The 45,745-nt window shown below is 63.6% G+C and carries 48 protein-coding genes, 1 tRNA gene and 1 pseudogene; 4 read left to right on the top strand and 46 right to left on the bottom strand.

Going from position 1 to position 45,745, the window contains the following annotated elements:
* The first annotated feature begins 104 nt into the window (after positions 1-104).
* Entirely contained in the window at positions 105-1,436 is a 1,332-nt protein-coding gene (locus tag AYJ54_RS21205) for an IS1182-like element ISBrsp8 family transposase (RefSeq protein ID WP_076611642.1), read from the top strand.
* Between the two features lie 117 nt (positions 1,437-1,553).
* Here AYJ54_RS21205 and AYJ54_RS21200 read toward each other — a convergent pair whose 3' ends face one another.
* The 32 genes from AYJ54_RS21200 to rpsL all read right to left on the bottom strand — a co-directional run bounded on the left by AYJ54_RS21200 (position 1,554) and on the right by rpsL (position 21,782).
* Positions 1,554-2,342: an SDR family NAD(P)-dependent oxidoreductase gene (locus AYJ54_RS21200; RefSeq protein WP_063701847.1), complete on the bottom strand. Its 789-nt coding sequence runs from the start codon at positions 2,340-2,342 to the stop codon at positions 1,554-1,556.
* 209 nt (positions 2,343-2,551) lie between these two features.
* Positions 2,552-2,968, bottom strand: coding sequence for a 50S ribosomal protein L17 (rplQ, locus tag AYJ54_RS21195; protein WP_063682058.1), 417 nt, complete (start codon positions 2,966-2,968; stop codon positions 2,552-2,554).
* 167 nt (positions 2,969-3,135) lie between these two features.
* The gene (locus tag AYJ54_RS21190) at positions 3,136-4,167 is read right to left on the bottom strand and encodes a DNA-directed RNA polymerase subunit alpha (protein WP_063701846.1); all 1,032 of its coding nucleotides are present in this window, start codon (positions 4,165-4,167) and stop codon (positions 3,136-3,138) included.
* A gap of 112 nt (positions 4,168-4,279) precedes the next feature.
* Entirely contained in the window at positions 4,280-4,669 is a 390-nt protein-coding gene (gene rpsK / locus AYJ54_RS21185) for a 30S ribosomal protein S11 (protein ID WP_007603045.1), read from the bottom strand.
* A 123-nt stretch (positions 4,670-4,792) separates the two neighbouring features.
* Positions 4,793-5,161: a 30S ribosomal protein S13 gene (rpsM, locus tag AYJ54_RS21180; RefSeq protein WP_027574068.1), complete on the bottom strand. Its 369-nt coding sequence runs from the start codon at positions 5,159-5,161 to the stop codon at positions 4,793-4,795.
* Positions 5,162-5,348: 187 nt separating this feature from the next.
* The gene (locus tag AYJ54_RS21175) at positions 5,349-6,194 is read right to left on the bottom strand and encodes an adenylate kinase (RefSeq protein WP_063701844.1); all 846 of its coding nucleotides are present in this window, start codon (positions 6,192-6,194) and stop codon (positions 5,349-5,351) included.
* A 283-nt stretch (positions 6,195-6,477) separates the two neighbouring features.
* Positions 6,478-7,809: a preprotein translocase subunit SecY gene (gene secY / locus AYJ54_RS21170; RefSeq protein ID WP_063701842.1), complete on the bottom strand. Its 1,332-nt coding sequence runs from the start codon at positions 7,807-7,809 to the stop codon at positions 6,478-6,480.
* Positions 7,810-7,957: 148 nt separating this feature from the next.
* A complete protein-coding gene (gene rplO / locus AYJ54_RS21165) occupies positions 7,958-8,443 on the bottom strand; it encodes a 50S ribosomal protein L15 (RefSeq protein WP_063682060.1) in 486 nt (161 codons plus the stop codon).
* A gap of 16 nt (positions 8,444-8,459) precedes the next feature.
* A complete protein-coding gene (gene rpmD / locus AYJ54_RS21160) occupies positions 8,460-8,654 on the bottom strand; it encodes a 50S ribosomal protein L30 (RefSeq protein ID WP_063682061.1) in 195 nt (64 codons plus the stop codon).
* Between the two features lie 25 nt (positions 8,655-8,679).
* Entirely contained in the window at positions 8,680-9,258 is a 579-nt protein-coding gene (gene rpsE / locus AYJ54_RS21155) for a 30S ribosomal protein S5 (RefSeq protein WP_063701840.1), read from the bottom strand.
* Positions 9,259-9,305: 47 nt separating this feature from the next.
* Complete coding sequence (gene rplR / locus AYJ54_RS21150; protein ID WP_063701838.1) at positions 9,306-9,668, bottom strand: 50S ribosomal protein L18; 363 nt, start codon at positions 9,666-9,668, stop codon at positions 9,306-9,308.
* A gap of 11 nt (positions 9,669-9,679) precedes the next feature.
* A complete protein-coding gene (gene rplF, locus AYJ54_RS21145; protein ID WP_063701836.1) occupies positions 9,680-10,213 on the bottom strand; it encodes a 50S ribosomal protein L6 in 534 nt (177 codons plus the stop codon).
* A gap of 16 nt (positions 10,214-10,229) precedes the next feature.
* Positions 10,230-10,628: a 30S ribosomal protein S8 gene (rpsH, locus tag AYJ54_RS21140; RefSeq protein ID WP_063701834.1), complete on the bottom strand. Its 399-nt coding sequence runs from the start codon at positions 10,626-10,628 to the stop codon at positions 10,230-10,232.
* Between the two features lie 14 nt (positions 10,629-10,642).
* Positions 10,643-10,948: a 30S ribosomal protein S14 gene (rpsN, locus tag AYJ54_RS21135; RefSeq protein WP_063701832.1), complete on the bottom strand. Its 306-nt coding sequence runs from the start codon at positions 10,946-10,948 to the stop codon at positions 10,643-10,645.
* A gap of 46 nt (positions 10,949-10,994) precedes the next feature.
* The gene (rplE, locus tag AYJ54_RS21130) at positions 10,995-11,552 is read right to left on the bottom strand and encodes a 50S ribosomal protein L5 (protein ID WP_063701830.1); all 558 of its coding nucleotides are present in this window, start codon (positions 11,550-11,552) and stop codon (positions 10,995-10,997) included.
* Positions 11,545-11,859, bottom strand: a complete 315-nt coding sequence (gene rplX, locus AYJ54_RS21125) for a 50S ribosomal protein L24 (protein ID WP_063701828.1) — start codon at positions 11,857-11,859, stop codon at positions 11,545-11,547. Before rplX ends, rplE begins: the two co-directional genes overlap by 8 nt.
* Complete coding sequence (gene rplN / locus AYJ54_RS21120) at positions 11,859-12,227, bottom strand: 50S ribosomal protein L14 (RefSeq protein ID WP_027520955.1); 369 nt, start codon at positions 12,225-12,227, stop codon at positions 11,859-11,861. The genes rplX and rplN overlap by 1 nt, the downstream gene beginning before the upstream one ends.
* 86 nt (positions 12,228-12,313) lie before the next feature.
* Complete coding sequence (rpsQ, locus tag AYJ54_RS21115; protein ID WP_008549247.1) at positions 12,314-12,562, bottom strand: 30S ribosomal protein S17; 249 nt, start codon at positions 12,560-12,562, stop codon at positions 12,314-12,316.
* 13 nt (positions 12,563-12,575) lie between these two features.
* On the bottom strand, positions 12,576-12,782 hold the full coding sequence (gene rpmC, locus AYJ54_RS21110; RefSeq protein ID WP_063701850.1) for a 50S ribosomal protein L29: 207 nt from the start codon (positions 12,780-12,782) through the stop codon (positions 12,576-12,578).
* 5 nt (positions 12,783-12,787) lie between these two features.
* Positions 12,788-13,201 (bottom strand): 50S ribosomal protein L16, encoded by a 414-nt coding sequence (gene rplP / locus AYJ54_RS21105; RefSeq protein WP_027554156.1) that lies wholly within the window; start codon positions 13,199-13,201, stop codon positions 12,788-12,790.
* Positions 13,202-13,231: 30 nt separating this feature from the next.
* Entirely contained in the window at positions 13,232-13,951 is a 720-nt protein-coding gene (gene rpsC / locus AYJ54_RS21100) for a 30S ribosomal protein S3 (RefSeq protein ID WP_063701827.1), read from the bottom strand.
* A gap of 18 nt (positions 13,952-13,969) precedes the next feature.
* The gene (rplV, locus tag AYJ54_RS21095) at positions 13,970-14,356 is read right to left on the bottom strand and encodes a 50S ribosomal protein L22 (protein ID WP_008549264.1); all 387 of its coding nucleotides are present in this window, start codon (positions 14,354-14,356) and stop codon (positions 13,970-13,972) included.
* A gap of 10 nt (positions 14,357-14,366) precedes the next feature.
* Positions 14,367-14,645, bottom strand: coding sequence for a 30S ribosomal protein S19 (gene rpsS / locus AYJ54_RS21090; RefSeq protein ID WP_008136357.1), 279 nt, complete (start codon positions 14,643-14,645; stop codon positions 14,367-14,369).
* 12 nt (positions 14,646-14,657) lie between these two features.
* Positions 14,658-15,491: a 50S ribosomal protein L2 gene (gene rplB, locus AYJ54_RS21085; protein WP_063701825.1), complete on the bottom strand. Its 834-nt coding sequence runs from the start codon at positions 15,489-15,491 to the stop codon at positions 14,658-14,660.
* A 12-nt stretch (positions 15,492-15,503) separates the two neighbouring features.
* A complete protein-coding gene (locus AYJ54_RS21080) occupies positions 15,504-15,806 on the bottom strand; it encodes a 50S ribosomal protein L23 (protein WP_018647244.1) in 303 nt (100 codons plus the stop codon).
* The gene (rplD, locus tag AYJ54_RS21075; RefSeq protein WP_063701849.1) at positions 15,803-16,423 is read right to left on the bottom strand and encodes a 50S ribosomal protein L4; all 621 of its coding nucleotides are present in this window, start codon (positions 16,421-16,423) and stop codon (positions 15,803-15,805) included. The genes AYJ54_RS21080 and rplD overlap by 4 nt, the downstream gene beginning before the upstream one ends.
* Before the next feature lies 1 nt (position 16,424).
* Positions 16,425-17,141, bottom strand: coding sequence for a 50S ribosomal protein L3 (rplC, locus tag AYJ54_RS21070; RefSeq protein WP_063701823.1), 717 nt, complete (start codon positions 17,139-17,141; stop codon positions 16,425-16,427).
* A 52-nt stretch (positions 17,142-17,193) separates the two neighbouring features.
* On the bottom strand, positions 17,194-17,502 hold the full coding sequence (gene rpsJ, locus AYJ54_RS21065) for a 30S ribosomal protein S10 (RefSeq protein ID WP_002712302.1): 309 nt from the start codon (positions 17,500-17,502) through the stop codon (positions 17,194-17,196).
* Positions 17,503-17,586: 84 nt separating this feature from the next.
* Positions 17,587-18,777: an elongation factor Tu gene (gene tuf / locus AYJ54_RS21060; RefSeq protein ID WP_063701821.1), complete on the bottom strand. Its 1,191-nt coding sequence runs from the start codon at positions 18,775-18,777 to the stop codon at positions 17,587-17,589.
* A gap of 40 nt (positions 18,778-18,817) precedes the next feature.
* On the bottom strand, positions 18,818-20,890 hold the full coding sequence (gene fusA, locus AYJ54_RS21055) for an elongation factor G (protein WP_063701819.1): 2,073 nt from the start codon (positions 20,888-20,890) through the stop codon (positions 18,818-18,820).
* Between the two features lie 34 nt (positions 20,891-20,924).
* Positions 20,925-21,395 carry a 30S ribosomal protein S7 gene (gene rpsG, locus AYJ54_RS21050; protein WP_063701818.1) on the bottom strand — a complete coding sequence of 157 codons (471 nt, stop codon included), beginning with the start codon at positions 21,393-21,395 and terminating at the stop codon, positions 20,925-20,927.
* Between the two features lie 15 nt (positions 21,396-21,410).
* Positions 21,411-21,782 (bottom strand): 30S ribosomal protein S12, encoded by a 372-nt coding sequence (gene rpsL / locus AYJ54_RS21045; RefSeq protein WP_007603006.1) that lies wholly within the window; start codon positions 21,780-21,782, stop codon positions 21,411-21,413.
* Between the two features lie 671 nt (positions 21,783-22,453).
* Here rpsL and AYJ54_RS47475 point away from each other — a divergent pair.
* Positions 22,454-22,831 (top strand): annotated as a pseudogene (locus AYJ54_RS47475) (FAD-dependent oxidoreductase); the annotation flags it as partial.
* 17 nt (positions 22,832-22,848) lie between these two features.
* Here the strand turns inward: AYJ54_RS47475 and AYJ54_RS21040 are convergent.
* From AYJ54_RS21040 to AYJ54_RS20985, 12 genes are all read right to left on the bottom strand, one after another.
* The gene (locus AYJ54_RS21040) at positions 22,849-24,867 is read right to left on the bottom strand and encodes an ABC transporter ATP-binding protein (RefSeq protein WP_063701816.1); all 2,019 of its coding nucleotides are present in this window, start codon (positions 24,865-24,867) and stop codon (positions 22,849-22,851) included.
* A gap of 273 nt (positions 24,868-25,140) precedes the next feature.
* Positions 25,141-27,195 carry an FAD-dependent oxidoreductase gene (locus AYJ54_RS21035; RefSeq protein WP_063701815.1) on the bottom strand — a complete coding sequence of 685 codons (2,055 nt, stop codon included), beginning with the start codon at positions 27,193-27,195 and terminating at the stop codon, positions 25,141-25,143.
* Between the two features lie 191 nt (positions 27,196-27,386).
* Positions 27,387-31,583 carry a DNA-directed RNA polymerase subunit beta' gene (rpoC, locus tag AYJ54_RS21030; RefSeq protein WP_063701813.1) on the bottom strand — a complete coding sequence of 1,399 codons (4,197 nt, stop codon included), beginning with the start codon at positions 31,581-31,583 and terminating at the stop codon, positions 27,387-27,389.
* A gap of 132 nt (positions 31,584-31,715) precedes the next feature.
* A complete protein-coding gene (gene rpoB / locus AYJ54_RS21025; RefSeq protein ID WP_063701811.1) occupies positions 31,716-35,834 on the bottom strand; it encodes a DNA-directed RNA polymerase subunit beta in 4,119 nt (1,372 codons plus the stop codon).
* A gap of 514 nt (positions 35,835-36,348) precedes the next feature.
* A complete protein-coding gene (gene rplL / locus AYJ54_RS21020; RefSeq protein ID WP_024342440.1) occupies positions 36,349-36,726 on the bottom strand; it encodes a 50S ribosomal protein L7/L12 in 378 nt (125 codons plus the stop codon).
* Between the two features lie 54 nt (positions 36,727-36,780).
* Positions 36,781-37,299, bottom strand: coding sequence for a 50S ribosomal protein L10 (rplJ, locus tag AYJ54_RS21015; protein WP_063701810.1), 519 nt, complete (start codon positions 37,297-37,299; stop codon positions 36,781-36,783).
* 571 nt (positions 37,300-37,870) lie between these two features.
* Positions 37,871-38,824: a 2-hydroxyacid dehydrogenase gene (locus AYJ54_RS21010; protein ID WP_063701808.1), complete on the bottom strand. Its 954-nt coding sequence runs from the start codon at positions 38,822-38,824 to the stop codon at positions 37,871-37,873.
* 97 nt (positions 38,825-38,921) lie between these two features.
* Complete coding sequence (rplA, locus tag AYJ54_RS21005; RefSeq protein WP_063701806.1) at positions 38,922-39,614, bottom strand: 50S ribosomal protein L1; 693 nt, start codon at positions 39,612-39,614, stop codon at positions 38,922-38,924.
* Positions 39,615-39,620: 6 nt separating this feature from the next.
* Positions 39,621-40,049, bottom strand: coding sequence for a 50S ribosomal protein L11 (rplK, locus tag AYJ54_RS21000; protein WP_011088164.1), 429 nt, complete (start codon positions 40,047-40,049; stop codon positions 39,621-39,623).
* Between the two features lie 133 nt (positions 40,050-40,182).
* Complete coding sequence (gene nusG / locus AYJ54_RS20995; protein WP_063701804.1) at positions 40,183-40,740, bottom strand: transcription termination/antitermination protein NusG; 558 nt, start codon at positions 40,738-40,740, stop codon at positions 40,183-40,185.
* Entirely contained in the window at positions 40,740-40,931 is a 192-nt protein-coding gene (secE, locus tag AYJ54_RS20990) for a preprotein translocase subunit SecE (protein ID WP_027520978.1), read from the bottom strand. Before secE ends, nusG begins: the two co-directional genes overlap by 1 nt.
* 337 nt (positions 40,932-41,268) lie before the next feature.
* Positions 41,269-41,344, bottom strand: a tRNA-Trp gene (locus AYJ54_RS20985).
* Positions 41,345-41,494: 150 nt separating this feature from the next.
* Here AYJ54_RS20985 and AYJ54_RS20980 point away from each other — a divergent pair.
* Positions 41,495-42,730, top strand: a complete 1,236-nt coding sequence (locus AYJ54_RS20980; RefSeq protein WP_063701802.1) for a serine hydrolase domain-containing protein — start codon at positions 41,495-41,497, stop codon at positions 42,728-42,730.
* Between the two features lie 185 nt (positions 42,731-42,915).
* On the opposite strand, the gene AYJ54_RS20975 is transcribed toward AYJ54_RS20980, so the two are convergent.
* Together AYJ54_RS20975 and AYJ54_RS20970 are read right to left on the bottom strand one after the other, a co-directional pair.
* Positions 42,916-43,683: an SDR family NAD(P)-dependent oxidoreductase gene (locus AYJ54_RS20975; protein ID WP_063701800.1), complete on the bottom strand. Its 768-nt coding sequence runs from the start codon at positions 43,681-43,683 to the stop codon at positions 42,916-42,918.
* Positions 43,684-43,753: 70 nt separating this feature from the next.
* Complete coding sequence (locus tag AYJ54_RS20970) at positions 43,754-44,452, bottom strand: histidine phosphatase family protein (protein WP_063701798.1); 699 nt, start codon at positions 44,450-44,452, stop codon at positions 43,754-43,756.
* Positions 44,453-44,605: 153 nt separating this feature from the next.
* Here AYJ54_RS20970 and AYJ54_RS20965 point away from each other — a divergent pair, with 153 nt between their 5' ends.
* On the top strand, positions 44,606-45,391 hold the full coding sequence (locus tag AYJ54_RS20965; RefSeq protein ID WP_063701797.1) for an SDR family NAD(P)-dependent oxidoreductase: 786 nt from the start codon (positions 44,606-44,608) through the stop codon (positions 45,389-45,391).
* Positions 45,392-45,745: the final 354 nt, after the last annotated feature.

Genomic DNA, 45,745 nt, shown 5'->3' with positions numbered 1-45,745 from the left:
GCTAACCCACCCTACGAGGCTGTGAATCTTTCATTTCGGCTGGGCGGATGTAGCGGAGATCAAGGCCGTCGTGATTCTCTGTGTGCCTTGATTCGGCGGAGGGGATGATGGCTGACGAAGAGCTATTTGGAGAGCTGCCGGAACAGGCGAAGCCGCGAGCAGGTGCAGAGCCGGTTGGAGCGCCGCGGCTGCGCGAGCCGATGCGTGACCAGATCGAACTGCGTGCCGTGGATATCGAGAGCCTGATCGGGCAAGAGCATCCGGCGCGCGTGATCTGGGCCTATGTTGAGGGGCTGGACCTGAGCGAGCTTGAGGATCGGGTCAAGGCGCGGGAGAATACGCCCGGTCATCCGCCGCCATCGCCACGACTGCTGCTGGCGCTTTGGCTTTACGCCACGAGCGATGGCGTGGGCAGCGCGCGTGCGCTGGACCGCCTCTGCGAGAGCCATGACGTCTATCGCTGGCTATGTGGCGGAGTGTCGATGAACTATCACACGCTGTCGGACTTCCGGGTCGGCTGTGCCGACCTGCTCGACCGCCTGCTGAGCGAGCATCTGGCGGCGCTGAGCAAGGCGGGGCTGGTCGATCTGGAGAAGTTGACCCAGGACGGGGTGCGGATACGGGCCAATGCGGGGACCGGATCGTTCCGGCGGGAGGCGACGCTGGATCGGCAGATGGCGCAGGCCCAGGCTGTGGTGGAGGAGCTCAAGCGCGAGGTCGATGCGGATCCGGAAGCCAGCAATCGGCGCATTCGGGCCGCGAGGGAGCGCGCGGCGCGCGAACGCAGCGAGCGGGTGCAGGCGGCGCAAGCGGCGCTGGCCGAGATCAAGCGCAAGCGAAAGCAGCTCGACGAGAAGGGCGGCAATGGCAAAAAGCCGAAGGAGGCGCGGGCCTCCACCACCGACCCGCAGGCGCGGGTGATGAAGATGGCGGATGCCGGCTTTCGTCCAGCCTACAACGTGCAGGTGGCCAGCGCGGCGGGCGAGCTGATCGTGGTCACGGTCGACGTCGACAACAATGGATCGGATCGCGGCCTGATGCGGCCGATGCTGGAACGAACGCGATCACTGCTGGGCCGCTTTCCCCGCCGCCACCTCGTCGATGGCGGTTTCTGCAGCGCCGAGGATATCGAGTGGGCGCATAGCGAAGGCATCGACATCTACTGTCCACCAACGCAGTCCAGGAGCGGTGTCGATCCTTATTTGCCCCGGCATGGCGACGGTCCGGGCGTGTTGGCCTGGCGTGCTCGCATGGCCAGCGAAGACGGCAAAGCTCAGTACCGAGCCCGTACGATCTGCGAATGCATACATGCCCGCTGGCGCAACTGGGACCTGCGGCAATTGACCGTCCGCGGTATCGAAAAGGTCCGCGCCGTCGTCCTCTGGTACGCGCTCACCAACAACATCCTGCAGGGCCACCATCTCGCCAAACCATAGTGGCACCCACAGTCCGCCTCGTCACAGCCCTCGGATCAACTCAACTCGCCATTTCCCTGCCGGCCAATCTCCGCAGATCCAATAGCTTCACAGGCTCTACGAGCTACGAGCTCATCGCTAGGCAATCGTGTTGACGATGCCGCCCTCGGCCCGCAGCGCCGCGCCGTTGGTGGCGGAGGCCTCCTTCGAGGCGACATAGACCACCATGTTGGCGATCTCGTCGACGCTGGCAAAGCGTTGCAGCAGCGAGCTCGGGCGATGCTGCTTGACGAAGTTGGCAGCGGCCTCATCGACCGACTGGCCGTTCTGCTTCGCGAGATCCTTCACGAAAGTCTCGACGCCCTCGGTCATGGTCGGGCCGGGCAGCACGGAATTGATGGTGACGCCGGTACCGCGGGTGAGCAGCGCAAGCCCGCGCGCAATCGAGAGCTGGGCTGTCTTGGTCATGCCGTAATGGATCATCTCGACGGGAATGTTGAGACCGGACTCCGAGGAGATGAAGACGATGCGGCCCCAGTTGCGCTTGAGCATGCCCTTCAGATAGGCGCGCGACAGCCGCACGCCGCTCATCACGTTGACCTCGAAGAAGCGGCTCCAGTCCTCGTCGGGGATCTCGAAAAAATCCTTCGGCTCGAAGATGCCGGCATTGTTGATGAGGATGTCGACCTCGGGCAGTGCCGTGACCAGCGCCTTGCAGCCCGAGGCCGTCGAGACGTCGGCGGCGATGCCGCGCACCTTGGCGCCTGTCCCTTCGAGCTTGCGGACGGCCGCATCGACCTTGTCCTGGCCGCGCCCGTTGATCACGGCGTTCGCGCCGGAGGCAGCAAGCCCCTTGGCAATGGCCAGGCCGATGCCGGCGGTCGAGCCGGTCACGAGAGCAGTCTTGCCGGAAAGGTCGATCTTCATGCGATATCTCCATTGATGTCGATGGAGATATCGGTCGCTGCACAAGCAGCCGCAATCCGCACTCACTGACGCGTGAGCAGAACGCCCCTCACATCGTCGTCGTGGCGAAAGCCAGGACGACACCTTGAGCGTCGCGAAAGGCTCGACAACCGCCAACAAAAAAGCGGCGCCCAAAGGCGCCGCTTTCTGAAGACTTCATGCCGTCCGGCTCACGCCGCCTCGGCTTCCTTCTCCTGCACCGGACCGGAGTCCTGGCCCTTGGCATCGACGTCGCGATCGACGAACTCGATCACGGCCATCGCGGCGTTGTCGCCGTAGCGGAAGCCTGCCTTGATGATGCGGGTGTAGCCGCCCTGGCGGTCCTTGTAGCGGGTCGCTAGCGTGTCGAAGAGCTTCTTGACCATGTCGACGTCGCGCAGCTCGGCGATCGCCTGGCGGCGCAGCGAGAGGCCACCCTTCTTGCCGAGGGTGACGAGCTTCTCGACGATCGGGCGAAGCTCCTTGGCCTTGGGCAGCGTGGTGACGATCTGCTCGTGCTTGATCAGCGAGGCCGCCATGTTGGCGAACATCGCGCGGCGGTGCTCGGCCGTGCGGTTGAGCTTCCGATGAACCTTGCCGTGACGCATGTGACTATTCCTTACGTTAAAACTGCCGCGACGGTTCGTCGGACATGTTGCTCAGGTGGGCTGCCTGCGTTCGCCCAAGTCAGTCATTCCGGACGGCGCGAAGCGACGATCCGGAATCTCGAGGTTCCGGGTTCGATGCTGACGCACCGCCCCGGAACGACGAATTCTTAGTAGTGATCCTCGAAGCGCTTGGCGAGCTCGTCGATGTTCTCCGGCGGCCAGCCCGGCACTTCCATGCCGAGGTGCAGACCCATCTGGGCCAGCACTTCCTTGATCTCGTTCAGCGACTTGCGGCCGAAGTTCGGGGTACGGAGCATTTCCGCTTCGCTCTTCTGCACGAGGTCGCCAATGTAGACGATGTTGTCGTTCTTCAAGCAGTTTGCCGAACGCACCGACAGCTCGAGCTCGTCCACCTTCTTGAGGAAAGCCGGGTTGAAGGCGAGGTCCGGGATGATCTCCTGAGCGACTTCCTTGCGCGGCTCTTCGAAGTTGACGAACACGTTGAGCTGATCCTGGAGGATCCGCGCGGCATAGGCCACCGAGTCATCCGGCGAGATCGCGCCGTTGGTCTCGATCGTCATGGTCAGCTTGTCGTAGTCGAGGATCTGGCCCTCGCGAGTGTTCTCGACCTTGTAGGAGACCTTGCGGACCGGCGAGTACAGGCTGTCGACCGGGATCAGGCCGATCGGCGCGTCCTCGGGACGGTTGCGCTCGGCGGGCACGTAGCCCTTGCCGGTCGAGACCGTGAACTCCATGCGGATCTCGGCGCCCTCGTCGAGCGTGCAGATCTGGAGATCCGGATTGAGCACGGTGACGTCGCCGACGGTCTGGATGTCGCCGGCGGTGACGACGCCCGGGCCCTGCTTCTTCACGACCATGCGCTTGGGGCCTTCGCCCTGCATCTTGATCGAGATGTCCTTGATGTTGAGCACGATGTCGGTAACGTCCTCACGGACGCCAGCGATCGAGGAGAACTCGTGCAGCACGCCGTCGATGTGCACCGACTGCACGGCCGCGCCCTGGAGCGAGGACAGCAGGATGCGGCGGAGCGCATTGCCGAGCGTCTGGCCGAAGCCGCGCTCGAGCGGTTCGGCGACGATGGTCGCAAAACGGGCCGGGTCGCCGCCAGGCGTGACCTGGAGCTTGTTCGGCCGAATCAGTTCTTGCCAATTTTTCTGGATCGTCACTGTTTCACCCATACAGGCCAGTCAATTTGACAGTTCAAAATACTGGCGTTGGAGAAAGGCCGCAGATCATTCCCGCGGCTTCGCAAAATGTCATTGCGGGCGACAATGCGCCCGCAACCTCGTATCAAACGCGGCGACGCTTGCGCGGCCGGCAACCATTGTGCGGGATCGTGGTCACGTCGCGGATCGAGGTGACGGTGAAGCCCGCGGCCTGCAATGCGCGGAGCGCCGACTCGCGGCCCGAACCGGGACCGGCGACTTCGACTTCCAGCGTGCGCATGCCGTGCTCCTGCGCCTTCTTGGAAACGTCCTCCGCAGCGACCTGCGCTGCATACGGGGTCGACTTGCGCGATCCCTTGAAACCCATGGTGCCCGCGGACGACCAGGCAATCGTGTTGCCCTGCGCGTCGGTGATGGTAATGGTCGTGTTGTTGAACGACGAGTTCACGTGCGCGACGCCGGAGGCGATGTTCTTGCGCTCACGACGGCGAACGCGGGTGGCTTCCTTGCCCATTGAGTCCCTTTCCTGAAGATCTCAAACGCCGCCGTAATGCCAGCGGCTACACCTGTGGAACGAAAGGCGCATGGCGAACGGGAGAGCCCCTCTTCGCCACGTGCCGCGACTGAATTCGAAAACTTACTTCTTCTTGCCGGCGATGGCCTTGGCCGGGCCCTTGCGCGTACGCGCATTGGTGTGAGTACGCTGACCGCGCACCGGCAGACCGCGACGATGACGCAGGCCGCGATAGCAGCCGAGGTCCATCAGACGCTTGATGTTGATGCCGACCTCACGACGCAGGTCGCCCTCGACGAGATAGTCGCGGTCGATCACTTCGCGGATCTGGAGCACTTCGGCGTCGCTGAGCTGATTGACGCGACGATCCTCGGGAATCTTCACCTTCTCCATGATGTCACCGGCGATCTTGGGGCCGATGCCATGGATGTACTGCAGCGCGATCAGCACGCGCTTGTTGGTGGGAATGTTTACGCCGGCAATACGGGCCACGGCCTTCTCTCCTGTTGCCGATCCCTCGTCAGGAATCGGGCTTTAAGTGCTTGCTTTCTCGGGCAGGTGTTCACAAACGCGAACACGACGCCCACCCCCGGTCTTCCTGGGGCCCGGCATCGTCTGAAACTATCCGACTTGGATGCGGGGCTTATTAAGGGATTCAGGGGGCTTTCGTCAACCGCTGCTAGCGTTTAGCTCGCTTTTTCGTGACCTTTTTTGGGCTCTTCTTCGGGGCCTTTTTGGCGGCCTTTTCGACAGCCTTCTTGGCGGTCTTCTTCACGGCCGTCTTCGCGCTCTTCTTGGCCCCTTTGGCAGCCTTTTTGGGGGCTTTGGCAGCCTTTTTGGCCGTTTTCGCCGGCTTTTTGACGGTCTTGGCAGCCTTTTTGGTTCCCCTCTTGGCGGCGCTCCTGGCAGTGGTTTTGGCGTGCGTCTTGGGCTCGACCGCCCCCAGCGCCAGCAGGAGGCGGTGGATCGCGCGGGTGACCTCCTCGATGGTCATCATGCCGTCGATGGTCGAGAGCTTCCGCCGCTCGGAATAGTAGTGAATCAGCGGTTCCGTCAGACTCCGGTAGCTGGCGAGCCGCTTGGTCAGGACCTCCGGCGTGTCGTCGACCCGGACCTCCTCGCCGCGCTCCCGCATCTGAGCCACGCGAGTCTCCACGCGCTGGAGCAGCGCACTCTCGTTGACCCGCAGCTCAATGACCGCGTCGAGCTTGAGGTGCTTGTGCTTGAGGAGCTCATCCAGCGCTTCGGCCTGCGGCACGGTGCGCGGGAAGCCATCGAGGATGAAGCCGTTCTTGGCGTCCGGCAGGTCGATCCGGTCGGAGATGATTCCGACCACGACGTCGTCCGGCACCAGACCGCCATTGCCCATGATCTCCTTGGCCTTCAGCCCGACCGGCGTTCCTGCCGCAACCGCAGCGCGAAGCATTTCCCCGGTCGAGAGCTGGACGATGCCGTAGCGCTGCACGAGCAGCTGCGCCTGGGTCCCCTTGCCCGACCCCGGCGGTCCCAGAAGTATAATTCTCATCGGCGTACGCCCCCCGGATTGGTGAGCGATACGTCGCGCACCTGTGTTTGAAGATCAAGAAACCGTGCAAACCATAATCAGCGCCGCACCGCTACCCATATCATAGGGGAGCTGGCGCCCGGAGGCCAAGAAAGCCTGTGAAATCAGGGATAGCGTGGCGGTGAGAACAGCTCTGCCGATGCAATCGAGCGGTCGGCAGCGCGCCTGAAAGACGCTGCGCATCTGCGTGCGCAGCGAATCGGTGACATCAGCCGGCACCCTGATCGGCCGCCGCGCCTCACTCTCAGCGACGGCGACCCCGCAGCTTCGATTTCCGGATCAGCCCCTCATACTGATGGGCCAGCAGATAGCCCTGCACCTGCGCCACGGTGTCCATGGTGACGCTGACCACGATCAGCAGCGATGTACCGCCGAAATAGAACGGCACCGAGGCGTAGGAGATCAGGATCTCCGGGATCAAGCAGACGATCGCGAGATAGATCGCACCGATCACGGTGATGCGTGACAGCACGTAATCGATGTATTCCGCGGTGCGCTCGCCCGGACGAATGCCCGGAATGAAGCCGCCGTGCTTCTTCAGATTGTCCGCGGTCTCGGTCGGGTTGAACACGATCGCGGTGTAGAAGAAGGCGAAGAACACGATCAGCGCCAGATACAGGATCAGGAACAGCGGACGGCCGTGGCCGAGCTGGGTGGTGATCCACTGGAACCACTCCGGTCCCCTGCCGGCGTTGAAGTTCGCAACCGTCGTCGGCAGCAGCAAGAGCGAGGATGCGAAGATCGGCGGGATCACGCCCGAGGTGTTGAGCTTGAGCGGCAGATGCGAGGACTGGCCCTCGAACATCTTGTTGCCGACCTGGCGCTTCGGATACTGGATGAGCAGGCGGCGCTGGGCGCGCTCCATGAACACGATGAAGGCGATCACGGCGACCGCCATCACGATCACGACCAGGATCAGGCCGGTCGACATCGCGCCCTGGCGGCCGAGTTCCAGCATGTTGGCGAGCGCCGAGGGCAGCTCGGCGACGATGCCGGAGAGGATGATCAGCGAGATACCGTTGCCGATGCCGCGCGAGGTGACCTGCTCGCCCAGCCACATCAGGAACATGGTGCCGCCGGTCAGCGTGATGGCGGTGGAGAGGCGGAAGAACATGCCGGGGTCGCTGACGACATTGCCGGCGCCCTCGAGGCCCACCGCGATACCGTAGGACTGGAACGCTGCCAGGATCACGGTGAGATAGCGCGTGTACTGGTTTAGCGTCTTGCGGCCCGCCTCGCCTTCCTTCTTCAGCGCCTCGAGCTGCGGCGAGACGGTGGTGAGGAGCTGGATGATGATCGAGGCCGAGATGTACGGCATGATGTTCAGCGCGAAGATCGCCATGCGGTGGATGCCGCCGCCGGCAAACATGTTGAACATGCCGAGGATGCCGCCCGCCTGCGAGCGGAACACCTGCTCCCAGATGTTGGGATCGATGCCGGGCAGCGGGATGTAGGTACCCAGCCGATAAACGAGCATCGCACCCAGGGTGAACCAGATGCGCTTCTTCAGTTCGTCGGCCTTGGCAAACGCGCCGAAATTGAGATTGGCTGCCAGTTGTTCCGCTGCTGAGACCATCTTGGACTTTCTCCCGCCGCCTTTTGCGCCGTCATGCCCGCGGCCGGGCTACTGGGCGGACGCCGGACATTATCTGGTGCTCGGCTTCGATAAGTCCAACATCCCGCATGCGTAAAGGCCCGCGAGCCGCGGGCCAATGACGCAGTTGTTACGCCGCCTCGCCTTCTTCCTTGGCGGGCGCGAGGATCTTCACCGAGCCGCCGGCCTTCTCGACCGCCGCGATCGCGGACTTCGAGGCGCCATGCACTTCGATGTTGAGCTTGGCCTTGAGTTCGCCGCGGCCGAGTAGCCGCAGGCCGGCCTTGGCGCGGCGCAGCACGCCGGCCTTCACCAGCGCCTCGACGTTCACGACGCTGCCAGCGTCGATCTTCTTGGCATCGACCGCTTCCTGGAGCCGGTCGAGATTGATCTCGACGAACTCGACGCGGAAGATGTTGTTGAAGCCGCGCTTCGGCAGACGGCGATGCATCGGCATCTGGCCGCCTTCGAAACCCTTGATGCGGACGCCCGAACGCGCGGTCTGGCCCTTGCCGCCGCGGCCGGACTGCTTGCCCTTGCCCGAACCGATGCCGCGGCCGACGCGCATGCGCTTCTTGCGCGAGCCGGCGTTGTCGGCGATATCGCTGAGCTTCATCGCCCTTCTCCTTGTCTTACTTCTCGTCGACGATGCGGACGAGATGGTGAACCTTCTCGATCATGCCACGGACCGCCGGGGTGTCCGGCAGTTCGCTGACGCGGCCGATCTTGTTGAGCTTGAGCCCGATCAGCGTCGAACGCTGCGAGTGATGGCGGCGGATCGCGCTGCCGGTCTGCTCGAGCTTGATCGTCTTTGCGGCCTTGGCCATGGGAGTCTACTCCGAAAAGCTTCCGTTAGTCGGCAGCCGCCTCGGCATCGCCGCCGATGCGACGGGCCTGAAGGGTGGATACCTTGATGTTGCGGCGGGCTGCGACCGAACGCGGCGAATCCTGGTGCTTCAGCGCGTCGAAGGTCGCGCGCACCATGTTGTACGGGTTCGACGAGCCGATCGACTTCGCCACCACGTCCTGGACGCCGAGCGTCTCGAACACGGCGCGCATCGGACCGCCGGCGATGATGCCGGTACCGGCCGGAGCGGCACGCAGGTAGACACGGCCCGCGCCGTGACGGCCGGCGATGTCGTGATGGAGCGTGCGGCCCTCGCGCAGCGAGACGCGGGTCAGGTTGCGCTTGGCGGCTTCGGTCGCTTTCCGGATCGCCTCAGGCACTTCGCGCGCCTTGCCGTGACCGAAGCCCGCACGGCCCTTCTGGTCGCCGATCACGACCAGCGCTGCGAAACCGAAGCGCTTGCCGCCCTTGACGACCTTGGCGACGCGGTTGATGTGGACGAGCTTGTCGACGAACTCGCTGTCGCGCTCCTCGCGCTCCCTGCTCCGTTCGCGTCCGCCGCGGTGTTCGCGTTCAGCTGCCATGGTTTTTCCAATCCTTCAGAGGCTTACGCCTCAATCCTCAAATTCTGTTAGAAGCTCAGCCCGCTCTCACGCGCCGCGTCGGCAAGGGCCTTGACGCGCCCGTGATAGAGATAGCTGCCGCGATCGAACACGACTTCCTTGACGCCCTTCTGCGCGGCGCGCTGGGCCAGCAGCTTGCCGACCGCCTTCGCCGCATCGATGTCGGCGCCGGTCTTGCCGCCGTCGCGCATCGACTTCTCGAGCGAAGAGGCAGACGCCAGCGTCTCGCCCTTCAGGTCGTCGATGACCTGGGCGTAGATGTGCTTGGACGAGCGGAACACCGACAGGCGCGGACGGCCGCCACCGGAGCGGCGCAGCTTCAACCGCACACTCCGCTTGCGCCGGGCATTCGTAACCTTGGCTTTCGACATGACCGGCTCCGTTACTTCTTCTTGCCTTCCTTGCGGAAGATGAATTCGCCAACATACTTCACGCCCTTGCCCTTGTAGGGCTCCGGCGGGCGATAGGCACGGATTTCGGCCGCGACCTGGCCGACGCGCTGGATGTCGCTGCCCGCCACCGTGATCTCGGTCGGCTTCGGCACGGTGATCGTGATCCCTTCCGGGATCGGATAGATCACGTCGTGGCTGTAGCCGAGCGCGAGTTGCAGGTTCTTGCCCTGCATCGCGGCGCGGTAACCGACGCCGGTGATTTCGAGCTTCTTCTCGAAACCCTTGGTGACGCCTTCGACGAGGTTCGCGACCTGGGCGCGTGCGGTGCCGTACAGCGCCCGCGCGCGGTTGGTGTCGAGCCGCGGCTTGACCTTGACCTGGCCGCTCTCGAGCTTCACCTCGACGTCGTCATGGACGATGAACTGAAGCTGGCCCTTCGGCCCCTTCATCTTGACGGTCTGCCCGTCGACGGTCGCGGTAACGCCCGACGGCACCGTCACAGGCTTTTTGCCAACACGTGACATGGATCAAAAATCCTTCTCAGAACACCGTGAAGAGGACTTCACCGCCCACATTCGCGTCGCGCGCGCTGTGGTCGGCCATGATCCCCTTCGGCGTCGACAACACCGAAATGCCGAGCCCGTTGTTGACCCGCGGCAGAGCCTTCACCGAGGCGTAGACACGACGCCCGGGCTTGGAGACCCGCTCGATCTCGCGGATGACGGGCTCGCCGTCGAAATACTTCAGCTCGATCTCGATCTCGCTGCGGCCCGAGGAATGCTCGACCGTGGCGTAACCGCGGATGTAGCCCTCGGTCTTCAGCACCTCGAGCACGTTCTCGCGCATCTTCGAGCCAGGCGTGGAGACCTTGGTCTTGGAGCGCATCTGTGCGTTGCGGATGCGGGTGATCAGATCGCTGATTGGATCGTGCGTAGACATCTAAACGACCCTCCTTACCAGCTCGACTTCACGAGGCCCGGGACCATGCCCTTGGAGCCAAGTTCACGCAGCGCGATACGGGACAGCTTGTTCTTGCGATAGTTCGAGCGCGGACGGCCCGACAGCTCGCAACGCATGCGGATGCGGGTCGCCGACGAGTTGCGCGGCATCTCCGCAAGCTTCAACGTCGCAGCGAATCGCTCCTCCATCGGGAGCTTCTTGTCGGCGATGATCGCCTTCAACCGCTCGCGCTTGGCGGCGGCGTTCTTCACCATCCGCTTGCGCCGGTTGTTCTTCTCGACTGAACTCTTCTTTGCCATGCTTGGCTCCTGGGTATCCGCGTTTGAGAGGCTTTAGGTCAGCGTCTCACTGCCGGAACGGGAAATTGAAAGCGGTCAACAAGGCCCTCGCCTCTTCGTCGGTCCTGGCCGTGGTGCAGACGGTGATGTCCATACCGCGGGATTCCGTGACCTTGTCGAAGTCGATCTCGGGGAAAATGATGTGCTCCTTGATGCCGAGCGAATAGTTGCCGCGGCCGTCGAAGCTCTTCGGGTTCAGGCCGCGGAAGTCGCGGACGCGCGGCAGCGCGACCGTCACCAGGCGATCGATGAACTCGTACATGCGGGCCTTGCGCAGCGTGACCTTGCAGCCGATCGGCTGGTTCTCACGCAGCTTGAAGGTCGCGATCGCGATGCGCGAATAGGTCACGATCGCCTTCTGGCCGGCGATCTGGGTCAATTCGGCGGCGGCGTTCTCGGCCTTCTTGCGGTCGTTGACGGAATCGCCAACGCCCATGTTCAGCACGACCTTGTCCAGCCGCGGAACCTGCATGACGTTCTCGTAACCGAACTTCTCGGTCATCGCGACGCGGATCTTCGCGTCATATTCCGCGCGCAGGCGCGGCACGTAAGCTGTGTCAGCCATCGATCTCAGCTCCCGAGCTCTTGGCGACGCGGACCTTCTTGCCGTCCGCCAGAATCTTGAATCCGATGCGCGTCGGCTTTCCGTCCTTGCCGAGATACGCGATGTTGGACAGTTGGATCGGCGCCTCTTTCGAGATGATGCCGCCCTCCTGGGCCTGCGTCTGCTTCTGGTGACGCTTGACCATGTTGATGCCGCGCACAAGCGCCGTGCCGGCCTCGGGGCGCACCTCGAACACCTCGCCGGTGCGGCCCTTGTCGCGACCGGTCAGCACGACGACCTTGTCGCCCTTGCGGATCTTCGCAGCCATCACAGCACCTCCGGCGCGAGCGAAATGATCTTCATGTGGTTCTTGGCGCGCAGCTCGCGCGGCACGGGCCCGAAGATACGGGTGCCGACCGGCTCGGCCTGGTTGTTGATCAGGACGGCGGCGTTGCGGTCGAAACGGATGACCGAACCGTCGGGGCGGCGGATGTCCTTGCGGACACGCACCACGACGGCCTTCATCACGTCGCCCTTCTTCACCTTGCCACGCGGAATCGCTTCCTTGATCGACACGACGATGATGTCGCCGATGGTGGCGTAGCGGCGCTTGGAGCCTCCGAGCACCTTGATACACATGACACGGCGTGCGCCAGAATTGTCGGCCACGTCGAGGTTGGTCTGCATCTGAATCATTGATGCACCTCGTCCTCTTTCTCTTTTGCGCCAGCCTGGCCAGCGCTCAACATTTCCCTGAAGTCAGTCGGCTAAATGCCGGCAGCTCAGGCGCTTTTCTTGTGTTCGCCCCGGATCACGACCCAGCGCTTCAACTTCGAAATCGGCTTCGATTCCTCGATCCACACCACGTCGCCCGGCTTGAACTGGTTGCTCTCGTCGTGCGCGTGATAGTTCTTCGAACGGCGGATCGTCTTCTTGTAGATCGGGTGCGTGAAGCGGCGATCGACGCGCACCACGATGGTCTTGGCCTGCTTGTCGCTGACGACCACGCCCTGCAAAGTACGTTTCGGCATCTTCGTAAGCCTCTTACTTCTTCTTCGCGCGCTGCTGCGCGGCGACGGTCTTGATCCGGGCGATGTCGCGGCGAGCCTCGCGCAGGCGCGAGGTGTTCTCGAGCTGCCCGGTGGCGCGCTGGAAGCGCAGGTTGAAGCGCTCCTTCTTCAGGTTCAGGATGGCGTCATCCTGCTGGTCGGGGCTCATCGCGCGGATGTCTTCGATCTTCATCTGGGCCATGGCCATTACTCCGCAATGCGCTCGACGAAGCGCGTCTTGATCGGCAGCTTGGCGGCCGCCAGGGTCAGCGCCTCACGCGCCGTCTGGGTGTTGACGCCGTCGATCTCGAACAGCACCCGGCCCGGCTTCACGCGCACGACCCACAATTCCGGCGAACCCTTGCCGGAGCCCATGCGGACTTCGGCCGGCTTCTTCGACACCGGAACGTCGGGGAACACGCGGATCCAGACGCGGCCGGCGCGCTTCATGTGGCGGGTCAGCGCGCGGCGGGCAGCCTCGATCTGGCGCGCGGTGACGCGCTCAGGCTCGGTCGCCTTCAGGCCGAACTGGCCGAACGCCAACGTCGCGCCCGAAGACGCAACGCCGTGGATGCGGCCCTTATGCGCCTTCCGGAACTTCGTTTTCTTAGGTTGCATCATGGCTTTAAGCCCTCAAATTCTCTGTGCAGCTCAGGCCGCAGCCGCGTCGCGACGCTGCCGGCGCTCACCGCCGCCACTGCCCTCGCCTTCGGCCATTCTCTTGTCCTGGGCCATCGGATCATGCTCGAGGATCTCACCCTTGAAGATCCAGACCTTGACGCCGCAGGTGCCGAAGGTCGTGAACGCGGTCGCAACGCCGTAGTCGATATCTGCGCGCAGCGTGTGCAGCGGCACGCGACCTTCGCGGTACCACTCCATGCGCGCGATTTCCGCACCGCCCAGACGGCCCGAGCAGTTGATGCGGATGCCCTCCGCGCCGAGACGCATCGCCGACTGCACGGCGCGCTTCATGGCGCGGCGGAACGCCACGCGGCGCTCGAGCTGCTGCGCGATCGACTCGGCCACCAGCGTCGCATCGAGCTCCGGCTTGCGGATCTCGACGATGTTGATGACGACGTCCGACGAGGTGATGTCCGCCACCTTCTTGCGCAGCTTGTCGATGTCGGCGCCCTTCTTGCCGATCACCACGCCCGGACGCGCCGAGTGGATGGTGACGCGGCACTTCTTGTGCGGACGCTCGATCACGATGCGGGCGACGGCCGCCTGCTTGAGCTCCTTGTGCAGGATCTCGCGGATCTTGACGTCCTCGTGCAGCAGCTTGCCGTATTCCTGCTTGCCGGCGAACCAGCGGGAATCCCAGGTCCGGTTGATGCCGAGACGCAGACCGATCGGATTGATCTTTTGACCCATCGTATTCTCCTGCGTCCCTTAGGCGGCCGCTTCGGCTTCGACCTGACGAACGATGATCGTCAGCTGCGAAAATGGTTTGTAGACACGGCCCGAGCGGCCACGGCCGCGGGCGGCAAAGCGCTTCATCACGAGGCCGTTGCCGACGAAGGCCTGCGCCACGACGAGATCGTCAACGTCGAGGTCGTGGTTGTTCTCGGCGTTGGCGATAGCCGATTCCAGGCACTTCTTCACGTCGACCGCGATCCGCTTGCGCGAAAACTGCAGGTCGGCGAGCGCGGCAGACGCCTTCCGGCCGCGAATGAGCTGGGCGACCAGATTGAGCTTCTGCGGGCTCACCCGCAGCATCCGGGCGACCGCCTTGGCCTCGTTGTCGGCGAGGCTCCGTTCGCGCTTAGGTTTGCTCATCGTTTAATCCTCAAGCCTTCTTGGCTTTCTTGTCGCCGGAGTGGCCATGGAAGGTCCGGGTCGGCGAAAACTCGCCGAACTTGTGACCGACCATTTCCTCGTTGACCGCCACCGGCACGTGCTTCTGGCCGTTGTAGACGCCGAAGGTCAGGCCGACGAACTGCGGCAGGATCGTCGAGCGACGGCTCCAGATCTTGATGACGTCGTGACGGCCGGACGCGCGCGCGGCATCTGCCTTCTTGAGCAGAGAACCCTCGACGAACGGGCCTTTCCAGACTGAACGAACCATGTCCGGCGTTCCTTACTTCTTCCGCTTGTGGCGGCTTAGGAGAATGAATTTGTTGGTCGACTTGTTGGTGCGGGTCTTCTTGCCCTTGGTCGGCTTGCCCCACGGAGTGACCGGGTGGCGACCGCCCGAGGTACGACCTTCACCACCGCCGTGCGGATGGTCGATCGGGTTCATCGCGACACCGCGGTTGTGCGGGCGACGGCCCATCCAACGCTTGCGGCCGGCCTTGCCGATCGAGGTGTTCATGTGATCCGGGTTCGACACCGCGCCGATCGTGCCGCGGCAACGGCCGTGCACCAGGCGCTGCTCGCCCGAGTTCAGGCGGATGATCACGTAGTCCTGGTCGCGACCGACGAGCTGGGCGTAGGTGCCCGCGGAACGGGCGAGCTGACCACCCTTCCCGATCTTGGTCTCGATGTTGTGGATGATCGTGCCGACCGGCATGTTGCCGAGCGGCATGACGTTGCCCGGCTTCACGTCGACATAGTTGCCGGCGACGATGGTGTCACCCACGGCCAGGCGCTGCGGCGCCAGGATGTAGGCCTGCTCGCCGTCCTCGTACTTGATCAGCGCGATGAAGCCGGTGCGGTTCGGATCGTACTCGAGGCGCTCGACGGTGGCGGGAACGTCCACCTTCTCGCGCTTGAAGTCGACGTTGCGCAGCGTCTTCTTGTGACCGCCGCCGCGGAAGCGCACGGTGATGCGACCGGTGTTGTTGCGACCACCCTTGGACAGCTTGCCCTCGGTGAGCGTCTTGACCGGCTTGCCCTTGTAGAGGGCCGAACGATCGACCATGACCAGCTGGCGCTGGCCCGGCGTCGTGGGATTGAATGTCTTCAGTGCCATCGTCGTACGACCTTACAGACCGGTGGTGACGTCGATCCGGTGGCCCTCTTCGAGGGTCACGATCGCGCGCTTGGTGTTCGACTGCGAGCCGAGATTGCCACGGAAGGCCTTGACCTTGCCCTTGCGGACCAGCGTGTTGACGCTCTTGACCTTGACGTCGAACAGCTTCTCGATCGCTTCCTTGATCTGCGGCTTGGTCGCTTTCGCGGCCACCTTGAACAGGACCTTGTTGTGCTCCGAGGCGATCGTCGCCTTTTCGGTCACGACCGGCGACAGGATCACGTCGTAGTGGCGAGGCTCGATGTTCTTCGTCATTTGAAGCGCGCCTCCAGCGCATCGATGGCGGCCTTGGTCAGAACGAGCTTCTGACGGCGCAGGATGTCGTAGACGTTGATGCCCTGGATCGGCAGCACGTCCATGTTCGGGATGTTGCGGGCCGCCGCGGCAAAACCGTCGTTGAGCTCGGCACCGTCGATGATCAGCGCGTTGGTGAGCCCCAGGCCCGAGAAGTGACCGAGCAGCGCCTTGGTCTTGGCGGTCTCAAGCGCGGCCTTCTCGATCACGACGAGATCGCCGTCCTTGGCCTTGGCCGAGAGCGCATGCTTCAGCGCCAGCGCGCGGACCTTCTTCGGCAGGTCGGTGGCGTGCGAACGCACCACCGGACCGAAGGCACGGCCGCCGCCACGGAACTGCGGCACACGGGCCGAGCCGTGACGGGCACCGCCGGTGCCCTTCTGCTTGTACATCTTCTTGCCGGTGCGCCAGATCTCGGCGCGCCCCTTGGCCTTGTGCGTGCCGGCCTGGCGCTTGTTGAGCTGCCACTGCACGCAGCGCGCGATGATGTCCTCGCGCGGCTCGAGGCCGAAAATGGCGTCGGAGAGCTGGACCGAGCCGGCTTCCTTGCCCTCAAGGGTCGTGACTTTCAGTTCCATCTCACGCACCCTCCTGCTGGGCCGCAGCCTCGGCTTCGCCGCCCGCAACCTTGAACTTGCCGGGCTTCGGAGCGTCCTTCGGCAGCGGCTTCTTGACGGCGTCGCGCACGCGGATCCAGCCGCCCTTGGAGCCGGGAACGGCGCCTTCGACGAGGATCAGGCCGCGCTCGACATCGGTCTGGACGACGCGAAGGTTGAGCGTGGTGATGCGGTCGACACCCATGTGGCCGGGCATCTTCTTGTTCTTCCAGGTCTTGCCGGGGTCCTGACGGCCGCCGGTCGAACCGATCGAGCGGTGCGAGATCGACACGCCGTGGGTGGCGCGTAGACCGCCGAAGTTCCAGCGCTTCATACCGCCCGCGAAACCCTTACCGACCGAGGTGCCGGTGACGTCGACGAACTGGCCGACGACGAAGTGGTCGGCCTGGATCTCGGCGCCGACCGGGATCATGGCATCCGCGGAGACGCGGAATTCCTCGACCCGTCGCTTCGGCTCGACCTTGGCGACCGCGAACTGGCCGCGCTCAGCCTTGGGCATGTAAACGGTCTTGCGGCTGCCAGAACCGAGCTGGAGCGCGACGTAACCGTTCTTCTCTTCGGTGCGGTGGCCTACGACCTGGCAATTGCCGAGCTTCAGCACGGTCACGGGGATATGTTCGCCGGTCTCCGTGAAGACCCGCGTCATCCCGACCTTTTGTGCGATCACTCCGGAGCGCATCGGCTTGCTTCCTGTTCTTTCTGTCCGCTTTCGCGAACGGGATCCAAAAATCTTAGAGCTTGATCTCGACGTCGACACCGGCGGCCAGGTCGAGCTTCATCAAAGCATCGACGGTCTGCGGGGTCGGATCGACGATGTCGAGCAGGCGCTTGTGAGTGCGCATCTCGAACTGTTCGCGGCTCTTCTTGTCGACGTGCGGCGAACGGTTGACGGTGAACTTCTCGATGCGGGTGGGCAGCGGAATGGGTCCGCGAACCTGCGCGCCGGTGCGCTTCGCCGTGTTCACGATCTCACGGGTCGACGTATCGAGGATACGATGGTCGAACGCCTTGAGACGGATGCGAATGTTTTGGCCGTTCATTGCCGTGGTCTTTCTTCAAACAGAGTGGCGAATAGCGAATAGCGAATGCTGCCATCCGCTACTCGCCAATCTCTAGTCTCGTAATTACTCGATGATCGAGGCGACGACGCCGGCGCCGACGGTACGGCCGCCTTCGCGGATCGCGAAGCGGAGCTTCTCTTCCATCGCGATCGGCACGATCAGGTGCACTTCCATCGCAATGTTGTCGCCCGGCATCACCATCTCGGTGCCTTCCGGCAGGTGCACGACACCGGTCACGTCGGTGGTGCGGAAATAGAACTGCGGACGGTAGTTGGTGAAGAACGGGGTGTGGCGACCGCCCTCTTCCTTGGTGAGGATGTAGGCCTCAGCCTTGAATTTGGTGTGCGGCTTGACCGAACCCGGCTTGCAGAGCACCTGGCCGCGCTCGACTTCCTCGCGCTTGGTGCCGCGGAGCAGCGCACCGATGTTGTCGCCGGCCTGGCCCTGATCGAGCAGCTTGCGGAACATTTCGACGCCGGTGACCGTGGTCTTCTGGGTCGCACGCAGACCGACGATCTCGATTTCGTCGCCGACCTTGACGATGCCGCGCTCGACACGGCCGGTCACCACGGTGCCGCGGCCCGAGATCGAGAACACGTCTTCAACCGGCATCAGGAACGGCTGGTCGACCGGACGCTCCGGCTGCGGAATGTACTCGTCGACATTCCGCATCAGCTCGAGGATGGCCTCGTGGCCGAGCTTCTTGTCGGAGTCTTCGAGGGCGGCGAGCGCCGACCCCTTGATGATCGGGATCTTGTCGCCCGGGAAGTCGTACTTCGAGAGCAGCTCGCGGACTTCGAGCTCGACGAGCTCGAGCAGCTCCGGATCGTCGACCATGTCGCACTTGTTGAGGAACACAACGAGCGCGGGCACGCCGACCTGGCGGGCGAGCAGGATGTGCTCGCGGGTCTGCGGCATCGGGCCGTCAGCGGCCGACACGACCAGGATCGCACCGTCCATCTGGGCGGCGCCGGTGATCATGTTCTTGACGTAGTCGGCGTGGCCGGGGCAGTCGACGTGGGCGTAGTGGCGGTTTTTGGTCTCGTACTCGACGTGCGCGGTCGAGATGGTGATGCCGCGCGCCTTCTCTTCCGGCGCCTTGTCGATCTGGTCGTACGCCGTGAACGTTGCACCGCCGGTCTCGGCGAGGATCTTGGTGATCGCCGCCGTCAACGACGTCTTGCCATGGTCGACGTGACCGATGGTGCCGATGTTGCAGTGCGGTTTGTTACGTTCAAACTTTGCTTTGGCCATTTGACTCTCCGTTCAATCGTCAGCTTGAGACCGACGACAATCAGGCAAACTTCTTCTGGACTTCTGCCGACACGTTCGCCGGCGCTTCTGCGTAGTGATCGAACTGCATGGTGAAGGTTGCGCGCCCCTGGCTCATCGAGCGCAGGTTATTCACGTAACCGAACATGTTCATGAGCGGCACCATCGCGTTGATGACGTTGGCGTTGCCGCGCATGTCTTGCCCCTGGATCTGACCGCGCCGGGAATTCAGGTCGCCGATGACCGAACCGGTGTAGTCTTCCGGGGTCACCACCTCGACCTTCATGATCGGCTCGAGCAGGACGGACTTGCCCATCTGCAGCGCTTCGCGGAAGCAGGCGCGCGAGGCGATTTCGAAGGCCAGCGCCGACGAGTCGACGTCGTGATACTTGCCGTCGACCAGCTGGACCTTGACGTCGACCACGGGGAAGCCCGCGACCACGCCGGACGACAGCACGCTCTCCAGGCCCTTCTCGACGCCGGGGATGTATTCCTTCGGCACCGCGCCACCGACGATCTTCGATTCGAACTCGTAGCCATTGCCGGGCTCGTTCGGCTCGACGATGAACGACACCGCCGCGAACTGGCCGGTACCGCCGGTCTGCTTCTTGTGGGTGTAGCTGTGCTCCACCCGCTTGGTGACGCGCTCACGGAAGGCCACCTGCGGCGCGCCGATGTTGGCATCGACCTTGTAGGTGCGCTTCAGGATGTCGACCTTGATGTCGAGGTGGAGCTCGCCCATGCCCTTCAGGATGGTCTGGCCGGACTCGTGGTCGGTCGACACGCGGAAGGACGGATCCTCCGCGGCGAGCTTGGCCAGCGCCACGCCCAGCTTCTCCTGGTCGGCCTTCGACTTCGGCTCGATCGCGATCTCGATGACCGGCTCGGGGAATTCCATCTTCTCCAGGATCACCTGCTTGTCGGGATCGCACAGCGTGTCACCGGTGCGCGCTTCCTTCAGGCCGGCCAGCGCGACGATGTCGCCGGCATAGGCTTCCTTGATGTCCTCGCGGTTGTTCGCATGCATCAGCAGCATGCGGCCGATCCGCTCCTTCTTCTCGCGGGTCGAGTTCACGACGCCGGTGCCCGACGCCAGAATGCCCGAATAGATGCGGCAGAAGGTGATGGTGCCGACGAACGGGTCGTCCATGATCTTGAACGCGAGCAGCGCCAGCGGCTCCTTGTCGTCCGCCTTGCGCACGACTTCGTTGCCCTTGTCGTCGGTGCCCTTGATCGCCGGCACGTCGAGCGGCGACGGCAGGTAGTCGACGACGGCGTCGAGCAGCGGCTGCACGCCCTTGTTCTTGAAGGCCGAGCCGCACAGCACGGGATAGAACGCGCCGGTCAGCACCGCCTTGCGGATCAGCCTCTTCAGCGTCGCCTCATCCGGCTCCTTGCCGTCGAGGTAGGCGGCCATGGCATCGTCGTCGAGCTCGACGGCGGCTTCCACCATCTTCTCGCGGTATTCCTTGGCCTGGTCGACGAGGTCTTCCGGAATGTCGACATAGTCGAACTTCGCGCCGAGCGATTCATCGTTCCAGACGACGCCCTTCATCTTCACGAGGTCGACGAGACCCTTGAAGTTGTTCTCGGCACCGATCGGAAGCTGGATCGCGACGGGCTTGGCGCCCAGACGGTCAACGATGTCGGACAGACACTTGAAGAAGTCCGCACCGATCTTGTCCATCTTGTTGGCGAAGACGATGCGCGGAACCTTGTACTTGTCGCCCTGGCGCCAGACCGTCTCGGTCTGTGGCTCGACGCCCTGGTTGGAGTCGAGCACGCACACGGCGCCGTCGAGCACGCGCAGCGAACGCTCGACTTCGATGGTGAAGTCGACGTGGCCGGGAGTGTCGATGATGTTCAGGCGCTTGCCGGCCCAGAAGGCGGTGGTCGCAGCCGAGGTGATCGTGATGCCACGCTCCTGCTCCTGCTCCATCCAGTCCATCGTCGCGGCACCCTCGTGCACTTCGCCGATCTTGTGGCTCTTGCCGGTGTAATAGAGGATGCGCTCGGTCGTCGTGGTCTTGCCGGCGTCGATGTGCGCCATGATACCGAAGTTGCGGTAGTCTTCGATGGCATGTTGGCGGGGCATGGGGTGTTCCTTGCGAGTCCGTTACGTGTCGCCGTTACCAGCGATAGTGCGAGAAGGCGCGATTGGCTTCCGCCATGCGGTGCACGTCTTCGCGCTTCTTGACGGCGTTCCCCCGGTTATTCGATGCATCCAAGAGCTCCGCCGAGAGCCGCTCGGTCATCGTCTTCTCATTGCGCTCACGCGCAGCCGCGATCAGCCAGCGGATGCCCAGGGCCTGCCGGCGGGTCGAGCGAACCTCGACCGGAACCTGGTAGGTCGCGCCGCCGACGCGGCGGGAGCGCACCTCGATCGTCGGCATGACGTTCTCGAGCGCCTGCTCGAACACGCCGAGAGGGTTCTGCTTGGTCTTGGTTTCGATGATGCCGAGCGCACCGTAGACGATGCCTTCGGCGACCGACTTCTTGCCGGCATACATCACCGAGTTCATGAACTTCGTGATCACGATGTTCCCGAACTTCGGATCCGGCAGAACTTCGCGCTTTTCCGCTGAGTGGCGACGAGACATGGACGTGGTTCCCGCTTACTTCGGACGCTTGGCGCCGTACTTCGAACGGCGCTGCTTACGGTTCTTGACGCCCTGGGTATCCAGAACGCCGCGGAGGATGTGGTAGCGCACACCGGGCAAGTCCTTGACGCGGCCGCCGCGGATCATGACCACCGAGTGCTCCTGGAGGTTATGGCCCTCACCGGGGATGTAGCCGATCACCTCGAAGCCGTTGGTCAGGCGCACCTTGGCAACCTTACGAAGCGCCGAGTTCGGCTTCTTCGGGGTCGTGGTGTAGACGCGCGTGCAAACGCCGCGCTTTTGCGGCGACTGCTGCAGCGCCGGCACCTTCTTGCGCGACTTCTGCACTTCACGCGGTTGTGCGATCAGCTGGTTGATCGTCGGCATCCTGGCCTTCACCCTTTTTCTGCCGCGGTCCCTTGCGGTCCCGCTGTCTTGCCGCGGCCCGTCGCCGGGTCCGCAAATTCGTTTCGAGCTACCCGCCCGACGAGGCCACCCCGCGCAGAATAATCCACGCAAAGCGAAATTGCGCCAACCGCTCTATCAACGAGCGGAAAGCGCTTCGACGCCACAGAGGACCGCAGTTTTTGAACCGACCAGCCAAAAGCCGCGGTCCGCGCACCGAGATCATGCATCCGAATTCGTTCTCGAGAGGACGCGCTCAAGAGAACTAAAATCGTCCTGGCATTGCCTAGCTATAATCGACAGCGTTTGAGCGGCATTCGTCGAGGTTGGTGCCCGCTTTCGCGATCCCTGGGGATCAAACGGGTGGCCCGTTCCGACGTTGGCGATGCTCACCGCCTGTCGTTAAGTGAGGCGCTTTCTATAAGTGAGAATCGGTCAAGTCAAGGCGAAACGACAGTCAGAAAACGCTTCTCTCGCCTGTAGAAATCGCTTGTTTGCCGCCCTCACCGCGCCTTCCCGATATGGGAACGCAGCGCCCGTTCCGCTAGGCCAAAAGCAATTTATATCCGGGTGATATATACTTTTATAACCTTCGCTAGGGCTTTTTTTCCTGTTGATGCGTCAATCTGCCGACTTCCGCAGAGATAAGCGCCATGCGGCACACCGACGTTGCCATTATTGGCGGTGGACTTTCCGGCTCGACCGCCGCCGCGATGCTCGGCCGCGCCGGGATTTCCGGTGGTGCTGGTCGATCCGCATGACAGCTATCCGGCCGATTTCCGGATCGAAAAATCAGCGGCTCCGAGCAGGTCAGGCGCTTCTCGCGGACGGGAATCGGGGAATCGGTGCTGCGCCGGGCGACCTTTTCCGGCGAGAACCGGGTCGCGTGCTTCGGCCATCTCCTCGACAAGGCGCCGAGTCGGCAGTTCAACATCCGCTACGATTCCCGGGTCAACGCGGTTCGCGACGAGATCCCGGAGCAGGTCGAACGCATCTGCGCCAAGGCGGTATCGGTGGCAACGCGCCCGGAGGAGCCGAACTTCCTCGGTCACTCCTCCTCGTCGTCCTCATCATCCTCGTCGAGATCGTCCTCATCCTCGTCATCGTCGCTGTCGTCGTCGGCGTGAGCGACAGCGACATGGGGCTGGTGCATCTGGTCGTCCCACAGCCTGCGATAGGTGCCGTTCTTGGCGAGCAGTTCGGCATGCGAGCCGCGCTCGATCGCCCTGCCCCCTGAAATCACGATGATCTCGTCCATCTCCACCACCGAAGTCAGGCGGTGGGTCGACCAGATCATGGTGCGGCCCTTGGCGACCTTCAGCAGCGTGCGATTGATCGCGGCCTCCGTGGTCTGGTCGAGCGCCGAGGTTGCCTCGTCGAGCAGCAGCACGGATGGATTGCGGATGATCGCGCGCGCGATCGCGATGCGCTGACGCTGGCCGCCTGACAGGGTATCGCCGCGCTCACCGACCAGCGTGTCGTATCGCTGCGGCAGGCCCATGATGTAGCGATGGATCTCGGCCTTCTTGGCGGCCTCCTCCACCTCCTCGTCGGTCGCGCCCTCCTTGCCGAGCCGGATGTTCTCGCGGATCGACATGTTGAACAGCATGTTCTCCTGGAACACGACCGCCATGCTACGGCGCAGCGAATCCAGCGTCACCTTGCGGACGTCGACGCCGTCGATGGTGACCCGCCCCTCGTCCGGGACGTACAGCCGGAGGATCAGGTTGAGCAGCGTGCTCTTGCCGGAGCCGCTGGGGCCGACGATGGCGATGCTCTTGCCGACGTTGAGCTTGAGGCTGAGATTGTCCACGACCGGCGTCTGGCTGCCCTCGTATTGGAAGGTGACCCGGTCGAAGGTGATGTCGTGGGTGATGCGCGGCAGGTCGGGCGCGCCCGGGCGGTCGGCGCCGCGCGTCGGTTCGTCGAGCAGCTCCTGGATGTGGCGCACCGCGGCGGCCGACGAGATCGAGACCGGGATGAAATGCATCACGTGCGCGATGTTGTAGGATACCTCCCAGAACGCGCTCTCGAAGGTGACGAACGTGCCGATGGTGATCTGGCCCTTGGTCGCCAGATACGCGCCGATCGCGAGCACGACGAGATGCAGCAGCAGCACCGAGATCGTGACCGTCCGCTCCACCATGGTCGACAGGAACGCGGCTGAGGCGATCCTGTGGCGCGTCTCGTCGTTGCGGAAACTGAAGAAGCCGAACATCTTGCGCTGCAGGCTGAACGCCTTGATCACCGCCTGCGCCGCCACGTTCTCCTGCAGCATGCCGAGCAGCGCGGATTCGTTGACCTTCTGCTCGTAATTCGCCTGCACCGCCTTCGGGGTGAGAATGCGCGGCCCGATCAGCGTGATCGGAAATACCAGCAGCGCCACGACCGCGAGCTGCCAGTTCAGGAACAGCATCAGGATGATGCCGGCGATCAATTCCAGGAATGGCAGCGCCGCGCTGTTGGAGAAGGTCTTGACCGAGTTCTCGAAGGCCGAGAGGTCGACGGAGAAGCGCGACAGGATCTCGCCGCGCTTGATGCGGCCGAAATACGCCGCCGGCAGGTCCTGGACGTGCTCGAACAGCCGCTTGCGGACGTCGGAGATGATGCAGGCCGCAAGCCGCGCATCCCAGCGCTCGTACCAGACCGCGACGATCGAGGTGAAGATGCCGGCCACCGCGAGCACGCCGAGGATCTTGTAGAGCGCCTGGAAATCCTCTTCGCCGAGCGCATCGTCGATCAGGAACTTCAGGCTGAGCGGCATGATGACGTTGAACAGCGTCTCGACGACGACGCCGAACGACACGAAGGCCACGATGCGCTTGTAATTGGAGAGATCGGGTTTGACGAAGCCCCAGAGAGTTGCGAGTGCGCCTGCGGCCTCGCGCGCGGTGAAGACGACGAGGTCCTCATCCTCGTCGTCGTCGAGCTCCAGCTCGTCGTCCTCGCCTTCGTTGTCCTCGTCGTCCAGGTCCGGCTTGGTGCCGGATGCGAGCTTTTCCTCGAGCTCGGCTGCCTCTTCCGCAGCGAGCTTCTGTTTGTCGGGCGAGAGGGGCCTGGATGCCATGAAACCAACCGATGCTGACGGCCGGCATGACCGCAGAGAAATCAGGGAAAGAGCGGCGAACCGCTATCGCACCGATTCTATGCGATCAGGATGAATTCGGCAAAGCAATTGGCGAATTCGCTTGTCCCGGCTCTGCTGCGTCACAAGCACTCCGTCCCTTATCCTGAGGAGCCCGCATAGCGGGCATCTCGAAGGATGCCGCGGAGATATCCGGCCTTCACGGTTCGAGAAGCGCTTCGCGCTCCTCACCATGAGGGTTTTGTGACTTAGTAACTAGTCCTCGTCCTCGACCTTGTCGAAGAAGGAATAGCGCAAGCTGTCGGCGTCGGCGTACCACTGGCCCGGGCCCTTGTTGGCGGCGAGCGTCGCCTCCCAGAGCGCATCGGCGCAGTCGTTGCGATGCATCGACAGGTCGAAGCCGTTGCCGAAGAACAGCTCGGACCATTCCCACCAGGTGCCGAGCTTCTTGACGCCGCGCAACAGGTCGTAGCGGTCGATCAGCGCCGGCGCCATGTCCGAGGTGATCGAGCCGAACACGAGCCCGGTCTTGACCACGCGGTTCAGCTCGCGGACGGCGCGCACGACCTGCTTCGGCGAAACGTGGCACAGGCTCGTCTCGAACACGAAGTCGAACGCGCCGTCCTTGAACGGTATATCCGTGATCGATCCGAGCTTGTTGTACTTCTTCAGCGCCTTCGGCGTCCTGGCGTGGATGGCGCGGTTGTTCTCGATGCCCCAGGCATCGATGCCGCGCTCGCGTAGCGCGCCGACCAGCTCACCGCTGGCGGAGCCGGCGACGAGCAGCTTGGAGCCCTTCGCCTTGCCCCAGACGATACCGATCAGCTTCGCGAGGTAATCGGGGTCGGTGAACTGGCGCCACACCTCGTGATAGGGGCCGACGCCGCGATAGTTCTCGAAATACGCACGGTCGATCTTGTCGGCGAGCGCCGTTCCGCCCTGCTCGCGCTCGCGGCGCAGGCGCATCATCTCGGTCACGATGATGTCGGTGGCCGCATCCGAGGAGTCGAGCAGTCCGTTCAGCGTCGAGTCGAACAGATAATCGCCGACCAGCACGATGCCCGGGTGCTCCTTCGGCTCGGGCCGATGATTGGTCATGACGTCACGCACGGGCAAGCCGCCCGGCAGCGCGTTCACCGACGACAGCCAGCGATGGATCTTGCCCTCCACGAAATGCGCACGCGCATCGCCGAGCGAGCCCGGTAGCGACTTCAGCGCGGCGTCGATCAGCTCCTGGTCCGACAGGTTGGCGAAGGCCAGCGCGTCGGAGCCGGGAATGAGCCAGTTCAGCACGCCGTGCTTGCCGACATCGTGGCGCGCGCCTTCGTTGTAGACGCAGCAGCCGCCGAAGGCTTCCGACATGAACCAGGCGCCGGGAATCTTCTCGCCCCAGAACGGGGTGTCGAACAGGATCGAGACGCGCAGGTAGTGCGCGGGACGATCGAAAAAGGCAACGTGCTTGACCATCGACTTGCGGAGCTGCTCGCCTTCCCAGCCCATGGTCGCAAGCCAGGAATGCGGCAGGCAGACCAGCACGAGATCGAAGTCGCGCGTCTCCGGCCCCTTGCCGTTCATCATCTTGAGCTGATAGCGGCCGGTCGGCGCCTTGCCGACGGTGAGCACCCGGTAGTTGAGCTTGATGTCGGCATTGACCTCCGACTGGAGGCAGTCGACGAGCTGCTCGTTGCCGTTCTGGATGGAGTAGAGGCCGATATAGCCGTCGACGTCCATCAGGTAGTTCTTGAGCGCGTTGAGCCCGTTGGTGTTGTGGCTCTCGGTGGCGATGTCGGAGCGCGCCATCACCTTGAAGAATCGTTTTGCGTTTTCGTCCTCGACTTCCTCGTCGAGCACCTGTTCGGCTGTCTTGTAGGCCCAGGGGTTCTCGTTGTCGTGCGCGCCGACGCCCTCGTAGTATTCGATCGGCGACATCATGTCGGCGCAGCGCTTGCGGAAGGCTTCGATCGCCGCCGCGGTCTTGGCGCCGTATCTGCGGCGCATGCCGGGCACGTCGTTCAGCAGCTCGCCGCCGAGCTGGACCTGCTCCGCGTCCATCGGAATGGTCTGCAGGCCGAAATGCTGGATCAGCTCGCGCAGCGGGTCGGGCCCGGTCATCGAGTAGTCGTAGATCTCGGCGACGCCGGCCTCGTACATCGCGGGCGCGGAATCGAATTTGCGCGTGAGGATCTTGCCGCCAAGCCGGTCGGACGCCTCGAAAATGGTGATGCGGCAGAGGTCGCCGAGCTTGCGCTTCAGATACCAGGCGCTCATCAGCCCGCCGGGGCCGCCGCCTACGATTGCGAGATCAAGCATGTGAGTTCCGTGGTCTCCGGCCGCCCCCCGTGTCGGGACCACCGGTCTAAGCTGCCCTAGCAAAAGCGCTTTTCAGCCTGAAGGAAAGATGAACAAAGGTCGTCCCTGCACCGCAGCAAGGAAAGAAAGCAGCAAAAAGGCCGGCAAACGCCGGCCTTTTCATTGTCCTCGGTAATCCTACGGATGAAGCATCATTCCGCAGGCGGCAGCGCTACCGGTTCGGCTTCCGGCGCCGGCGGCACGACCGAGGCCTGCTTCTCGCGCTCGTCGAGGATCAGCTTGTCGCGCTTCATGGCGACTTCGCGGATCTTGGCCATGGAGGCGCCGGTGCCTGCCGGGATCAGCCGGCCGACGATGACGTTCTCCTTGAGGCCCTCGAGCGGGTCGATCTTGCCGTTGACCGCCGCCTCCGTGAGGACGCGGGTGGTCTCCTGGAACGAAGCCGCCGAGAAGAACGAGCGGGTCTGGAGGCTCGCCTTGGTGATGCCGAGCAGAACCGGCGTACCCGTGGCGGGCTTCTTGCCCTCTTCCTTCGCCTTCTCGTTGAGCGCGTCGAACTCGATCTTGTCGACCTGCTCGCCCGAGATCATGTCCGTATCGCCCTGGTCGGTGATCTCCACCTTCTGGAGCATCTGGCGGACAATCACCTCGATGTGCTTGTCGTTGATGAGCACGCCCTGAAGCCGGTAGACCTCCTGGATCTCGTTGACCAGATAGGCCGCGAGCTCCTCGATGCCCTTGATCGCCAGGATGTCGTGCGGCGCCGGGTTGCCTTCCACGATGAAGTCGCCCTTTTCGACGACGTCGCCGTCCTGAAGGTGGATGTGCTTGCCCTTCGGGATCAGGTACTCGCGCGCCTCTTCGGTCTTGTCCATCGGCTCGATCGAGATGCGGCGCTTGTTCTTGTAGTCGCGGCCAAACCGGATGGTGCCCGCGATTTCCGCGATGATCGCCGCGTCCTTTGGACGCCGTGCTTCGAACAGTTCCGCCACACGCGGCAGACCGCCCGTGATGTCACGCGTCTTGGCGCTTTCGGTCGAGATACGGGCGAGGATGTCGCCCGGCTGGACCTTGGCACCGATGTCGACCGACAGAATGGCGTCGACCGACAGCATGTAGCGGGCATCGCCGCCACGGGCGAGCTTGAGCACCTTGCCGTCCTTGCCCTTGATCACGATGGCCGGACGCAGGTCCGAGCCGCCGCGGGTCGAGCGCCAGTCGATGACCACGCGCTTGGCAATGCCGGTGGATTCGTCGAGCGTTTCCGAGATCGACTGACCCTCGACCAGATCCTCGAAGCCGATGGTGCCTTCCACCTCGGTGAGAATCGGACGGGTGTACGGATCCCACTCGGCGATGCGCTGGCCGCGCTTGACCATGTCGCCCTCGTCGACATGCAGGCGCGAGCCGTACTGGATGCGGTGCGTCGCACGCTCGGTGCCGTCGGCATCGACGATCGCCACCACCATGTTGCGCACCATCGCGATCAGGTGACCCTCGCCGTTGCGGGCGATGGCCTTGTTCTTGATCACGATCTTGCCGTCGAAGTTGGATTCGACGAACGACTGCTCGTTGAGCTGCGCCGCACCGCCGATGTGGAAGGTGCGCATGGTCAGCTGGGTGCCCGGCTCGCCGATCGACTGCGCCGCGATGACGCCGACCGCTTCGCCGTGATTGACCGGCGTGCCGCGGGCGAGGTCGCGGCCGTAGCACTTGCCGCAGATGCCGTTGACGAGCTCGCAGGTCAGCGCCGAGCGGATCTTCACCTCCTGGACACCCCCCTGGTGGATGGCATCCACGTGGCTCTCTTCCATCAGCGTGCCGCGCTTGACGATCACCTTGCCAGAGGCGTCGCGCACGTCATCGCAGGCCACGCGGCCCAGGATGCGCGAGCCGAGCGAGGCCACCACGGTGCCGGCATCGACGATGGCGCGCATCTTGATGCCGAGCTTGGTGCCGCAATCGTCCTGCGTGATGATGCAGTCCTGCGCCACGTCGACCAGACGGCGGGTCAGGTAGCCGGAGTTCGCGGTCTTCAACGCGGTGTCCGCGAGGCCCTTGCGGGCGCCGTGGGTCGAGTTGAAGTACTCGAGCACCGAGAGGCCTTCCTTGAAGTTCGAGATGATCGGCGTCTCGATGATCTCACCCGACGGCTTGGCCATCAGGCCGCGCATGCCGGCCAGCTGACGCATCTGCGCCGGCGAACCACGCGCACCGGAGTGGGCCATCATGTAGATCGAGTTGATGTCGGCATCGGCTCCGCTCGCCGTCTTCTTGGTCGCGGAGATCTCCTTCATCATCGCCTTGGCGATTTCTTCGGTCGCCTTCGACCAGGCGTCGACGACCTTGTTGTACTTCTCGCCATGGGTGATCAGACCGTCATTGTACTGCTGCTCGAAATCCTTCGCCAGCGTACGGGTGGTGTCGACGATCTTCCACTTGCCGTGCGGCACGACCATGTCGTCCTTGCCGAACGAGATGCCGGCCTTGAACGCGTTGTAGAAGCCGAGCGCCATGATGCGGTCGCAGAAGATCACAGTCTCCTTCTGGCCGCAGTGGCGGTAGACCTGGTCGATCACGCCGGAGATCTCGCGCTTGGTCATCAGCTTGTTGATGATGTCGAACGAGATCTTCGGGTTCTTCGGCAGCACGTTGCCGAGCATGATGCGGCCAGGTGTGGTCTCGATCCAGCGGCGCGCCGGCTTGCCGTCCTCGCCGATGCCCTCCCACCGGTACTTGATCTTGGTGTGGAGGTGGATGACCTTCGAGTGCAGCGCGTGCTCGAGCTCGGACATCTCGCCGAACGCCTTGCCCTCGCCGGGCATGCCTTCGCGCAGGATCGAGAGATAGTAGAGACCGAGCACGATGTCCTGCGACGGCACGATGATCGGCTGGCCGTTCGCCGGATGCAGGATGTTGTTGGTCGACATCATCAGGACGCGCGCTTCCAGCTGCGCTTCCAGCGACAGCGGAACGTGCACGGCCATCTGGTCGCCGTCGAAGTCGGCGTTGAACGCGGCGCAGACCAGCGGGTGGAGCTGGATCGCCTTGCCCTCGATCAGCACGGGCTCGAACGCCTGGATGCCGAGGCGGTGCAGCGTCGGGGCGCGGTTGAGCAGCACCGGATGCTCGCGGATCACCTCGTCCAGGATGTCCCAGACCTCGGGCCGCTCCTTCTCGACCAGCTTCTTCGCCTGCTTGACGGTGGTGGACAGGCCCTTGGCGTCAAGCCGCGAGTAGATGAACGGCTTGAACAGCTCGAGCGCCATCTTCTTCGGCAGGCCGCACTGATGCAGGCGCAGCTCGGGACCGACCACGATCACCGAACGACCCGAATAGTCGACGCGCTTGCCGAGCAGGTTCTGACGGAAGCGGCCCTGCTTGCCCTTGAGCATGTCGGCAAGCGACTTCAGCGGGCGCTTGTTGGCACCGGTGATGACGCGGCCGCGGCGGCCGTTGTCGAACAGCGCGTCGACGGCCTCCTGAAGCATGCGCTTCTCGTTGCGGATGATGATGTCCGGCGCGCGCAGCTCCATCAGCCGCTTCAAGCGGTTGTTGCGGTTGATGACGCGACGGTAGAGGTCGTTGAGGTCCGAGGTCGCGAAGCGGCCGCCGTCCAGCGGCACCAGCGGACGCAGATCCGGCGGGATCACCGGGATCACGGTCATGATCATCCATTCCGGCTTGTTGCCGGAGTGGCGGAACGCCTCGACGATCTTCAGGCGCTTGGCGAGCTTCTTGTGCTTGATGTCGGAGTCGGTCTCCTGCATCTCGACGCGCAAGGAGGCTTCGAGCTTCTCGAGGTCCATGCCCTTGAGCAGTTCGCGGATCGCCTCAGCGCCGATCATGGCGGTGAAGGAGTCCTGGCCGTACTCGTCCTGCGCCTTCAGGTACTCGTCTTCCGACAGCAGCTGACGGTCCTTCAGCGCGGTGAGGCCCGGCTCCAGCACGACGTAGTATTCGAAGTAGAGGATCCGCTCGAGATCCTTCAGCGTCATGTCGAGCAGGAGGCCGATGCGCGAGGGCAGCGACTTAAGGAACCAGATGTGGGCAACGGGAGCTGCGAGTTCGATATGGCCCATGCGCTCGCGCCGGACGCGCGACAGCGTGACCTCGACCGAGCACTTCTCGCAGATGATGCCCTTGTACTTCATGCGCTTGTACTTGCCGCACAAGCACTCGTAGTCTTTGATGGGCCCGAAGATGCGCGCGCAGAATAGGCCGTCGCGCTCGGGCTTGAAGGTACGGTAGTTGATGGTCTCCGGCTTCTTGATCTCGCCGTAGGACCAGGACAGAATCTTCTCGGGAGACGCGATCGAGATCCGGATCTGGTCGAAGACCTGAGCCGGCGTCGTCGGGTTAAAAAGATTCATAATCTCTTGGTTCATCGTCTTCTCCTCGCGTGCCGGTCGCCTCCCGGCAGCAAATTCGAAAATCTCACTTCGCGGGGCGCCCTGCCCTCAAGGCTCCGGACCGAGCGCCGATGCCCGGCCGACCCGGGCCGGGCATGAATGGTCGCGTTACTCGGCCGCTTCCGACGTCGGCGCCGGTCCCATCTTGGAATTGTGCAGGTCGACGTTGAGGCCGAGCGAGCGCATTTCCTTGACCAGCACGTTGAACGATTCCGGAATACCGGCCTCGAAGGTGTCGTCGCCACGCACGATCGCCTCGTACACCTTGGTACGGCCGGCGACGTCGTCCGACTTCACGGTCAGCATTTCCTGGAGCGTGTACGCCGCGCCGTAAGCCTCGAGCGCCCACACCTCCATTTCGCCGAAGCGCTGGCCGCCGAACTGCGCCTTGCCGCCCAGCGGCTGCTGGGTGACGAGCGAGTACGGACCGATCGAACGCGCATGGATCTTGTCGTCGACGAGGTGGTGCAGCTTCAGCATGTAGATGTAGCCCACCGTCACCTTGCGATCGAAGGGATCGCCGGTGCGGCCGTCATAGACGGTCGACTGACCCGAAGCGTCGAGACCGGCGAGCTTGAGCATCTCCTCGATGTCGGACTCCTTGGCGCCGTCGAACACCGGCGTCGCGATCGGCACGCCGTGGCTCAGGTTGCGGCCGAGCTCGATCAGTTCGCCGTCATTGAGCGTCTTGATCGTCTCGTCCTCGCCGTAGATCCGCTTCAAGGTCTCCTTCAGCGGCTTGATGTCCTGCTTCGACAGGTAGGCATCGACCGTCTGGCCGATGCGCCTGCCGAGGCCGGCACAGGCCCAACCGAGATGGGTCTCGAGGATCTGTCCGACGTTCATGCGCGAGGGCACGCCGAGCGGGTTGAGCACGATGTCGGCATGCGTACCGTCCTCGAGGAACGGCATGTCCTCGATCGGCACGATCTTCGACACCACGCCCTTGTTGCCGTGGCGGCCGGCCATCTTGTCGCCGGGCTGGATCTTGCGCTTCACCGCGACGAAGACCTTGACCATCTTCATCACGCCGGGCGGCAGCTCGTCGCCGCGCTGGAGCTTCTCGACCTTGTCGAGGAAGCGCTGCTCGAGCCCCTTCTTCGACTCATCGTATTGCTTCCGCATGGCCTCGATCTCGGCCATCAGCTTGTCGTTGGGCGAAGCGAACAGCCACCACTGCGACTTCGGATACTCCTCGAGCACCGCACGGGTGATCTTGGTGTCCTTCTTGAAGCCCTTCGGACCGGCGATGCCCTGCCGTCCCTCAAGGAGCTCGGCAAGACGGTTGTAGACGTTGCGGTCCAGGATCGCCTGCTCGTCGTCGCGGTCCTTGGCCAGACGCTCGATCTCTTCCCGCTCGATCGCCAGCGCACGCTCGTCCTTGTCGACGCCGTGGCGGTTGAACACACGCACTTCCACGATCGTGCCCTGCACGCCCGGGGGCACGCGGAGCGAGGTGTCGCGGACGTCAGAGGCCTTCTCGCCGAAGATGGCGCGCAGAAGCTTTTCTTCCGGCGTCATCGGGCTTTCGCCCTTCGGCGTGATCTTGCCGACCAGGATGTCGCCGGCGCGCACTTCCGCACCGATATAGACGATGCCGGCTTCGTCGAGGTTCTTCAGCGCTTCTTCCGAGACGTTCGGAATGTCGCGGGTGATTTCCTCAGGGCCCAGCTTGGTGTCGCGGGCCATGACCTCGAACTCCTCGATGTGGATCGAGGTGAAGACGTCGTCCTTCACGATCCGCTCGGAGAGCAGGATCGAGTCTTCGAAGTTGTAGCCGTTCCACGGCATGAACGCGACCAGCACGTTACGGCCGAGCGCGAGCTCACCGAGATCCGTCGACGGACCGTCGGCGATGATGTCGCCCTTCTTGACGATGTCGCCAACCTTCACCAGCGGACGCTGGTTGATGCAGGTCGACTGGTTCGAGCGCTGGTACTTCATGAGCCGGTAGATATCGACGCCCGACTTGGTCGGATCGAGATCTTCGGTGGCGCGGATGACGACGCGGGTGGCGTCGATCTGGTCGATCACGCCCGAACGGCGCGCCGCGATCGCGGCACCCGAGTCACGGGCGACCACGCCTTCCATGCCGGTGCCGACGAACGGCGCCTCGGCGCGAACCAGCGGCACCGCCTGGCGCTGCATGTTCGAGCCCATCAGCGCGCGGTTGGCGTCGTCGTTCTCGAGGAACGGGATCAGCGCCGCGGCGACCGAAACGAGCTGCTTCGGCGACACGTCCATGTAGTCGACCTTGTCCGGCGTCACCGGCAGGACTTCGCCGGCGTGACGGCAGACCACGAGGTCTTCGGTGAAGCGGCCCTTCGGGTCGAGCGGCACGTTGGCCTGCGCGACCGTGTAGCGGCCCTCCTCCATCGCCGAGAGGTACACCACCTCGTCGGTGACGCGGCCGTCCTTGACCTTGCGGTACGGCGTCTCGACGAAGCCGTACTTGTTGACGCGCGCGAAGGTGGCGAGCGAGTTGATCAGACCGATGTTCGGACCTTCCGGCGTCTCGATCGGGCAGATACGGCCGTAATGCGTCGGATGCACGTCGCGCACCTCGAAGCCGGCGCGCTCGCGGGTCAGACCGCCCGGTCCAAGCGCCGACAGGCGGCGCTTGTGGGTGATCTCCGACAGCGGGTTGGTCTGGTCCATGAACTGCGAGAGCTGCGAGGAGCCGAAGAACTCGCGCACCGCGGCGGCTGCCGGCTTCGCGTTGATCAGGTCCTGCGGCATGACCGTGTCGATGTCGACCGAGGACATGCGCTCCTTGATCGCGCGCTCCATACGCAGGAGGCCGATGCGGTACTGGTTCTCCATGAGCTCGCCGACCGAGCGCACGCGGCGGTTGCCGAGGTGATCGATGTCGTCGATCTCGCCCTTGCCGTCGCGCAGGTCCACCAGCGTCTTGATGACGGAGAGGATGTCTTCCTTGCGCAGCGTGCGCTGGGTGTCGGGCGCATCGAGGTCGAGGCGCATGTTCATCTTGACGCGGCCGACCGCGGAGAGGTCGTAGCGCTCGGCATCGAAGAACAGCGACTGGAACATGGCCTGCGCCGATTCCAGCGTCGGCGGCTCGCCCGGACGCATCACCCGGTAGATGTCGAACAGCGCGTCCTCGCGCGTCATGTTCTTGTCGGCCGAGAGCGTGTTGCGGATGTAGGCGCCGACATTGACGTGATCGATGTCGAGGAGCGGCAGCTCCTTGTAGCCCTGCTCGTTGAGGGCCTTCATCAGCTTGTCGGTGATTTCCTCGCCGGCTTCGGCATAGATCTCGCCGGTCTTCGGATTGACGAGGTCTTCGGCGACGTAGTTGCCGACGAGCTCCTCATCGGCCATGCGCAGAGCCTTCAGCCCCTTCTCCTGGAGCTGGCGGGCGGCGCGCACGGTGAGCTTCTTGCCGGCCTCGAGCACGACCTTGCCGGTGTCGGCGTCGATCAGGTCGTTGATGGTCGAGTAGCCACGGAAGCGGTTGGCGTCGAACGGAACGCGCCAGCCTTCCTTGGTCCGCTTGTAGAGGATCTTCTTGTAGAAGGTGTTGAGGATCGCCTCGCCGTCGAGCCCGAGCGCGAACATCAGCGACGTCACCGGAATCTTGCGGCGACGGTCGATACGCGCATAGACGATGTCCTTGGCGTCGAACTCGATGTCGAGCCAGGAACCGCGATACGGGATCACGCGGGCAGCGAACAAGAGCTTGCCCGAGGAATGGGTCTTGCCCTTGTCGTGGTCGAAGAACACGCCGGGCGAACGGTGCATCTGGGAGACAATGACGCGCTCGGTGCCGTTGACGATAAAGGTGCCGTTCATCGTCATGAGCGGGATGTCGCCCATGTAGACGTCCTGCTCCTTGATGTCCTTCACCGACTTCGCGCCGGTTTCCTCGTCGATATCGAACACGATGAGGCGCAGCGTCACCTTGAGCGGCGCCGCGAAGGTCATGCCGCGCTGGCGGCACTCGTCGACGTCATATTTCGGCGGCTCGAACTCGTAACGGACGAACTCCAGCATCGAGGTACCGGAGAAGTCCGAGATCGGGAACACCGAACGGAACACCGCCTGCAAGCCCTCATCCGGCCGCCCGCCCGTGGGTTCGTCGACCATCAGGAACTGGTCATAGGACGCCTTCTGAACCTCGATGAGGTTCGGCATTTCGGCGACTTCCTTGATGTGTCCGAAGAACTTGCGAACGCGTTTGCGACCGGTGAATGTCTGCTGCGCCATCGTGGCCTCTCATTTCGTCGCCCGCTCTGGGCGCGCCGTCCAGGACGCGGCTGCCACCGCTCCCCGGGTTGAATTTTTCGAACCCGTTTTGGGGGCCGGAAGCCCAGTTTCAGGCCGCAATGTCCTGAATCTGTTCTTCAGACCTTCAAAACGCAAAACGACGCGCGGGGCGCTGGAGCGCACCCGCCCGTCACAACGATTGTCTTCACGGACTGCAAAAGCCCGAAATAGCCTGCTCTCCCAACGGCTTACAGGGAACTTTGGCGTCCCCGTCCACCGCGCTTTCGTGCTGTTGACCCGATATGGGGCGACAATAGTGGAGATTCGAGGGGTAAACCCTCAAATCCCCACACTTTTTCGTGTTCGGCCTGCGTCGGGCTGTTCCGTCGCACGCCTTTTGCATTCAGCCTGCCCTTCGCCAGTCATGGCCGGACTTGACCCAGCCATCCACGGCCTTGGGGCTGGATCCCGGTCTCACTGACGCTCGCCCAGGATTTCGCTGAAGTAACTCGCGTTACTTGAGCTCGACCTTCGCGCCAGCCTTCTCGAGCTGGGCCTTGATCTTGTCGGCTTCTTCCTTGTTCACGCCTTCCTTCAGCGGCTTCGGAGCGCCCTCGACGAGGTCCTTCGCTTCCTTCAGGCCCAGGCCGGTGATGGCGCGGACTTCCTTGATGACCTCGATCTTCTTGTCGCCGGCGCTGGCGAGAACGACCGTGAACTCGGTCTTCTCTTCCGCCGGAGCGGCGGCAGCGCCACCGGCAGCCGGGCCAGCCACCGCGACGGCGGCAGCAGCGGACACGCCCCACTTCTCTTCGAGGAGCTTCGCGAGTTCGGCAGCTTCGAGCACGGTGAGGCTCGAGAGGTCGTCAACGATCTTCTGCAAGTCAGCCATTGTTCAGTTTCCTTGAGTGTAAGTCTGGTTCGGGTTTGAGTTTTGCGAAGGGCGTCAGGCCGCTTCGCCCTTTGAGGCATGAGCCTGGATGACGCGCGCGAGCTTGCCCGCGGGCGCGTTGGCGAGCTGAGCCAGCTTGGTCGCCGGGGCCACGATGAGGCCGACGATCTTGCCGCGCAGTTCGTCAAGCGACGGCAGCGAGGCAAGCGCCTTCACGCCGTCGACATTCAGGACGGTCTTCCCCATCGAGCCGCCGACGACGACGAACTTTTCGTTCGCCTTGGCGAATTCGATGGCGACCTTCGGCGCCGCTACCGGATCGTTCGAAGTCGCGATCACGGTCGGCCCCTTGAGCATGGGGCCGATGGCAACGCCGTCAGTGCCTTCAAGAGCAATTTTGGCGAGACGGTTCTTCGAGACCTTCACCGAGGCGCCAGCCTGCTTCATCTGCTTGCGCAGGTTCTGCATCTGGGCAACGGTCAGGCCGGAATATTGAGCAACGATCGCGACGCTCGTGGTCTTGAAGACCTCGTTGAGCTGTTCGACCGCTTCTTTCTTTGCCGCTCGTTCCACAGCAAGCTCTCTCCGGTTGGCGGTCGTCGCAAAAAGCGGGACCGCCGGGTTGCACCCATCGTCCCACCCAAACCTGAACCTCGGGGCCAAAACCCTTCGGACACGTCGGGCAAGACGACAATTCAAAGCCTGCCCTCCCGGAACCCTTTTGCGGCCCACGGGGTGTCGAGGTCCGAACCAAACCCCTTCCGCAATCCGCTCTAAAGCTGGATGCGGAGTGAAATCCGGTCTTCACCCGTCTATGCAGGCCATGCGATTAAGCCGTTGAGAAATCGAAATTCCCCGCAGGCGCCTGCAGTCTTGGACAGGACAAGGTCAGCCGGCGAACCGCCCGACCTCTGCTCGCCTTCCACCAACCGATGGATTTTCCTTCCTTTTCCGGCAAATCCTTACGGACGTCCTGAAAAGGAATGTTCTCCTATCGTGTCGGGTTTTCGGAATGCGTGCACGAACGTGCCAGCCACCGCCAGCACGTCCGGAAGCGGTTCTTTAACCGCTCCGGGCCGGTTTAACAAGAGCAAAATTCACACCAGTTGCGCAGGGCCCTTGACGCGACCCAAAAAGGGCCGATTCAGGCAGTTTTGACTGCATGCGGCAGCGGCCGGCCGGCGAAGAACGCGGTCAGGTTCGCCAGCACGCAGTTCTGCATGGCGACGTGGGAGTCCAAGGTGTGGCCGCCGATATGGGGCGAGAGCACGACGTTCGGCAGCACCGTGAGCGCATCGGGTGCGTGCGGTTCCTCCTGGTAGACGTCGAGGCCGGCCCCGGCGATGGTCTTGTCGCTCAAGGCCGCAACAAGGGCCTTCTCGTCGATCACCGAGCCGCGAGAGATGTTGACGACATAACCGTCCTCGCCGAGGCGCTTCAGGATGTCGGCGTTGACGACGTGCTGGGTCTCGGCACCAGCGCGGACCGCGATCATCAGCACGCTGCACCAGTCGGAAAGCGCCTCAAGCGACGGGAAATACTGATACGGCAGATCGTGCTTGGTGCGGCTGAAATAGCCGACCTCGGCCTCGAACGCCGCGCAGCGTGCGGCAATCTTGCGGCCGATCTCGCCCATGCCGTAGACGCCGATGCGCCGGCCAGGCATCCCGGCCTGCGGTCGCATCATCGGCGACTGCCTTGACGAGGCCCAGTCGCCGCTGCGGACATATTGGTCGGCAATCAGGATCCGCCGGGTCGCAGCTAACATCAGGGTCATCGCGATATCGGCGACGGAGGCTGCGTTGGCGCCCGGGCTGTGGCCGACCGCAATCTTGCGCGCCGCAGCGGCTTTGAGGTCGACACCGTCATAGCCGGTGCCGTAGCAGACGATCGCCCCCAGCTTCGGCAGCCGGTCCATTGCCTCCGCGCCGAGCGGGCTGCCGCCAGCGGTAAGCAGCGCCCGGATGCCTGCGAGCTCGTTACCCGAAAACACGTCCTGCGCCGGCTTGCCGCCGGTATCGAGCAGCTCGAAGCGCTCGGCGAAACGCGCCATCATCGTCTTCGGGAAGCGCGAGTAGATCAGGACCTTGTCAGCCATTGTTCTTGTTTCCGGTGAGCTCGGCGTCACAAACGGAAGGGGCGGAATCGGTTGCCCAATTCCGCCCCTCACCTCATCTCTCTATTCCTGTAAGCCTTTAGCCGAGGATGGTGCCTGGCTCGACCTTCACGCCGGGGCCCATCGTCGACGACACCGCAACGCGCTGGATGTAGGTGCCCTTGGAGCCCGCGGGCTTCGCCTTGGCGACTGCATCTGCAAGCGCCTTGACGTTCTCGACCAGCTTGTCCTCGGAAAACGAGGCCTTGCCGACGCCGGCCTGCACGATGCCGGCCTTCTCGACGCGGAACTCGACCGAGCCGCCCTTGGCGCCCTTCACCGCACCGGTGACGTCCATGGTCACGGTGCCGATCTTCGGGTTCGGCATCAGGCCGCGCGGGCCGAGCACCTTACCGAGACGGCCGACCAGCGGCATCATGTCGGGCGTGGCGATGCAGCGGTCGAAATCGATCGTGCCGTTCTGCACCTTCTCGACCAGGTCCTCGGCGCCGACGACGTCGGCACCCGCAGCCTTGGCCTCGTCGGCCTTGGCGCCACGGGCGAACACGCCGACGCGGAGCGTACGGCCGGTGCCGTTCGGCAGGGTCACGACGCCGCGGACCATCTGGTCGGCGTGACGGGGATCGACGCCGAGATTGATCGCGACCTCGATGGTCTCGTCGAACTTCGCTTTCGCGCGTTCCTTGACCATCTTGATGGCTTCCGCCAACGGATAAAGCTTTTCGCGGTCAACGCCTTCGCGGGCTTTGTTCAAACGCTTTCCGATTGCCATGACCGCTTACCCCGCAACTTCCAGACCCATCGAGCGGGCGGAGCCCTCGACCATCTTCATGGCCGATTCGATAGTGTCGCAATTCAAGTCCTTCATCTTCTTCTCGGCGATCTCGCGCACCTGCGCCTTGGTCACCTTGCCGGCCTTGTCACGGCCCGGCGCCTTCGAGCCGGACTGGATCTTGGCGGCCTGCTTGAGGAAGTAGGACATCGGCGGCGTCTTCATCTCGAAGGTGAAGGAACGGTCCGCATAGATGGTGATGATCACCGGGATCGGGGTGTTCTTCTCTTCCTTCTGGGTCTGGGCGTTGAACGCCTTGCAGAACTCCATGATGTTGAGACCGCGCTGACCGAGCGCGGGACCGATCGGGGGCGAAGGATTCGCCGCGCCGGCCGGGACCTGAAGCTTCAGGTATCCGGTCACTTTCTTTGCCATGTATCACTCCTGTTGTGCCGGCAGGCTGCCGGCGGTTTCAGGTTCGTGGTCTGGGTCGGTTGCGGCTGGCGACCGCCCTCTCCCTCCCACGGCCTCTTTCCGCGCGAAGCTTTTGGCTTCACGCGTTACCCGATCAGACCTTCTCGACCTGACCGAATTCCAGTTCGACCGGCGTGGCGCGGCCGAAGATCGACACCGCGACCTTCACGCGCGAGCGCGCCTCGTCGATTTCCTCGACCACGCCCGAGAACGAGGCGAACGGGCCGTCGGCCACGCGCACGTTCTCGCCGATCTCGAACGACACCGACGCCTTCGGGCGTTCCACGCCCTCCTGCATCTGGTTCAGGATCCGCATGGCCTCCGATTCCGAGATCGGCATTGGCTTGTTCTCGGCACCGAGGAAGCCGGTGACCTTGGGCGTGTTCTTGATCAGATGGAACGCCTCGTCGGTCAGCCGCATCTTCACCAGCACGTAACCCGGGAAGAACTTGCGCTCGGCGTCGATCTTGCGGCCGCGGCGCACTTCCGTGACCTTCTCGATCGGCACCAGCACCTGCTCGAACAGCTCCTCGAGCCCGCGCTGCTTGGCCTGCTCGCGGATGGATTCGGCGACTTTCTTCTCAAAGTTCGAATAGGCGTGGACGATGTACCAGCGCTTGTCGGACGATTGAATTGCGGCGGCTGTTGCCATCAGTGAATGCCCAAAAGAAGGGTGACGAGGTAACGGATGATCTGGTCGGCGGCGAAGAAGAAGATCGAGGCCAGCGCGACCATGACGAACACCATGATGGTGGTGATCGTCGTCTCGCGGCGGGTCGGCCAGGTGACCTTGGCGGTCTCCGAGCGCACTTCCTGCAAGAACTTGAACGGGCTGACTGCCATCGTTTGATGTCCAAAGTCCGTCGTGAGACGAGAAAAGATTTCAGGGATCCGAACAGCCGCCTTTGGCCCAACCCTCGCGTGAAGGATGAGCCGGAAACCGGGCTCGCTTGTTCGGGATTTAAAAGCCGCGCCGGAAATCCGCGTCTAACGGGCCGGCAGCAGGTGCGGGGTAGATACTGCGGATAGGGCCAAAGGTCAAGATATCGGCACGCCGCACCGGACGGGTTCGGCTCTTGGCCAGCATCCGCAGACCTGATCCGGATCAAGGGCTTACCGGACTGGCCGGAAGCGCCATCCGAGCTCCGCCCTGCATCTGATCCTGGTTGTCGGGATTAGCTGGCAGGAGTGGCAGGGCTCGAACCTGCGACCCCCGGTTTTGGAGACCGGTGCTCTACCAATTGAGCTACACTCCTACGAACCCTGCGTCGCCTTAGGGTCAGGCGCGCTTTCAAGCACAGGGGGCGGCCGGATTGCAAGGGAGAAGCGCGCTGGCTTCGCTTGTTTGTGCAGCGGCTTCCGGGTCACAGTTCATTCCCGATAATAAAGAGCAACCGGGAGTGCCCATGACTGCCGAAGCGACCGCACACGCCGCCCTTCACGCCACGATCACGCCGAAAACGCCGCCTTTGCCGGAGGCGAAGCCGGAAACGCTGGGCCTGTCGCGTCCCCGCCTCCAGGCGATGTCGGACGCCTTCAAGCGAGAGATCGACAAGGGAACCGTTCCCGGCGTCACCGTGCTGGTCGCGCGCCGCGGCCAGGTCGGCTGGTTCGAGGCGCTGGGGCGGCAGGGCCCGGCCAGTGCCGCGCCGATGGCGCGTGATTCGATCTTCCGCATCTTCTCGATGACCAAGCCGATCGTCTCCGTCGGCGTCATGGCGCTGATCGAGGACGGCCACCTCCTGCTCGGGGATCCCGTGGCGAAGTTCATCCCGGAGTTCGCCGACCAGAAGGTCGGCGTGATCGATGGCGGCAAGCTGGAACTGGTTCCGCCCAAACGGCCGATGACGGTGCAGGACCTGCTCCGCCACACCTCGGGTCTGACCTATGAGCACCAGGGCGACGGACCCGTGCACAAGATCTACCAGGACTCGCGGCTGCGCAGCCGCAAGATCACCAATGCCGAGCACGCCGCACTGGTGGCGAGCTTCCCACTTCTCTGCCATCCCGGCGCGGAGTTCAACTACAGCCGCTCGACCGACATCCTCGGGCGCATCATCGAGGTCATCAGCGGCAAGTCGCTCGGCGCCTTCCTGACCGAACGCATCCTTGCGCCGCTTCAGATGGCCGAGACCGGATTCTCGACAGCTGAGGCCAATGCCGGCCGGCTTGCCGAGCCGTTCGCAGCCGATCCCTGGACCGGCGACAAGGTCGCTCTCTTCAACATGCTGGAACAGCCGGTGATGGAGTCCGGCGGCGGCGGGCTGGTCTCGACCACGATGGATTATGCCCGCTTCTGCCTGATGCTCCGCAACGGCGGCACGCTCGACGGCAACAGGATCATCGGCCGCAAGACGCTCGAGCTGATGGCCTCCGATCACCTCGGTCCTGGTGTTCTGACCAATGGCACCCTGCTCGCGCCCGGCCACGGTTTTGGCCTCGGCTTCGCGGTGCGCAAGGAAGCCGGCATCGCTCCGTTCCCCGGCAGCATCGGTCAGTATTTCTGGAGCGGCATTGCGGGGACGTTCTTCTGGATCGATCCGAAGGAGGATCTGTTCGCGGTGTTCATGAGCCAAGGCCCGGGCCAGCGCGACTACACGCGCACGCTGGTGCGGGATCTGGTTTACGCGGCGGTGGAATAGCGCGACGCTGCGTCCCCACATTCACTGTCATGCCCCGCGAAGGCGGGGCATCCAGTACTCCGCGGCGGTCGTTCGTTCGCACAACTACTGCCTCTGGGATATTGGATCGCCCGCTTTCGCGGGCGATGACAGCTGAGAATTGGCGACGGGGTCGCCCCTTCCCGTTTCAACTCCGCGCGCGCCCTTCAGCTAATCGTCGCGCCGCCGTCGATCACCATGGTCTGGCCGGTCATGAAGTCGCCGGCCTTCGATCCCAGGAACACGGCCGCGCCGGCGATCTCGTCGGGGATGCCGATGCGCAGGAGCGGCGAGCGCAAGGTCGAGGCCTTCAGGTTCTCCGGATTGTCCCACAGCGCCTTCGCAAAATCGGTCTTGATCAGGCCGGGCGCGATGCAGTTCACGCGGATGTTGTGCTTGCCGTATTCGCAGGCGAGGTTGCGCGCGAGCTGCATGTCGGCGGCCTTGGAGATCGCGTAGGCGCCGAGGATGGTCGACCCCTTCAATCCACCGATCGAGGAGACGATGATGATCGAGCCGTCCTTGCGCCCGATCATCTGCGGCACCACCATCGAGATCAGCCAGTTGTTGGCGACGATGTTGTTGTCGAGAATTTTGCGGAACTGATCGTCCGAGATGCCGGCGAGCGGGCCGTAATACGGATTCGAGGCGGCGTTGCAGACCAGCACATCGATCTTGCCGAAGGCGCGGTTGCTCTCGTCGACGAGGTTTTGCAGATTTTCCTTCGACGAGATGTTGGCGGCGATCGCGACCGCAGTTTTCTTGCCGAACTTGTCGTTGATGTCCTTGGCCACCTGATCGCAGACATCGGCCTTGCGCGAGGAGATCACGACCTTGGCGCCGTGCTCGGCCATGCGCTCGGCGATCGCGAGCCCGATACCGCGCGTCGAGCCGGTGATGACGGCGACTTTTCCCTTCATGTCGAACAAGGTCATGTTTCTCTCCCAATGTACGATTTGGATTGGCTTGAAGCTTACGCCGCGCTCGCGCACGCCGACAACGGCGTCAGGCGAGCTTCTTGACTTCCGGTCCCGCGGGCTGATGCATCGCTGCATGCGCGTCGTCCGCGATCCATGGCTGCTGGTTCACCATCGGCAAGCGCCAGACGACCCGCTCCGCGGTCGCGTAATGATCGAGCCGTGTCACCGACACATTGTCGATATCAAACGCGAGCCCCTGCTCCGGCAAACCACCGAGCGCGAGCCCCACGGCCGCCTTGATCGTACCGCCATGGCCTACCGCGATCACGTCCTGCCCCGCATGCGCGTCATTGATCCGATCGATCGCGCGACAGGTGCGGTTGTAAAGGTCCATGAAGCTTTCGCCGCCCGGCGCCGGCTCGTTGATATCGGCGAACCAGCTCGTTCCGGCGGGCCGGCTCGCGACGAACGCCGCGCGGTTCATGCCCTGCCACTTCCCGAGATTCTGTTCGGCGAAGTCGGCTTCCCACGTCATCGTCGCCGGCTTGGGAAAACCCGCCGCCCAGATCGCCTCGGCGGTCTGGTGCGTGCGCATCAGATTGCTCGAATACCAGACCGCGTTGCGCGGCAGGACCTTTGCGACTGCAGCGAACACGTAGGCGTCGCTGGTGTCGCAGGCAATGTCGCTCTGCCCGTAGATGTTGCCGCCGTCATTGCGTACCGGCGCGTGACGGACCCACCACCACCGCGTTGTGACAACCTTCTTGCCGGAGTCGGACATCATCGAAACCCTTCCATCCCGTTTGATGTCGCTGTACGTGAGTGGCGAACGTGTCTCAAGACACTTTGCCGTTTTAAGATTTCTTGGCCGTTTGAAATTCTGTTTGAAATTCCGTCGCGCGGCAAGCGTCGCGCGGGAGCCACAAGGGAGAAGCGCATGGGCCGCCTGCAAGGCAAATCCGTCATCATCACTGGCGCCGGCAGCGGCATCGGACGCGCGGCTGCGCTGCTGTTCACCAGGGAAGGCGCGAAGCTGATCGCGGTCGATCGCACCGAGGCGGTGAAGGACACCGTTGAGGAGATCAGGAAGGCCGGCGGCACGGCGGAAGCCATGATGGCGGATGCAGGCTCCGAGACGGACGTCGTCGCCGTCATCGACAAGGCGGTGAAGACGCATGGTCGGCTCGACGTGATCTGGGCCAATGCCGGCGTCTCCGGCGGACTCGTTCCGCTCGCCGAGCAGACGGTGGAGCACTGGCAGGAGATCCTGCGCGTCAACCTGATCGGGCCGTTCCTCGCGGTGAAGTATGCGATGCCGCACATGGTCAAGCAGCAGTCCGGTTCGATCGTGCTGACCGCTTCCGTTGCGGGCCTCAAGGCCGGCGCGAGCGGACACCCCTACGCCGCGAGCAAGGCCGGCGTGATCAGCCTGGTGCAGACCACCGCCTACTCGCTCACCGGCACCGGCGTGCGCATCAACGCGGTCTGCCCCGGCCTGATCGAAACCGGCATGACCAAGCCGATCTTCGACCGCGCCAAGGAGCGCGGCACCTCCGACAAGATCGGCCAGCTCAACCCCCTGAAGCGCCCCGGCCAGCCGCACGAGCTCGCGGCGATGGGACTGTTCCTGGCAAGCGACGAGGCGTCGTATGTGAACGGCCAGGCGTTTCCGGTGGACGGCGGTCTCACCGCGTCGATGCCGTATACAGGGAAACCGGTTTAGCAGGCGCGATCTCCTCGATGAAGGCCGGGCCAGACCCGGCCGTTTGCGTACTGACGTCTTGCGCGACGACGGTGCAACATCTTCAGTGTCGTCCCGGCGAAAGCCGGGACCCATATGTGGACGGCCCCCGTGGCACAAGAGCTTTGTGAGGTTTGATCGGATCGCTTGCGTCCATATGTCCGGCCTGTTGGTGCGGCNTGTTGGGCCGCTGGCCAAGATGGTTTCCGCGACGCGAGTTCCAATCAACCACGCGACCTCGTTCGGCCGATGGGTCCCACGGATTTGCTCGCATCTTTGAACGATCGATCGCACCATCTCCTTTGCTCTTGCAGCTCCGGTTCGGCCGGTGGGCTA

This window comes from Bradyrhizobium centrolobii (assembly GCF_001641635.1).
GTDB classification, from domain to species: domain Bacteria; phylum Pseudomonadota; class Alphaproteobacteria; order Rhizobiales; family Xanthobacteraceae; genus Bradyrhizobium; species Bradyrhizobium centrolobii.
The sequence above is the reverse complement of the archived record's forward strand: the minus strand, read 5'-3'. Positions and strand labels throughout refer to the sequence as shown.

Coding starts and splice junctions, on each gene's coding strand:
- rpsJ (WP_002712302.1), bottom strand. CDS start 17,502: ATGAACGGCCAAAACATTCGCATCCGTCTCAAGGCGTTCGACCATCGT.
- AYJ54_RS21035 (WP_063701815.1), bottom strand. CDS start 27,195: ATGCTTGATCTCGCAATCGTAGGCGGCGGCCCCGGCGGGCTGATGAGC.
- rplC (WP_063701823.1), bottom strand. CDS start 17,141: ATGCGCTCCGGAGTGATCGCACAAAAGGTCGGGATGACGCGGGTCTTC.
- rplQ (WP_063682058.1), bottom strand. CDS start 2,968: ATGCGTCACGGCAAGGTTCATCGGAAGCTCAACCGCACGGCCGAGCAC.
- fusA (WP_063701819.1), bottom strand. CDS start 20,890: ATGCCCCGCCAACATGCCATCGAAGACTACCGCAACTTCGGTATCATG.
- rplF (WP_063701836.1), bottom strand. CDS start 10,213: ATGTCACGTGTTGGCAAAAAGCCTGTGACGGTGCCGTCGGGCGTTACC.
- rplV (WP_008549264.1), bottom strand. CDS start 14,356: ATGAGCAAACCTAAGCGCGAACGGAGCCTCGCCGACAACGAGGCCAAG.
- AYJ54_RS20980 (WP_063701802.1), top strand. CDS start 41,495: ATGACTGCCGAAGCGACCGCACACGCCGCCCTTCACGCCACGATCACG.
- rpsE (WP_063701840.1), bottom strand. CDS start 9,258: ATGGCAGCTGAACGCGAACACCGCGGCGGACGCGAACGGAGCAGGGAG.
- rpsN (WP_063701832.1), bottom strand. CDS start 10,948: ATGGCAAAGAAGAGTTCAGTCGAGAAGAACAACCGGCGCAAGCGGATG.
- rplB (WP_063701825.1), bottom strand. CDS start 15,491: ATGGCACTGAAGACATTCAATCCCACGACGCCGGGCCAGCGCCAGCTG.
- secY (WP_063701842.1), bottom strand. CDS start 7,809: ATGGTCTCAGCAGCGGAACAACTGGCAGCCAATCTCAATTTCGGCGCG.
- nusG (WP_063701804.1), bottom strand. CDS start 40,740: ATGGCAACAGCCGCCGCAATTCAATCGTCCGACAAGCGCTGGTACATC.
- rpsL (WP_007603006.1), bottom strand. CDS start 21,782: ATGCCGACGATCAACCAGCTGATCGCACAACCGCGTGAAGTGCAGAAG.
- AYJ54_RS21200 (WP_063701847.1), bottom strand. CDS start 2,342: ATGAAGATCGACCTTTCCGGCAAGACTGCTCTCGTGACCGGCTCGACC.
- rpsH (WP_063701834.1), bottom strand. CDS start 10,628: ATGTCTACGCACGATCCAATCAGCGATCTGATCACCCGCATCCGCAAC.
- AYJ54_RS21010 (WP_063701808.1), bottom strand. CDS start 38,824: ATGGCTGACAAGGTCCTGATCTACTCGCGCTTCCCGAAGACGATGATG.
- rplP (WP_027554156.1), bottom strand. CDS start 13,201: ATGATGCAACCTAAGAAAACGAAGTTCCGGAAGGCGCATAAGGGCCGC.
- rpoC (WP_063701813.1), bottom strand. CDS start 31,583: ATGAACCAAGAGATTATGAATCTTTTTAACCCGACGACGCCGGCTCAG.
- rpoB (WP_063701811.1), bottom strand. CDS start 35,834: ATGGCGCAGCAGACATTCACCGGTCGCAAACGCGTTCGCAAGTTCTTC.
- AYJ54_RS20970 (WP_063701798.1), bottom strand. CDS start 44,452: ATGATGTCCGACTCCGGCAAGAAGGTTGTCACAACGCGGTGGTGGTGG.
- AYJ54_RS20975 (WP_063701800.1), bottom strand. CDS start 43,683: ATGACCTTGTTCGACATGAAGGGAAAAGTCGCCGTCATCACCGGCTCG.
- rpmC (WP_063701850.1), bottom strand. CDS start 12,782: ATGGCCCAGATGAAGATCGAAGACATCCGCGCGATGAGCCCCGACCAG.
- rplN (WP_027520955.1), bottom strand. CDS start 12,227: ATGATTCAGATGCAGACCAACCTCGACGTGGCCGACAATTCTGGCGCA.
- rplA (WP_063701806.1), bottom strand. CDS start 39,614: ATGGCAATCGGAAAGCGTTTGAACAAAGCCCGCGAAGGCGTTGACCGC.
- rplR (WP_063701838.1), bottom strand. CDS start 9,668: ATGTCGAAAGCCAAGGTTACGAATGCCCGGCGCAAGCGGAGTGTGCGG.
- rplX (WP_063701828.1), bottom strand. CDS start 11,859: ATGGCTGCGAAGATCCGCAAGGGCGACAAGGTCGTCGTGCTGACCGGT.
- AYJ54_RS21175 (WP_063701844.1), bottom strand. CDS start 6,194: ATGAGAATTATACTTCTGGGACCGCCGGGGTCGGGCAAGGGGACCCAG.
- rplE (WP_063701830.1), bottom strand. CDS start 11,552: ATGGCTGACACAGCTTACGTGCCGCGCCTGCGCGCGGAATATGACGCG.
- AYJ54_RS21080 (WP_018647244.1), bottom strand. CDS start 15,806: ATGACGAAGAACATCGAGCCTCGCCACTACGACGTGATCCTGTCGCCG.
- rpmD (WP_063682061.1), bottom strand. CDS start 8,654: ATGGCCAAGGCCGCAAAGACGATCAAGCTCGAGCAGACCGGCAGCGCG.
- AYJ54_RS20965 (WP_063701797.1), top strand. CDS start 44,606: ATGGGCCGCCTGCAAGGCAAATCCGTCATCATCACTGGCGCCGGCAGC.
- rpsC (WP_063701827.1), bottom strand. CDS start 13,951: ATGGGTCAAAAGATCAATCCGATCGGTCTGCGTCTCGGCATCAACCGG.
- rpsS (WP_008136357.1), bottom strand. CDS start 14,645: ATGGTTCGTTCAGTCTGGAAAGGCCCGTTCGTCGAGGGTTCTCTGCTC.
- AYJ54_RS21040 (WP_063701816.1), bottom strand. CDS start 24,867: ATGGCATCCAGGCCCCTCTCGCCCGACAAACAGAAGCTCGCTGCGGAA.
- rpsK (WP_007603045.1), bottom strand. CDS start 4,669: ATGGGCAAGGAAGCCACCCGCGTTCGCCGTCGTGAGCGCAAGAACATC.
- rpsQ (WP_008549247.1), bottom strand. CDS start 12,562: ATGCCGAAACGTACTTTGCAGGGCGTGGTCGTCAGCGACAAGCAGGCC.
- rplD (WP_063701849.1), bottom strand. CDS start 16,423: ATGGAACTGAAAGTCACGACCCTTGAGGGCAAGGAAGCCGGCTCGGTC.
- rplK (WP_011088164.1), bottom strand. CDS start 40,049: ATGGCAAAGAAAGTGACCGGATACCTGAAGCTTCAGGTCCCGGCCGGC.
- AYJ54_RS21190 (WP_063701846.1), bottom strand. CDS start 4,167: ATGGGTGAAACAGTGACGATCCAGAAAAATTGGCAAGAACTGATTCGG.
- rpsG (WP_063701818.1), bottom strand. CDS start 21,395: ATGTCTCGTCGCCACTCAGCGGAAAAGCGCGAAGTTCTGCCGGATCCG.
- rplO (WP_063682060.1), bottom strand. CDS start 8,443: ATGAAGCTCAGCGATATCGCCGACAACGCCGGCTCGCGCAAGAAGCGC.
- tuf (WP_063701821.1), bottom strand. CDS start 18,777: ATGGCCAAAGCAAAGTTTGAACGTAACAAACCGCACTGCAACATCGGC.
- rplL (WP_024342440.1), bottom strand. CDS start 36,726: ATGGCTGACTTGCAGAAGATCGTTGACGACCTCTCGAGCCTCACCGTG.
- AYJ54_RS21205 (WP_076611642.1), top strand. CDS start 105: ATGATGGCTGACGAAGAGCTATTTGGAGAGCTGCCGGAACAGGCGAAG.
- secE (WP_027520978.1), bottom strand. CDS start 40,931: ATGGCAGTCAGCCCGTTCAAGTTCTTGCAGGAAGTGCGCTCGGAGACC.